A 57,671-nucleotide genomic window follows, 5' to 3' on the forward strand; every position below is an offset into this window, starting at 1 on the left:
CGGCCTTGCAGGGGCCGAGCGCAGCGCCCTCCAGCGCGCGCTTGTCAGCGCCGGCGGCAATGTTTCCGAGGCCGCGCGCCAGCTGGGCATTTCCCGTGCCACGATGCATCGCAAGATGGCCAGGCTCGGCATCGGCCGCACCCATTAGCGCTCTCCGGAACGTTTCGATGCGTCACCTGTCGCAGATCTGAGACAGGTGACGCACGCCCCCGCGCCTCCCCCTCTGACGCACCGGGAAACCCGGGCCTACCCTTCCCTTCATGCCGCATGACGCGGTTTGAATTCGGAGGATTTCATGAACAAGGTTGAATTCGCACGCAGCGCGAAAGCGCCCTTCGCCACGCGTTATGACAATTTCATCGGCGGCGCATGGGTCGCGCCGAAATCCGGGCGCTATTTCGAAAACAACTCGCCGGTCACCGGCCAGCCGCTGGGCGAAATCGCGCGCTCCGACGCAGCCGACGTGGAGCTGGCGCTCGACGCCGCCCACAAGGCCAAGGACGCATGGGGCCGCACCAGCCCGGCCGAACGCGCCCTGATGCTCCACCGCATCGCCGACCGGATGGAAGAAAACCTCGAACTTCTGGCGCGCGCGGAAACCTGGGACAACGGCAAGCCGATCCGCGAGACGACCGCCGCCGACCTGCCGCTGGCCATCGACCATTTCCGTTACTTTGCCGGCGTTCTTCGCGGGCAGGAAGGCTCCATCTCGCAGATCGACGACGACACCGTCGCCTATCATTTCCACGAGCCGCTCGGCGTGGTCGGCCAGATCATCCCGTGGAACTTCCCGCTGCTCATGGCCTGCTGGAAGCTCGCGCCAGCGCTGGCCGCCGGCAATTGCGTGGTGCTTAAACCCGCCGAACAAACCCCCGCCACCATCATGCTGTGGGCGGACCTGATCGGCGACATCCTGCCTGAAGGCGTTTTGAACATCGTCAACGGTTTCGGCCTTGAAGCCGGCAAGCCGCTCGCTTCCTCCAACCGGATCGCCAAGATCGCCTTCACCGGCGAGACCACCACCGGCCGGCTCATCATGCAGTATGCCAGCCAGAACCTGATCCCGGTCACGCTGGAGCTGGGCGGCAAGTCGCCCAACATCTTCTTCAAGGATGTCACCGCCGAGGACGACGATTTCTTCGACAAGGCCATCGAGGGCTTCGTCATGTTCGCGCTCAATCAGGGCGAGGTCTGCACCTGCCCGAGCCGCGCCCTCATTCACGAGGCGATCTATGACGAATTCATGGAGCGCGCGCTCAAGCGCGTGGAACAGATCGTGCAGGGAGACCCGCTCGACCCGGCCACCATGATCGGCGCGCAGGCCTCTTCCGAGCAGCTTGAGAAAATCCTGAGCTATATCGATATCGGCAGGCAGGAAGGCGCGGAAGTGCTGACCGGCGGCGCGCAGGCGCATCTGCCGGGCGATCTGGCCGGCGGCTATTACGTCAAGCCGACAGTCTTCAAGGGCCACAACAAGATGCGCGTTTTCCAGGAAGAAATTTTCGGCCCCGTCGTGTCGGTCACGACCTTCAAGGACGATGCCGAGGCCATGGAAATCGCCAATGACACGCTCTACGGCCTTGGCGCCGGCATCTGGAGCCGCGATGCCAACCGGCTCTACCGGTTCGGCCGGGGCATTCAGGCAGGCCGCGTGTGGACCAATTGCTACCACGCCTATCCGGCCCATGCGGCCTTCGGCGGCTACAAGCAGTCCGGCATCGGCCGCGAGACGCACAAGATGATGCTCGATCACTACCAGCAGACCAAGAACATGCTGGTGAGCTACAGCCCCAAAAAGCTGGGCTTCTTCTGAGTTCAGGCGATACGGCGATCTGACCGACCTTCTACCGGTCAGACGTTACGAGATGCTTCTTCCCGTTCCGGGAAGAAGCTGCCCCGGCAGGCGGGAGGCTTTAGCCGCCAGCTTTCGGCCCCCGCCTGCCATCCTCCGAAAGGGTTGCGCATGTCCATAAACGACAAGGTTTCAGCAACACCCGAAGCACGTGAGCTTCTTGCCGAGATCATCGCCGATCACGGCCCCGTCCTCTTTCATCAGTCGGGCGGCTGCTGCGACGGCTCTTCGCCCATGTGCTACCCGCGCGGTGATTTCATCGTCGGCGATCAGGATGTGCTTCTGGGCCACATCGGCGAGACGCCGGTTTTCATCAGCGCATCGCAGTTCGAGGCGTGGAAGCACACCGACCTGATCATCGACGTGGTGCCGGGGCGCGGCGGCATGTTCTCGCTCGACAACGGGCGGGAAAAGCGCTTCCTCACCCGCTCACGCGTCTGCGCCGCGCCCGTCCGCGAATAGGCGCTATTCGGCGGCCTGCGTGTAGGAGGCCGGCAGATAGTTGAGAACCGGCCCTAGCCAGCGCTCCACCTCCGCCACATCCATGCCCTTGCGCGCCGCGTAATCTTCCACCTGGTCGCGCTCGACCTTGGCAACACCGAAATAATAGCTTTCTGGATGCGAAAGGTAGAGACCCGACACCGAGGAGCCCGGCCACATGGCCATGCTTTCGGTCAGTTCAACGCCCGCATTCTTCTCCGCATCCAGAAGCCTGAACAGCGTCACCTTCTCGGTGTGGTCGGGCTGTGCCGGATAGCCAGGAGCCGGGCGGATGCCGAGATACGGTTCCGCAATCAGCTCTTCAGGGGTGAAGTTTTCGTCGCCGGCATAGCCCCACAACTCCTTGCGGACCTTCTCATGCATGCGCTCGGCAAAGGCTTCCGCAAACCGGTCGGCCAGCGCCTTCACGAGGATCGAATTGTAGTCGTCGTTTGCCCGCTCGAAACGCTCGGCAATTGCCACTTCCTCGATGCCTGCCGTCACGACGAACCCGCCGATCCAGTCCGGCTTGCCGCTGTCCGCCGGCGCAACGAAGTCCGAAAGCGCGACATTCGGCTTGTCGCCGCGCTTGGTGAGCTGCTGGCGCAGAGTGAAGAAGGATGCAAGTTCCTCCTTGCGCGTCTCATCGGTGAAAAGGCGCACATCGTCGCCCACCGCATTGGCCGGCCAGAACCCGACCACGGCGCGCGGCACAAACCATTTTTCGTCGATGATCTTTTTCAGCATCGACTGCGCGTCGGCAAAGAGTTGCCGCGCCGCCTCGCCCTGCTTCTCGTCTTCAAGAATTTTCGGGTAACGCCCCTTCAGTTCCCAGGTCTGGAAGAACGGCGTCCAGTCGATGTAGCGCGCCAGTTCCTCGAGATCCCAACTCTCGAACACTTTCGTGCCGGTGAAAGCGGGCTGCGGCGGCGTGTAGTCCGCCCAGTCGATCCTGTGGGGATTGGCGCGCGCCCTGACGATCGGCAGACGCTGCTTCTCACGCTCGGAGCGCTCATGCGCCTCCGTCACCTTGCGATATTCCTCGCGCACATTGGCGACGTAACCGTCACGCGCTTCCGGCGAAAGCAGGTTCGAGACCACGCCCACCGCACGGCTCGCATCGTTCACGTGAACCGCCTGCCCGCGATCGTAGCTCGGGTGGATCTTCACCGCCGTGTGCACACGGCTGGTCGTCGCGCCGCCAATCAGAAGCGGAATGTCGAACCCTTCGCGCTCCATCTCGGTCGCTACATGCACCATCTCGTCCAGCGAGGGGGTAATGAGACCGGAAAGCCCGATAATGTCGACCTTCTCTTCACGCGCGGTCTCGAGGATCTTCGCCGCCGGCACCATCACGCCGAGATCGACGATCTCGTAATTGTTGCAGGCGAGAACCACGCCGACAATGTTCTTGCCGATGTCGTGCACATCGCCCTTCACCGTGGCCATCAGGATCTTGCCGGCGCTCTGACGTTCGCCGCCGCCATTGGCCTTCTTCTCCTCCTCCATATAGGGGAGCAGAACGGCCACGGCCTGCTTCATCACGCGGGCGGATTTCACCACCTGCGGCAGGAACATCTTGCCCGCGCCGAACAGGTCGCCGACCACATTCATGCCGGCCATCAGCGGCCCTTCGATCACGTGCAGCGGGCGCTCGGCCTTCAGCCGTGCTTCCTCGGTGTCCGCGTCGATGTATTCCGTTATGCCGTTGACCAGCGCATGCTCCAGCCGCTTCTCGACCGGCAGCTCACGCCAGGAGAGATCTTTCTCCTTCGCCTCGCGCCCGCCGGTGCCGCGAAAACGCTCGGCAATCTCCAGCATGCGCTCCGTTGCCGTCCCGCCGGCCTTCGGCGTGCGGTTCAGCACCACGTCCTCGCAGGCCTCGCGCAGCTCGGCATCGATGGCGTCATAGACGGCCAACTGACCGGCATTGACGATGCCCATGTCCATGCCCGCCTGAATGGCGTGATAGAGGAACACCGCGTGCATTGCCTCGCGCACGGCTCATTGCCGCGGAACGAGAAGGAGAGGTTCGACACGCCGCCCGAGATATGGACATGCGGCAGGGTGCGAATGATCTCGCGCGTCGCCTCGATGAAGTCGACGCCGTAATTGTCGTGCTCCTCGATACCGGTCGCGATAGCGAACACATTCGGATCGAAGATGATGTCTTCGGGAGCGACACCGGCCTTCTCGGTCAGGAGCTTGTAGGCGCGGGTGCAGATTTCCACCTTGCGCGCCTCAGTGTCGGCCTGACCGGTTTCGTCAAAGGCCATCACGACCATTGCCGCGCCATACATGCGGCACAGATTGGCCTGATGCAGGAACGCTTCCTCGCCTTCCTTGAGCGAGATGGAGTTCACCACAGCCTTGCCCTGCACGCATTTCAGGCCGGCCTCGATCACCTCCCATTTGGAGGAGTCGATCATCACCGGCACCCGCGCGATGTCGGGTTCCGCCGCCACCAGGTTGAGGAACTCGATCATCGCCTTCTTTGAGTCGATCAGGCCCTCATCCATGTTGATGTCGATGATCTGCGCGCCGCCTTCCACCTGGTTGCGCGCGACATCCAGAGCGGTCGCGTAATCACCCGCGGTGATGAGCTTGCGGAACTTCGCCGAGCCCGTGACATTGGTGCGCTCGCCCACATTGACGAAGGGAATATCGTCGGTCAGCGTGAAGGGCTCCAGGCCCGAAAGACGCATCTGCGGCGCACGCTCGGGAATCTTGCGCGGCGGATGCTTCGCCACCGCGTCGCGGATCGCGGCAATGTGCTCCGGCGTCGAGCCGCAGCAGCCGCCGACCACGTTGATAAGCCCCTCGCGCGCGAATTCCTGGACCTGTGCGGCCATGGTCTCCGGGCTTTCGTCATACTGGCCGAAGGCGTTCGGAAGACCGGCATTCGGATAGGCGCAGATCAGCGTGTCGGCCACGCCCGAAAGCTCCGCCAGATGCGGGCGCATGGCCGCAGCACCCAGCGCGCAGTTCAGACCGATCGTGACCGGCTTGGCGTGCCGCACCGAATGCCAGAAGGCCGTCGGCGTCTGGCCGGAAAGCGTGCGTCCGGAAAGGTCGGTGATCGTGCCGGAGATCATTACCGGCAGGCGGATGCCCCGCTCTGCGAAGATTTCCTCGCATGCGAAGATCGCCGCCTTGGCGTTCAGCGTGTCGAAAATCGTCTCGATGAGAACCATATCCGCGCCGCCATCGAGCAGCCCGCGCAGCTGTTCGCCATAGGCAATGCGCAGATCGTCGAAGGTCACGGCACGGTAGCCGGGATTGTTCACGTCCGGCGAGATGGAAGCGGTGCGGTTGGTCGGCCCGAGTGCGCCTGCCACGAAGCGGCGCACGCCATCCTTTTCTTCGGCACGCTTGGCCGCACGGCGGGCAAGCCGCGCGCCATCGCGGTTAAGCTCATAGACCATCTTCTCCATGCCGTAATCGGCCTGCGCGATGGTCGTGGAAGAGAAGGTGTTCGTCTCGAGAATGTCCGCGCCCGCCATCGCATAGCGGAAATGCTCTTCCTCGATAGCCTTGGGCTGCGTCAGGTTGAGCAGGTCGTTGTTGCCCTGCTGATGGCAGGCGCAGCCGATGAACCGGTCACCGCGAAAATGGTCCTCGTCGAAGCCGAGCCCCTGGATCTGCGTGCCCATCGCGCCGTCGAGGATGAGAATACGCTCGCGCGCAGCCTTGTGCAGCGCGGCGAAGATTTCAGATCCATCCGGCTTTTCGCCGACGGGGCCAAACAGTTCATCGATAGACGACATACGCGACGCTTTTCATCCTTGAATTAAGTTGGGCCTGCATCACATAAAGATATCTTTATGTCAATATGCACGCCCCGACCATATCATGGATCAGCGTCGCGTTCACGCAGCGTTTCGTCCGGCCCCTGAAGGCCTCAGCCGGCCCGCGCCACTGCCTCGAAACTCTCTTCCAGAACGCCCAGCAGATGGTCCGCATTGGCTTTGGAGAAGATCATCGAAGGGCGCATCTTCAGCACATTGTCATAGGGGCCTTCGGTGCCCATCAGCACCCCGCGCGCCCGCGCCTCATTGCAGATCGCGCGCGCCGTCGCCGTGGCCGGAACCTTGGTCTCGCGGTCCTCCACCAGCTCGATGCCAAGGAACAGCCCCATGCCACGCACATCGCCGATCAGCGGATAGCGATGCTGAAGCTCAATGAAGCCTGCCTTGAGATAGGCGCCGATTTCCGCCGCATTCTCCCGCAGGCCGTCGCGCTCGATCGTGTCGATCACCGCAAGCCCCACCGCACAGGAGACGGGGTTGCCGCCGAACGTGTTGAAATACTCCATGCCGTTGTGAAAGCTTTCGGCGATCTCGCGCCGCACCACCAGCGCGCCCATGGGGTGACCATTGCCGATGGGCTTGCCCACCGTGGCGATGTCGGGCACCACGCCCTGCGTCTCGAATGCCCACCAATGGCTGCCGATGCGTCCGAAGCCCACCTGCACCTCATCTGCGATACAGAGGCCGCCTGCTGCCCGCACCATGCGGTAGACCTCGTCCAGATAGCCTTCCGGCATGAACACCTGCCCGGCAACGCTCGGGATGGACTCGGCGATGAAGAAGCCCGGGGCCTCGCCCTTCGCCGCCATCGTGTCGATCTGCTCGGCAACGCTTGCGGCAAACCGCTGCGCCATCTCTTCCTGCGGCCAGTCGGCCGGCGCACGATAGGCATCCGGCAGTTCGGCCACATGCACATGCGGCTTCGGCCCCTGCCCGCCCTTGCGGCGGAACTTGTAGGGGCTGAGATCCACCAGTTCCTGCGTCGTGCCGTGATAGGACCAGTCGAGAACGATGGCGTTCTCCCGGCCCGTATGCGCCCGCATCATGCGCAGTGCCAGGCTGTTTGCCTCCGAACCCGAGTTCACGAAGGCCGCGATGGAGAGTTCCTTCGGCATGGTCGCCGTCAACCGCTCCGCATAGGCGACGATGTTGTCGTGCAGGTAGCGCGTGTTGGTGTTGAGCGTCGCCGCCTGTGTGGCGAATGCCTCCACCACCGCCGGATGGCAGTGGCCCAGATGGCAGACATTGTTGAAGCAATCGAGATAGGCGCGGCCACGGTCGTCGATGAGCCACACGCCCTCGCCCTTCACAAACTTGATCGGTTCCTCGTAGGAAATCGACAGGTTCGGCAGCAGCAGCGACTGGCGCTTCTCCACGATCTCGGCCTTGGAAAGCCGGCCCGCATCCACCGCCACGAGCCCGGCAAAATCGCTCGCATCGGGGAAGAGCTCGCCCCACGTTTCCAGATAGCGCGTCTCGCCAACGCCCAGAATGTCGTCAGCGCTCATCGTCGTGTCGCAGGAAATCTGCAGGTGCAGATGCGGCATCCAGCCGCCATTTTCCTTCGACCCGCCCATATGGGCCAGAAACGCACCGGCCTCGATCCGGTCGCCCACCTTCAGCCGGTCCACCACCTCATGGGCAAGGTGTCCCCATAGCGACAGGAAGGCAGGGCCATCTTCCGGCGCATGCTCCAGCACCATCACCGCACCATAGCCAAGCCGCGCCGGCTCTATGCTCACCTCGCGCACGGTTGCCTCAAGCGGCACATAAAGGGCGGTGCCAGCCGGCAGGAAGAGGTCGAGCCCCAGATGCCGCGTGCGGCGGGTGCCGGCGATCAGACAGGATTCGAAAATCTCACTTGTGTATACACCGCGCTCCTCGCCCCACGGGCCGATACCCAGTATGCGTCTTGCGTCGCCCACCGCTTCTTCCCAGAGCCCCTGCGCCTCGTCAGGTCGCTCTTCGGCGGAGGCGATGGCGATCGCATCGCTCCGGTCGCCAAGCGGCACATGGGCTGTCGGATAGCTCGCAGCCGGTCGCGAAAGCACCGGCGCGAAACGGCGGCGGTTTTTCGCAAGCCAGCCTTTCACCGCGCGCGCTCCCGGCATGGCCTCAAAGCCGCAAGCGTTTCGCAGGATGGCCGTCGCAAAGCGCGGGTCCATGGCACCAAGCCGACGCAGAAGATCCCAGGCAGGCTTCTCGCTGACAGCAAGATAGGGATTGTCGGCCACCTCCGATTGACGACTGGCCGAGATCGTCACCGAGGTGACAAGTCGCATGGCGACGAGATCGAACAACAGGTCGATTTCTTCTTCCAGCAGCGGATATTGCGCATGGAACCCCGCCGCCAGCGCACCGATGGCCCCCAGCGGGTCGTCGCAGTCGAGCGCGCCGTAAGCGCCGGCAATAGCCACTTCGCAGATCAGCGCGCTGTAAAGCGCATCGCCGAAATCGATCAGGCCGCAGATCTTCGTGTGATCCGCCGGATCGACCAGCACGTTCCAGTCATTGGCGTCATTGTGGATCACCCCGCCGCGCAGGCGCGAAAGCCGTGGCAGCACATTCGTCTCGAAGCGCGTGATGAAACGCTCAGCAAGCGCGCGATCGTCCGCATCGCGGATATGGTCAAGCCGCGCGCGGCTGTTGCCGGCAAGGCGCAGATCCCAGTCGAGCGCCCGCACCGCACCGGGGTGCATGAAGCCGGAAAGCGCGTTGTTGAACCGGCCGAGCAGTTCGCCGAGGCTTTCCATGGCCGCCTCGCTGCGGGGCACTTCGGCAAGCGGTGTGCCCTCGATCCAGCTGACAAGCCGCAGCCGGTGCGCCGCACCGTTCGCCCCTTCAACAGAACCCAGCGCCTCGCCCTTGAGCGTTGGCAGAAGCTGCGGCACCGGCAGGTCAGGCGCAGCGGACTGGATATGCTGCAGGAGCGCCGTCTGGAAATCGCTCTCCTCGACCGGCTCCGCCGCATTGACGATCTTGAAAATGAACGCGCCTTCCGGCGTCTTGACCCGGAAATTCTGGTCCCGTTCGCTCGCCAGAGCCGAAAGCGTGCCCTCGATGCCATAGACATCTTTGAGAAGGCCTGCCGCCTCTTCCTCAGAAAAGTGCGGAACCGTGTCAAGAATTGCGGTCATGCTGAACCCTCCCGCGTGCCGTTTCCGGCCGTGTCATCCATGCAGCGATCTAGACCACTTTCAGGGTCGTTGGGAACTCCTGATCTAGGAGAGCTCCGCAATCAACTCTTCCGTCGTCACCTGTCGGCAATAGCCCTTGATGGTGCGCAGTGAGTTGTCGTGGCGTTCCTGGCTGTAGGTCAGGCAGGCATCGGTCACCTGTGTCACCAGATAGCCAGATCGCAGGCATCGCGAATAGCGCTCTCCACGCACTGATCGGTGATCAAACCGCAAATGATGAGCTGCTTCACACCCAGATTGCGCAGAATGTAGTCGATATGGGTCGACACAAAGACGGAGGAGGAAGACTTCGGCAGCACGATCTCGTCTTCGCCCGGCGCGATCTCGTCGATCACCTTTCCGTCCCAGGAGCCCTTGGGCACATTGAAGCCCGTGATCTTGTAGTCGAGGCTGCGGTCGCGCCCGTCGAGCGTCAGGCTTTCGATTGTGGTGTACATCACCTCCACGCCGGCCTTGCGGCAGGCCGCCTGCAGCTTCTGCATGCGCGGGATCACCTCACCTTCAAGCCGGTCGAAATACCAGCCATATTTCTCGTTCAGCGTCTTCTCGTCGAGATCGACAAACTCTGCGCCCTTCTTCTTGGCGCTGAAATTCTGCACATCCACATAGAGGATTGCCGCCTGTGCCGGCTCGATGGGAACGTTGCGCGTGAGTTCCATGTTTATAACTCCGTTGCGAAGCGATGCACGACGGCGGCCATGAGCTTTGCCCATTCTGCCTGTCCCCCGGCATCTGCAATGAGGTCGTTGCGAATTTCAATGAGGCTGTGCGGCAGGCCGCTTTCTTCGCCGTGGCGTGGCACGAACCAGTCCGACTCATCATCGATCTGGTAGGGCTCGTTCATGCCTATGGTCAGGTTCGGCGCATTCTCCAGCACGAGTTGCCTCAGCCGCTCGGAGGTCGCTGTGTCCTTGCGATAAAGGAAACTGATTTCCCATGGCCGCTTTACGCCATCGCGAAGCTGCGGGTTGAAACTGTGGATCGACAGGATCGCCCGGCACTGCGGCTGGCTGCGCAACTCTTTCACGGCAGCGTTGAAAGGGTCGAAAATCTCCCGCCTACGCATCGCGCGCCCTTCTTGCGTCACGCCCCGGTTTCCCGGCACCGGCACGCCATCGCTCACCTCCGGCATCGCATCGGGAGCTTCGGGCGGGCGGTTGCAGTCGATCACCAGTCGGCTGTAGCTCTGCATCACTGCGGTTGCGCCGATCCTGTCAGCGAGAAGCCGGGTAACTCCGGCAGCACCGATATCCCAGCCGATATGCGCATTGAGCGCATCCGCACTCAGCCCCAGGTCACCAAGCGCCTGCGGCACCGTCTTCCCTGCATGCTCGCAAACAAGCAGAACTGGGAAGGTGCTGTCCCCGTTGATGATCGTGACCGGATCCGGGTCGAGCGGCGACAGAAGCCGACCGCTTTCCCCGACAGATGTGTGAAGGCTCATACTTTCTCCGCCTTGAGGGCTGGCGACGGGATAAGGCCGTTCGGGCGGAAGATCAGCACAAGAACGACCAGGCAAAGGGCGATGGGATCGCGGAATTCCTGCATGCCGGACGGCAGGTAGGCGGCCAGATAGATTTCGATAAAACCCAGCAGGAAGCCGCCGGCCACGGCGCCACGCAGCGAGCCGAGCCCGCCAAGAATGGCCGCGATGAAGGCTTTCAGAACGGGCGTGAAGCCCATCAGCGGATCGACCGAGGCACGCTGGCTCACCCAGAGAACCGCGGCAACGCCGGCCAGAAAACCCGACAGCGCGAACGCACCGGCAATCACCGTGTTGGCGCGGATGCCCATAAGGCGCGCGACGGAGAAGTCTTCCGCCGCCGCCCGCATGGCAATGCCGATGCGGTGGTGCTTCATGAAGCGGTCGAGGAAGATCAGCATCACGATGGTGGTGACGATGGCGGCAATCTTGTTGACGCCGATCACAAGCCCGCCGAAACGCACGCTTTCAGACAGGATTTCCGGCACCAGAACAGCCTGCGAGCGGGCGGAAATGAAGTTCTGAAACAGAACCTGCAAGATCATCGAGACCGCGAAACTCGTCACCAGCATGGTCGCGCCGGACGCGTTTCTGACCGGCCGGAAGGCAATGCGTTCCATGACGATTGCGGCCAGCACCGCAGCCGCAATGGCCAGAAGAATGGAAAACGCGAAAGGTACACCCGCCAGCCCGCAGGCCATCAGGATATAGCCGGCGATGGTCATCAGTTCGCCATGCGCAAAATTGATTAGCCCCATGGTGGAGAAGACCATGGCAAGGCCCAGCGCCAGCAGCGCATAGGTGCCGCCCAGTGCAAACGCATTGACGGTTTGCTGTAGAAACAGATCCATTAATCGGCCCCCAGATAGGCAGCTTGCAGCGTGTCGGAATTGCGCAGTTCGGCGGCCGTGCCGGAGGCAGCGATGCGGCCGCTGGCCATCACGTATCCACGATCCGCGACCTCGAGCGCCATCGAGACGTTCTGCTCGACAACCACCATGGTCACCCCCTGCTTACGCAACACGGTGATCAGCTCGAAAACCTGCTCGACGATCTTCGGCGCGAGCCCCAGCGACGGTTCGTCAAGCAGTAAAAGACGCGGATTGCTCATCAACGCACGGCCAACGGCCAGCATCTGCTGCTGGCCGCCCGAAAGCGTTCCAGCAAACTGTTCACGACGCTCACGCAGGATCGGAAAAAGGTCGAAGACCCGTTCCCAGGCCGTCTTGATCTCGGCCTTGTCCCGCATGGAGTAAGCGCCCATGAGCAGGTTTTCCTGCACGCTGAGCGTGCCGAAGACGCGCCGCCCCTCGGGCGACAGCGTCATGCCAAGGGAGGCGAAACGCTCCGGCGCGCTGCCGGTCACGTCCTGCCCCTTGAAGGTAATCTTGCCTGCGCTGGCCGGTGCCAGACCGACCAGCGCATTGAGCGTCGAGGACTTGCCCGCGCCATTGGCGCCCAGAAGCGCGATGATTTCGCCTTCACGCACCTCCAGATCGATACCGCGCACCGCATTGACGGCACCGTATTGAACCTGAAGCGACTGGACTGTCAGTAGCGCAGACACGTATCCTACCTCACTGAACGCGGGGTTCGGGGATGAGCGAAGCGTCCGGTGTCGGTTGTCCGATCAATTCACGCCCGCCATCCTTCACGCGGATCAGGCTCACCTCGCGCAGCGGCATGCCGTCGGTGCCCTTGTAGGTGATGGTGCTCGTCGCACCCTGCACGTTCTCCAGATTGGCGATGGCATCGCGCAGCGTCTGCGCATCGGTGGAGCCGTCCGCCGCGATCACCGCCGCTTCGATGACCTTGATGAGGTCGTAGCCAACCGCATTGAACACGGTTTCCGGTGCCTTGCCGTTCACCTCTTCAAACTTCTTGTTGAAGGCTTCGAGCGGGCTGCCCTCGGTCGGGTGACCTGCCGTGGTGAAGACAAGTCCTTCGGCCACAGCACCCAGCGAGAAGGTGGTCGGGCTGTCGATGCCGTCGGAACCGATGATCTGGCTTTCCACACCGGCTGCGCGCAGCGCCTTCAACATGGAGGGGAAATCCGGCTCATAGGTCGACGTCATGATCACGTCAGGCTGGGGATCGAGCGCCGCGATGCGCGTGGCAATGGCGGAGAAATCCTGCTGACCGATCGTGTGCGTGTCCTCGCCAAGCATCTTGCCGCCAAGCTTCTCGAACACTTCGGCGAAGTAGAGCGGCATGGTCGTGTACTGCGTGTCGGGCGAATAGATGATGTAGGCGCTGCGGTGGCCCTCGTCATAGGCCCATTTGGCCGAAACAGTGGCCTGCACATTGTCGCCGGGGAAGTTGGCGAACATGTAGTCGCCGCCGATCTGCGGCAGGGTCGGTGAGGAGGCGCAGGTGGAAATGGCCGGGATCTGCGCCTCGGTGATGACGCCAATCGCCGCCAGTGACGGGTCCGCATCGCAGGGCAGCACGATCACGGAAACGCCTTCATCCACCAGTTCCTGGGTGGCGATGGAGGTCTGCGCCGCGTCGGAACGCACATCCTTTTCCAGAAGCTCGATCTTGATCTTGCCGTCGATGCCGCCGGCCTCGTTGATCTCGTCCACGGCGATGTGGATGCCGTCGATCACGGGCGTGTCGAAGGGCGCGAGCGCGCCGGTCTGCGCGGTTGCGACGCCAACGCGCAGCGTTTCGGCCGCAGCCGGAAACGCCATCGCACTGGCGAGAAGCGTGGATATGAGCAGCTTGTTCATGTCGGTTCCCTCTTTCTTGTTCATTCGTTTGTCAGGCGGCCTTGCCCGGCCCGAGATACGCCTCGATGACCGCCGGGTTCTCCCGGATGGCGGCCGGGGCGCCATCCGCAATGAGCTTTCCTTCGTTGAGCACGACGATGCGGTCGCACAGTTCGTTGATCAGTTTCAGATCGTGGTCGACGAGCACGACGCCCAGTCCCAGATCGGCAGAAAGCACCTTCAGCCGTTCGATCAGATCGTCGGTCTCCTCGCGGTTCATGCCGGCAGCCGGTTCATCGAGCAGAAGCAGCGTCGGTTCGCAGGCGAGTGCGCGCGCAATCTCCACCCGGCGCTGCTCACCATAGGACAGCGTGCCCGCATCCTCGCCGGCGCGTTCCTCGATGCCGAGGCGGGCGAGTGCTGCACCGGCCCGCTCCTCCGCATTCTTTCCGCCATGGGTGGAAAGGGCCGCCGCCAGAACGTTCTGATAGACGGTCAGCGTCGGGAAAAGACGGATGTTCTGGAAGGTGCGGGCAATGCCGGAATCGGCAATCTTCTCCGATGCCACGCCGGTGAGAGACTTCGAGCCCAGCACCACATCGCCTTCGGTCGGCTTCAGCACGCCGGAGATGATGTTCAAAAGCGTCGTCTTGCCAGAGCCGTTGGGGCCGATAAGGCCCAGGATCTCGCCCGGATTGACGGAGATGCTCACATCGTCCACCGCGCGCAGACCACCAAACTGCATCGACACATGCTCGACCTTCAGCCGGTCGTCGCTCGTGCGCTTGCCAAGCGCCTCGGCCTTGCCACGCTTCGGCCTGAACGGGAAGACGCGCTCTTCCCATTCCTTCAATCCCATCACACCTTCCGACATGCGGAACATGGCAAACAGGATGAGCAGGCCAATGCCGATCTGCGTCGTGCCAAACACCGCCGGCAATTCGAAACCGCCAATGGAAAGACCGCTTTCAAAGCGGCGCAGGATTTCGGTGATGACCGTGATCAGGATCGTGCCGGAGATGGCGCCCGTCACCGTCGTCATGCCGCCGACGATCAGCATTGCCAGCAGCAGGAACGTGTCGTGGAAATAGAATTTCTTGGGGCTGAACGCGCCCAGAAAATGCGCGATCAGCGCGCCTGAAAGCGCCATGATCGCAGCGCTCAGGACCCATGAGACGAGGCGTTCGCGCTGAACATTGATGCCCACGGCCTTTGCAGCGATGGCGTTCTCACGGCCCGCCCTCAAACGCAGGCCGGAAAGCGAATCGCGATACCAGCGCGCCGCGATCAGCGCGATCACGCAGGCCACCGCAGCGATGATCAGCGTCGTGTCGCGCGGAACGCCGAAAAAGGACTGCGCGCCGCGCGTCACATCGCGCCAGCCGATGATCACGCCATGCACGATCACCAGAAGCCCGAGCGTGGCAATCGACGCCGCCGACCCTTCCAGCCTGCCGATGGCAATGCCGATCAGAAGCGCAATCACCGCCGTCACCAGAACAGCAACGATGATGGCCGGGATGAGCGAGAGCTCGGTGGCCGCAAGCCAGTCAGGCAGCCCGCGCAGCGTCGCCATCTTCAGCCCCGCCGGCAGCGTCAGAAGGCCTGAAACATAAGCGCCAATGCCCATGAAGGCCACATGACCGAAGCTCAGGATACCGCTGTTGCCGCTATAGACACCAATGCCCGTCACCGCGATCAGCGAAATGAAGAAAACCGTCAGCACGCGCTCGGCGGCAGCGCCGAAGAGACCGGCAACGACAACCCCCGCCACCGCCAGAACGATAATGGCGAGAGCGGCGGCAATGAAATGCTGGCGCGATGACGTGAACATGAATTCCCCTTTTGCTCCCCTCTTCTAGCTTTGATATTATTTTTTCATAGTCAACCATAAATTTTCATATTGACTTATGATTTTCAAAATCGTCTGTTTCGTTGGGAGGGGAATTCGATGCAAGTCAGACAAAGGCTGGAGAACCTGTCGAGCGAGCTCACGGCGACCGAAAGGAAGCTGTGCACCGCGCTGCTGCTCGATTATCCCTATGCAGGCCTCGACACGATCCAGGACCTCGCGAAGAAGACCGGCACCTCATCGCCGTCCATCTCGCGTTTCGTCACCAAGCTCGGCTTTCAGGGTTATCAGGATTTCCAGCGTCATCTGATCGACGAAATCCGCCAGTCGAACCGCTCTCCGCTCGACCTGCATGTGGGCGATCGTCCCATTCAGGGCGACTATCTGGAGGATTTCGTCTCCCGCGCCCTCAATCTCATTTCGGCCTCCGCTTCCGCCATCACAAGTGCGCAGTTCGAGCGCGTCTGCGATCTTCTGGGCGATGAAAAGCGCAATGTCTATCTGATCGGCGGTCGCATCAGCGATGCCATCGCGCTCTATGTTTCGCGCCATTTGCGCCAGGTGCGCAGCGGCGTCTTCCACCTGCCGGCGGACCCGGAAATTTGGCCCGAATACATGCTGCGCATGCGCTCGAAAGACGTGCTGTTCATGGTGGATTACCGCCGCTATCAGCGCAATCTGGCCGAGCTTGCCCGGCGCGCCAGGGCGCAGAGCGGCGTCCAGATCGTTGTCCTGACCGACAAGTGGATGTCGCCCGCCGCCAACCACGCCAATGAGGTCTTCGCCACCCCCATCGAAAGCGGCACCGTCTGGGACAGCTATTCCGGCGCCATGGTGCTGATGGAGCGATGCTGACCCGCATTGCCGAAACCAACTGGGACAAAACCCGCAAACGCATCGAAGCCTGGGACTCGCTCCGCTTCGATCATGGAGCACGCGACGATGATCAGTAATCCCTTGATGTTTGCCGCCACTTCGGACTTTTCCGGCGTGACGCGCGGCAAGGCCTTTCCGTTGAAGGAAATGGAAAAGCGCTTCCGCCAGGGCGTCGGCTGGACACCCACCAATGTGCAGATCACCTGTTTCGACACGATTGCCGAGAGCCCGTTCGGCTCCTTTGGCGACCTGATCCTCGTGCCGGATGCCGACACGGCCGTCACGCTCGATCTCGAAGATGACGGCCCGGTCGAGCGCTTCGTGCTCGGCGATATCCTCCATCTCGATGGCGATCCGTGGAGCTGCTGCACACGCTCCATTTTGAAAACCGCGCTGAAGCGGCTCGAAGATATCTCGGGACTGCGCCTCGTTGCCGCCTTCGAGCACGAATTTCAGTCCCGCAATCCCTCGCAGGGGCCCGGTGAGGCCTTCGGCCTTGCGAGTTTTGGAAAACACCGGGCGTTCGGCGAAACGGTCATGGCCGCGCTTGAAGTGGCCGGTGTGAAGCCGGACACTTTCCTGAAGGAGTATGGCTCCGACCAGTTCGAGGTCACCAACGGGCCCGATCTCGGCGTCACCGCCGCGGACACCGCCGTCAAGGTGCGCGCGGTCACAAAGCTTGTCGGCGAGCGCATGGGCGAGCCCGTTACCTTCGTGCCCATCCGCGATCCCGCCGGCGTCGGCAATGGCGTCCATGTGCATATGAGCTTCGTGGATGAAAACGGCGCACCCGCCACCTACGACCCGGATGCGCCATGGGGCATGGCTGAAAAAACCGGCTCCTTCATCGCTGGCATTCTCAAATATATGGACAGCATCGTCGCGCTGACAGCACCGTCCGCCATCTCCTACACACGGCTCACGCCGCATCGCTGGAGTGCGGCCTTCAACAATCTGGGCTATCACGACCGCGAGGCCGCCGTGCGCATCTGTCCGGTGACGAGCGCCAGTGCTGAAAGTGCGGCAAAACAGTATAATTTCGAGTATCGGGCAGCCGATGCAACGGCCTCCCCCTATCTGGTTCTGGCAGCGCTTGCCCACGCCGGTGCACAGGGCATTGAAGAAGGCCTTGCCGCACCGCAGGTAACCGAGGAAGACCTCTCCGAACTGCCGGCAGCAACGCTTTCTGAGCGCGGCTTGGTACGTCTGCCCCAGTCGCTCGGTGAAGCGCTGGATCGCCTCGGACAGAACCCGCGCGTGGCCGAGTGGATCGGTGCGGAGGCGCTCGACGTCTACCTGAAACACAAGCGCGGCGAGCTCGCCCAGACCGCCGATCTCAGCGAGGCGGAACGCTGCGCCCGCTACGAAGCCGTCTACTGATCAACCGTCCAGGGGGGAGAACCAGCATGACCGGTCTCTACGAACGCGAAAGCCGCAGCGTTTCCACGCTCGCACATCTGCGCTTTTTCCCGCAGGCGGTGACGGGCGGCACGGGCTCGATGCTGCGCGGCGATGATGGACGCGACCTTCTCGATTTCGCCGCCTCCTGGGGGGCGGCCAGCCTCGGCCACGGGCACCCTGCCCTCGCCGAGGCCGTCAACCAGGCGCTGACCGATCAGGCAGGGGCCAGCTACCTCTCCACCGCCAACGAGCCCAGCGTCCTCCTTGCCGAAAAGCTGCTCTCGCTGGCGCCGGAGAGCGCCGCAGGCCGCGTCTGGTTCGGCCACTCGGGTTCGGACGCAAACGAAACCGTTGCCCGCGCCGTGGTTGCGGCAACCGGCCGCCCGCGCATCATCTCCTTCAAGGGGGGCTATCATGGCGGTACGGTCGGGTCGGTGGCGATTTCCGGCCACCCCGCACAGGGCGGCATCGACAAGGCCTCCGGCCTCAGCCTCGTCCCCTATCCGGATTCCTATGCTTCGGGCAGCCCGGAGGAAGCCTCCAACGCAGCGCTCGCCCATATCGAAGAGCTTTTCGCAAACACCGTACCGCCAGAAGAAGTGGCGGCCTTCTTCATCGAGCCGATCCAGTCGGATGGCGGAATGCTTGTGCCACCACCGGGCTATTTCAAGGAAGTCGAAGCGCTCTGCCGCAGGCATGGCATTCTGCTTGTCTGCGACGAGGTGAAGGTGGGGCTTGCGCGCACCGGACGCCTCCACGCGTTCGAGCACAGCGGCATCGAGCCAGACATCGTCGTGTTCGGCAAGGGGCTTGGCGGAGGCCTCCCCATATCGGCGGTCGTCGGCCCCGAGGCCATCATGAACCACGCCTCGACCTTTTCCTTCCAGACCCTGCATGGCAATCCGGTCTGCGCGTCGGCGGGCCTCGCCGTGCTGGAAACCATCGAGCGCGAAAATCTGGTCGCCAACGCCGCAAAGGTCGGCGACACGATGCTTTCCGCCCTGCGCGCTTTGCAGGAAAAACACCCCCTCATTGGCAATGTGCGCGGCCATGGGCTTGCCATCGGCGTCGAGCTTGTCAGCGACCGCGAAGCCCGCACGCCCGCCATCGAGCAGACGGCGCTCACCGTCTACCGCGCCTTCCAGCTCGGCCTCGTCATCTACTATGTGGGCCTCAATTCCAACGTTCTGGAATTCACCCCGCCCCTGACAATGAGCGAGGAGGAGGCCCTGCGCGGGATCGCCATTCTCGATCAAGCCCTGAGCGATGTGGAAGCCGGCAAGGTGGACCCCCAATTGCTGGAGCGCTTTGCCGGCTGGTAGGTTTTCTCAGGACGGCGCTATGGCGGAAATCTGCTCCAGTTCGGCATAGCTGCCGCCGGTGGCTGCAAGCACACGCGCCGGTGCGTGGAAGCCATCGCGCGGGAATGGCAGAACCGTGCCGCCGGCCTCGCTGACAAGGCAATAGCCGGCCATGCAGTCCCAGGCGTTCATGCTCGGCTCCGCATAGCCGACCAGCCGGCCCGCCGCCACATAGGCTAGCATCAGCGCGCCCGAACCGTTGCGTATGAACGTTCCGCCGATCCTGAAAAGGCTTTCGACGATGCGCGCGGCGGCGGCAGGTTCGACGCGATCATTGGAGCCAAGCCCCACCACGCCGTTGCGAAGATTGAGCTGGTCCGCAACACGGATCGGCTTTCCGTTCAGCGTTGCCCCACCGCCACGGCGGGCGCTGTAACACTCGTCGAAGCAGGGCGCGACAATGACACCGAGCACCGGCTCGCCATCAATCGCGGCACCCACGGAAACACACCAGTTCGGCATGCCGTTCAGAAAGGCACTGGTGCCGTCAATCGGATCGATCACCCAGGTCAGACCGCTCGTGCCTTCGGTCAGCCCGTATTCCTCGCCAAGTACGCCGTCCGAGCCAAAATGCTTTGCGATCTCGGCCCGGATCAGTTCTTCGACCTTCTTGTCGGCCTCGGAAACCAGATCCTGCGGATTGCGCTTGGTCTCGATGACCAGTTCATCGCGCCGTGTGAAATAGTCGAGGGCGGCTGCCCCCGCAGCCTTGGCCATGGTTTCGGCAAAACCCAGCCGTTCGGCAAGGTCGGGATCGGAAAGGGACACGCGGTTCTCCTGAATGGTCATTGTCATGCGGTTATCAAGGCTATGCCGCGATCGCGGAAGCCGATGGAAACATCGGTCGCCGGCGGCAGCGGGTCGGTCGTCGCATTGTCGACGACGAAGATCGTTCCGGTATCGAGTTCCACCTCATATTCGACATGGTCGCCGAGATAGGCCGAGCTCTGGATGCGGCCGGGAAGGCTTGCATTCCCGCCCGCTTCAAGGCGGATGGCGTTTGCCCGAACGGCCAGTTTTGCCGGCCCGGGGCGTGCCGCTTTGCGCGTCGGCAGCGTGTGCTGCAGGCCGCCCACCTGAACCGTCGCGCTGCCCTCCGCAATGTTCAGCACCTCGCAGGCAAGCACATTGGCCTCGCCCATGAAGTCGGCAATGAACTCGGAGGCAGGCTCCTCATAGAGTTCGCGCGGCGGACCTTCCTGTGCAACCAGCCCGCTCTCCATAACCACAATCCGGTCGGAAACGGCCAAAGCTTCTTCCTGATCATGCGTCACATAAACGGCAGTGAATCCGAGCCGCTGCTGCAGCTCGCGGATTTCGGTGCGCACACGGCGGCGCAGCCTCGCGTCGAGATTTGACAAGGGCTCATCGAGCAAAAGCACCTGCGGTTCCAGCACCAGCGCGCGGGCAACGGCGACGCGCTGCTGCTGCCCGCCGGAAAGCTCCGCCGGCAGGCGCGCGCCATATCCTTCGAGCCCCACCAGCGCCAGGCCCGCATGCGCGTTCTCCCGCGCCTCGGCCTTCGACTGGCCGCCCGCCTCCAGCCCGTAGGCCACATTGTCGAGCACGCTCATATGCGGGAACAGCGCATAGGACTGAAACACCATGGCGACATCGCGCTCATTGGCCGGCAGGCGCGTGACATCATGCCCACCGATTTCGATGGTGCCCGCACTTGGCGTCTCCAGCCCGGCCAGCATGCGCAATGTGGTGGTCTTGCCGCAGCCCGAGGGGCCCAGCAGCGTCACAAGCGTGCCCGGTTCGATCTCCAGATCGAGATCGTGGATCGCCGTGAACGAACCGAAATCCTTGCGCACATTGCGAAAACGGACGGAACCGCGTTGCGAATTGCTCATGCCTTTGCCTCCAGACTGGATTGGGCGCGTTTCTTCGCAGCCGGGCGACTGACTGCGTTTTCCCGCCTTAGCCGGCGTTCGCCAACCAGAAGCTGGAACCCGCCTATCACGGTGATCATGACAAGGATGAGAACCGAGGAATAAGCGATGGCGATGCCGTATTCGCCGTTCTCCACCAGCCCCACGATATAGGCCGTTGCCATGTTGTACTTCGCGCTAACCAGGAAGATGACGGCGCTGATCGAGGTGATGGCCCGCACGAAGGAATAGACCAGTGCCGCCATGATCGCAGGGCGTAGAAGCGGCAGGATCACCCGTCGAATTGTGCGCGGGCTCCCTGCGCCCAGTGTGATCGAAGCCTCGTCGAGGCTCTTGTCGAGCTGGCTCATCGCCGCCACGCCGCCGCGCACGCCCACCGGCATGTTGCGGAACACGAAGCAGGCAATCAGGATCAACGCCGTGCCTGTCATTTCGATGGGCGGCAGGTTGAAAGCCATGATGTAGCTGATGCCGATGACGGTGCCGGGGATGGCGAAGCTCATCATCAGCGCGAACTCGAAGGCGTTCCGGCCAAAGAAATTCTGCCGCACGATGAGATAGGCCGTCAAAAGCCCCACCGCCGCCGTCAGCGGCGCCGCGATGAGCGCGATTTCCATCGTGGTCCAGAAACTGTCCCAGGCAACGCCGGTCCATGCCAGCGCACCCTCGCGCCATTCGACCGAGAAGCCGCGCGCATAATGCTCCAGCGTCAGCGTGTGATCGAGGCCCCAGGTGGTGACGAAGCCGCCAAAGATGATCATGCCGTAGACCGCAAGCGTGAAGATGATCCACGGCACCACGATTGCATAAAGCAGGGCGACGAGTGGACCGGGCAACGCCGCGTGTTTTCCCGAATCCCCCTTGCCCGTCACTGTTGCGAAATTGCGCCCTGCGAGCCAGACCCGCTGCAACATGAAGGCGGAAAGCGTGAATGTCAGAAGGATGATCGCGAGCACTGCCGCGCGCGACGGATCGGTCTGCGCACCGACCACGGCAAAGAATATCTCGGTCGACAGAACCCCGTGGCTTCCGCCAAGCACCAGCGGATTGCCGAAATCCGCCATGCTTTCGATGAAGCCGATCAGGAAGGCATTGGCCAGCCCCGGTGCCATCAGCGGCAGAGAGACCTTGCGGAAGGTGCGCCAGCGCCCCGCCCGCAATGTCTGCGAGGCCTCCTCCATGGAGGGGCTCACGCCTTCCACCACACCGATGAGAACGAGGAAGGAGATGGGCGTGAAGGAAAGCACCTGAGCGATCCAGATGCCGGTCAGGCCATAAAGCCAGCGCCCGAGCTCGATCCCCGTCAGCGCCTCGATCCATCCGGTCACGAGCCCGGAGCGGCCAAGCATCATGGTCAGCGCAAGACCGATAACGAAAGGCGGCGTGATGATGGGCAGAACCGTGAGAAGCCTGAGACCCTTCTTTGCCGGAAAGCCCGTTCGCGTTGCCACCAGCGCGAAGGCGAGACCAAGCAGCGTCGAGGCGCTTGCCGTCATCACGGCCAGAAAGAGCGTCCGCCAGGCCACGCCGCACCGCGCCCCGCCGATCACGCAGTCGAGGCTCCAGATGGCCGGATCCTGAATGTTGCGAATGAAGCCGTCGGGATTGAAGGAGCCGTCGAAGTCCTGAAAGGAGCCGGCGAACATCGAAATGATGGGGTAGAAGACGAAGACGCCCACGAGCGCGATCAGAAGGATGATGGAGCCGACCGTGAAGGCGTCGCCCTTCATGCTCCGCGTTCGGCCAGCCCGTAGGCGATGAAGGCCAGAAAGCCCAGTGAGAGAATGACCGCGCCCGCGCCAAAGGCCGGCTGGCCGGGGTCCAGCGGGCCGAACAGTGCATCGCCGATGCCCCAGGCCCACCCCCAGAAAGTGATGGCAAGCCCCTGCAGGGCCATGAAGCCGACCCCGATTGCTCCGATGAGAGCGAGTCGCGCTCCGCGCGCAGTTCCGGCGGGCATTGTAAACCGTGTGGCTATCGCTGCCGCGAACAGGGCGAAGGCGATCAAGAGCCAGAAGCGGCCCAGAAAGAGCTGCAGAAGTCCGGGATAGAGATCCGGTTCGCCTGCCATCTCCGCCACCCATTCAAGGGCGAAGAACCCGCCTTCAACCCTGTACCAGGGCAGAAGGCAAATTGCGGCAAGGCCGAGCCCGAACGTTAGGTCGAGCCGACGGTTTTCGCGCGTCATCATGTGCAGTCCTGTGCGTGAGAAGCGCCTCGGGTTCCGCCCCAATGGAACCCGAGGCTCCGGAACGCGAGATCAGTTGGCGATGGCGCCAACCTCACGATCCCAGCGTTCAAGCAGCGCCTTCCGCTTTTCCGAGCTGCCATAGGTGGTGAAGTCGTAGTCGATCAGCTTCACCTCGTCGAGGCTCGGCGCCTCTTCGGGCACCTCAGCCGAAGCATTTGACGGAATCTGGAACGACTTCGCTTCCTTCAGGAGCGACTGCACATCCGGCTTCAGCACCCAGTCATACCAGGTCTTGGCTTCTTCGACGTTGCGGGCACGCTCGACAATCGACATGGAGCCGATCTCGTAGCCCGTGCCTTCACAGGGCGCGACAACGCCGACCGGGAAACCTTCGACCGCCTGCGAAACCGCATCATGCATGAAGACGATGCCGATCCCGGTCTCACCGCGGGCAGCAGCCTTCACCGGCGCGGAACCCGACTTGGTGTATTGCGAGACATTGTCGTTCATCTTCTTGAGGAACTCGAACGCCTCGTCTTCACCCATGAGCTGCACAAGCGTCGCCAGCGCCGTGTAAGCCGTTCCCGAAGAGTTCGGGTTCGCCACCTGAATTTCGCCCTTCAGCGCCGGGTTCAGCAGATCCGCCCAGCATTTCGGCGGCTCGATGCCCTTCCCGGCCAACACCTCCTTGTTGTAGCCCCAGCCAAGCGCGCCGGAGTAAACGCCAACGGTCTTGTAATCGGCACTTTCGGCCTGCTTGACCGCCCATGGCAGAAGCTCATCCAGCATCGGCGACTTATATGACATGGTCAGCCCGTCGGCCGCCGCCTGAAGATGTGGATCGCCGGTGCCTCCCCACCAGATATCCGTCTTCGGATTGCGCGCTTCCGCGCGAACCTTTGCATAGGCCTCGCCGGACGACAGCCGCACCATGGAAACGTCGATGTCGTGCTGGGCTTCGAACGTTTCGACGAGCAGTTCGCAGATCACCACATCTGCCGAGCAGATAAGGTTTAGTTCAGCCGCATTCGCCACGGCCTGCGACGCCAGAACCGAACCGGCAGCAAGCGCAGCCGTGGCCAGATAGTTTTTCCTCATTAAACCCTCCTTGGTGCCTATCGATCTTTTTTGCACACGTGTGCAATGTTCATCCGGCTTTCCCTCGCTGTCAATGTGTTCGTCATAAAAATTTCACTTGAAATTATATTTTGAAACGAATGTTCTATTTTCCTTCCATGGAGCCGGGTTATAATCCACTCTGTCAAAGCCCGCATTCGGGGCCCGCATTCAGGAGCGAAAGTGCCGGGACGCAAGATCTCTGTCAGCGCAAAGGACGTGGCCGCACGCGCCGGTGTTTCACGAGCAGCGGTCTCCCGCACGTTCACCCCCGGAGCGAGCGTTTCGCAAGAAACCCGCAGCAAGGTTCTCGAAGCTGCGGAGGCACTTGGGTATCAGGTCAACCACCTGGCCCGTGGCCTCACCAGCCAGAAGACGGGCATCGTCGCGCTGATCGGGGCTGACCTGGCCACTCCCTATCGTTCCGAGCTGATCCGCGTTCTGACCGAACGGCTACAGGCCTCCGGTCGCGTGGCAATCCTCATCAACACCGACCGTTCCGACTCGACAGTCGATGTGGCGCTGCAACAGGCGATCCGCTACCGGGCCGAGGCTGCCGTGGTGCTTTCGGGCATGCCGGAAAGGTCGATCAGCGAACTCTGCCATCGGAACGGGTTACGGCTCGTTCTCATCAACCGTGACGATGCACACACCGGCTCGGTGCAGATCCGGCTCAATGATGCGGAAGCGGCGCGGGTGGCGCTGGCTTCGTTTCTGCGTGCGGGATGTCGCCGCCTGGCGCTCGCCTCGTCACAGGCCGGCACGCCAAGTCTTCTCGATCGGGAGAACAGTTTTCTTGCCGAGGCCGAAAAGCGCGGTCTCCCCGTGCTGTGCGAGCGGCTTGGCCCGACCAGCTATGAAAGCGGCCTCGCTCTCGGGGAGCGGCTTCTGGTGCGGGCGGAGCGGCCCGACGCGGTGTTCTGCACCACCGACCTCCTCGCATGCGGGGTGATGGATGCTGCCCGACACCGTTTTGCTCTCTCAATCCCGGACGACCTCTCGGTCATCGGGTTCGACGACATCGAGCAGGCCAGCTGGAATGCTTACGAGCTAACGACCTTCCGGCAACCGGTTGAAGAGATTGGCGCCGCCGCAGTCGACTGGCTTTCCGATCGCGACGCGGCCGATGGCTCCCGCATCATCCACCTTACCGCGCCCATGTCCTGGCGCAAATCTGTGCGCGGCGGCAATGGAAAATAGCGGCTGTTCCTAGAGATAGTGCAGGCCCAGCCTGTGCCCTTCCACTTCCCGCACCTGCACCACCGTATCGTAGATGTCCTGCAACACTGCTTCCTGCATCAGGTCACCCGCCCCGCCCTGCAGCATCACGCGTCCGTCACGCATCGCCACCACATGATCGGCATAGATGGAGGCGAAGTTGATGTCGTGGATCACCACGGTAATGGATCGACCAAGGTCGTCGGCGGTGCGCCGCAGGAGCTTCATCATCGCCGCTGCATGTTTCATGTCGAGGCTGTTGAGCGGCTCGTCGAGCAGCACATATTTCGTGTCCTGCGCCAGAACCATGGCGACAAAGGCGCGCTGACGCTGTCCGCCCGAGAGCTCGTCCAGAAACCGGTTCCGCAGATCATCCAGCCCGAGATAGGAGATCGCCTCGTCGATGTGCCGCTCGTCCTCGACGGTCGGGCGGCCACCCGAGTGCGGAAACCGGCCGAAGGCGACCAGTTCACTCACCGTCAGCCGCATGCCGACCTGGTTGTTCTGCTTCAGGATCGCCAGCCGCTTTGCAAGCACCGCACCCGGCGTTTCCTGCACGTCGAGCCCGTCGACCAGCACCCGGCCTGATGTCGACGGGATCAGCCGCGCCACCATCGACAGAAGCGTCGACTTGCCCGCACCGTTCGGGCCCACGATCGCGGTTATGCCGCTCTCCGGCAGGGCGAGACTGACGTCGTCGACAACCGTTGCGTCATCATAGCGCTTGGTGAGATTCTGGATTTCGATCATCGTTTCAGATTCCGGTAAAGCAGCAGCATGAAGGCCAGGCCGCCGGTAAATTCAATGATGACACTGAGCGCGGTGTCGAAGCCGAACACGCGCTCTATCACGGTCTGCCCACCCACCAGCGCTATGACCGCGACCAGCGTCGCGGCCGGCAGCGTGTATTTATGCCGGTCCGTGCCCACCGCCTGATAGGCAAGACTGGCCACCAGCAGGCCGAAGAACGTGACGGGGCCGACGAGAGCGGTCGATACGGAGACAAGAACCGCGATCACGGCAAAGAGCATCATGACCACACGCCGATAGTCGATGCCGAGATTGATCGCCGCATCGCGTCCCAGCATCAGTACATCCAGCTTTGCCAGCAGACGACGGCTTACCCAGGCCGTAACCAGCACAATCACCGTTGAGACCGCCAGCAACTGCCGGTCGATCGCATTGAAGCTGGCAAACAGCATGTCCTGCAAAGCGATGAACTCATTGGGATCGAGAATGCGCTGCATCATGTGCGAGAGACTGCGGAAGAAGACACCGAACACCAGCCCCGCAAGCACCACAAGATGCAGGCTGCGCTGGCGACTGAGAAACAGCCAGTGAAAGAGCGCCATCGACATGGCCACCATGAGCACCGTCTCCAGGACGAAGCGCAGACGGATGTCGACATTCGCCAGGTCCCGCGTGCCGAGAAAGAAGACCAGCGCGGTCTGGAGCGCCACATAGAGGGAATCGAACCCCATCACCGCAGGGGTCAAAATCCGGTTCTGCGTAACGGTCTGGAACAGCACGGTCGCGGTCGCCACCGCATAAGCGACCAGAACGAGGCCAAGCAGTTTGCCCCCGCGAAAAGGCAGCACGAAATCCCAGTTGCCTCTCGCGCCCACGGTCATGAAGGCCGCCATCGCCGCGATTGCGCCAAGGGCGAGAACGGCCAGCGCCAGGCGCGGTCTTTGCCATGAAGCCTGCCTAGCCAAAGCGCGCCCGCCGCCGAAGGAGGAGATAGAGGAAGATGCCGGAACCGAAGACACCCGCCACCGTGCCAACCGGAATCTCATAGGGGAAACGCAACACCCGCCCGACAATATCGCAGGCGAGCAGAAAACCCGCACCCGAAAGCGCCACCCACGGGAGGGCGCGCCGCAGATTGTCGCCCACGGTCAGGCTGACGACATTGGCAACAATAAGCCCCAGAAAGGGCACCGTGCCAGCTGTCACCACCGCCGAAGCCGAGACCATGGACACGATAACCAGACCGAAGGCGAGAATGCGCCCGTAGTTCAGGCCAAGATTGCGGGTGAAACTCTGACCGAGCCCGGCCACCGTGAAGCGATCCGCCGCCAGATAGGACAGCACGGCCAGACCGCCTGCGACCCACAGCAACTCGTAGCGTCCCCGCAGAACACCGGAAAAGTCACCGTTGATCCATGTGGCGAGCGACTGAAGCAGATCATAGCGATAGGCGAAGAAGGTTGTTACCGCGTTGATCACGCCCCCGAACATCAGCCCGAGGAGCGGCACAATCAGGCTGGAGCCGGCTGGAATTTTCGAGACAAGACGGAGGAACATGAAGGTCGCTGCGAGGGCGAAACCCGAGGCGACGACCATCTTGTAGAAAATGGGCAGGCCCGGCGCGAGCAGTGCCACCACCAGCAGGCCAAGGCTTGCCGCTTCCACCATGCCGGTGGTCGTCGGCTCCACGAAGCGGTTGCGGAACAGCATCTGCATGATGAGCGCAGCAACCCCCATGGACATGCCCGAGAGCACCAGTGCGAGCGTGCGGGGTATGCGGCTGACAAGGAGAAGCTGAATGGCCTGCGCGCTGCCATCGCCGCTTAAGAGATCGCCCAGCGGCATGTCGGCCACGCCGATGAGAAGGCTGATGACAGCCAGAACAGCAACGCACCCGACCGCCAGCACCAGGCCGGCGACGGGGCGAAAACGGACGGACATGCTGGCGGCGGCTTGCATGGCCCTGTCAGTCGACCGCGTTCATTGCCTTGGTGATCGCGTCGACTTCCGCCTGGAGGGCAGTCATGCCGCCACCGACCAGATACCAGCGGACCGCATCGGCATAGTAGATATTGCCTTCCCTGGCGGCCGTGGTGGCGGCGACGAGTTCGTTGTCGAGAGTCTGTCTGGCCGACTGGCCGTCGCTGCCAACAGCCGAATCGCGGTCGACGACAAAGAGCCAGTCCGGGTTGGTCTTGAGGATGAACTCGAAGGAAACGGCCTCGCCGTGAGTGGCCGCCTCAACATCCTCGACGGCAGGCAGCACGCCAAGATCGTCATGCAGCCAGCCGAACCGCGAGCCGGGACCGTAGGCCGAAACCTTGCCGCCGTTTGTCAGAATGATGAGGCCCTTACCGGCATCCTTTGCGGTCTCGCGCAGCGCGGCAACGGATTTGTCGAGCTTTTCGATCAGTGCACCCGCAGCGTCTTCTTTGTCGAAGATCACACCCAGCTTGCGCGCATTCTCTTCAGCGCCCTGCAAAAAATTGTCGGGATCAATGGTCAGGTCGATGGTTGGCGCGATCTTTGAGAGCGCCTCATACTGCGCTGCGGATCGAGCCGCCACGATGATGAGGTCAGGCCCTGCCGCATTCACGGCCTCGAAATCGGGCTCGAAAAGCGAACCGATCTTCGCGTAGTCGCCCCCTTCGTATCTGGAGAGATAGGCCGGGATCAAAGCGCTGGGAACGCCCGCAACCTCGACACCCAGCGCATCAAGGGTGTCCAGCGTGGCGAGATCGAATGTCAGCACCTTCTTCGGCGTGTCCGGCAAAACGGTTTCGCCCTGTGCATGTTTGACAATGATCTCCCCGGCATTGGCATAACCCGGCAGGAACGCCGCAAGCGCGATGGCGGAAGCAGGAAACGCCCGGCGAGTAAGTTGAATTTCGAGATCATCGACATGCTCCAAATGTCTGGAAGGATGAAAAGGAGAAATCTGCTGACCCATGGTCCGGCCAGCCGACAACGCCCTTGTCAGCATGTCGGTTAGCAAATATGATTGTGTTGTTCAACTTATCTGTATGGACAATCTGCCACACAGTTTCAGCATTGTTTTTTCCCGGAGACATTTCTCATGCTGCAATCCAAAGCCGTCGTGACCACGGAGCACGCCTCGAAATATCTGCAGCAGCTTTGCAAGCATTTCGCCCACAAGGTCAGCGTCGATTACGACGCCGCGCGGGGCAAGGTGGATTTCCCGTTCGGTGACTGCATCATGCGTGCGGATGAGGCAGCGCTTACCATCGAGTGCAGCGCCAAAACGGATGAGGAGCTTGCCCGTGCTCAAAATGTGATCGACGATCACCTCACACGCTTCGCCTGGCGCGAAAAGCCGGAGATTGCCTGGCAGGCCTGAGCGACAATCCGAATTTGACAGAAAACAGAAAGGCGGCGGAACGCGAGCATTGAATTCCGCCGCCCTCTTTACTCGGCCGCCTGTGGCAGCGCGAGTTGTTCGTTGTCCTGGACTGCAATACCGGCATCGGCTCCCTGCTCAGCGCCCGGCCGCCGGACGCGGTAGAAGGCGGCATAAAGCGCCGGCACGAACAGGATCGTCAGCACCGTCGCGGCGGTCAGACCGCCCATGATGGCAAAGGCCATCGGTCCCCAGAACACATTGCCCGAGAGCGGCACCATGGCGAGGATGGCGGCCAGTGCCGTCAGAACCACAGGCCGTGTGCGGCGCACTGTCGCTCGATGATCGCGGTCCATTCAGGCATCCCGTCTTCCTGATCGGCCTTGATCTGATCGACCAGGATCACCGTGTTGCGCATGATCATGCCGGCAAGCGCGATCAGCCCGAGCAGAGCCACGAAGCCGAAGGGCTGGTTGAAGATCAACAGCCCGAACGCCGCGCCAATGAGACCGAGCGGGGCGGTGGCAAAAACCAGGGCGAGCCGCGAGAAGCTCTGGAGCTGGATCATCAGGATGGTAAGCATGGCCAGCACCATGATCGGGAACACATCGAACAGGGCAGCGTTCGCCTTGGCGCTTTCCTCGATGGCGCCCCCCATTTCGATGCGATAGCCCACAGGCAGGTTCTCCATCAGCGGCTGAAGGGTCGGCAGGATCTGCGAGGAAACATCCGGCGGCTGCACACCTGCAGGCACATCGGCGCGCACCGTGATCAGCATATCGCGGTTTTGCCGCCACAGGATCGGTTCTTCATGGCCATAGACCACCCTGGCCACCTGCGACAGCGGCACGGGCGCGCCGCCGCGCGTGGCAATCGTCAGGTCGCCCAGATGCTCGATGTCGAGCCTTTCGCTCTCCACCGCGCGCGCCACAACATCCACCTGCTCGATGCCGTCGCGGACAGAGGTCACCGTCAGGCCTGAAAGCAGGGTCTGCAGCGTGCGGCCGATATCCTGCGGCGTCAGGCCGAGCGCCCGTGCACGATCCTGATCGACTTCGAGCCGGATGGATTTCGCCTGTTCGTTCCAGTCCAGATTGGGATCAAGCGCATTGGGGTTCTGCGCCATAACATCACGCACCTCGTAGGCGATGCGGCGCACCTCCAGCGGGTCCGGGCCAATGACACGGAACTGAACGGGAAAGCCCACGGGCGGGCCGAACACCAGCTCCGTGACGCGCACCCGCGCTTCAGGCAGGCCGCCCTCGGCGATATAGGTCTGCAGCCGCTCCTTGACCCGGTCGCGCGCTGCCGCGTCCTCCGTGTACATCACGATGATCGCGTAATTCGGCTTCGGCAATTCGGGGTTGGAAGCGAGGAACCAGCGCGGTGCGCCGGCACCCGTGTAGGTGGAATAGGTCAGCACCTCTTCGTCAGCCGCAATCACCTCTTCCATCGCACGGGCAGTGGCTTCGGTGGCCTTGATCGGCGCGCCTTCCGGCAGACGGATTTCCACCATCAGTTCGGGGCGTGGCGAGGTCGGGAAGAACTGTTGCTGGACGAATCCGAAAGACCAGATGGAGACGGCAAAAAGCCCGACCACCGCTGCGATAACCACCCAGCGCCAGGAGACACACCACTCAACGATCCGGCGAAGCGCATTGTAGAGGCGCGTGTCGTAGATATCGTGATGATCGCCACCCTCTGCCACGGCAGCGCCGTGCTTGTGAAAATCGGGCAGGAGCTTGACGCCGATATAGGGCGTAAAGATCACCGCCACGAACCACGACGCCACCAGCGCAATGCCGACCACCCAGAAAATGCCGCCGGCATATTCGCCCGCCGTCGACTGCGCAAAGCCGACCGGCAGAAAGCCCGCTGCCGTTACCAGCGTCCCCGTCAGCATGGGAAAGGCCGTCGATGTCCAGGCAAAGGTCGCGGCCTTCAGCCGGTCATAGCCCTGCTCCATCTTCACCACCATCATCTCGACGGCGATGATCGCATCGTCCACCATAAGACCAAGCGCGATGATGAGCGCGCCGAGCGTGATGCGCTCCAGGCTCATGCCCAGAATGTCGAGCACGATCATCACGATGGCGAGCACCAGCGGCACCGCCAGCGCGACAACGATGCCGGTGCGCCAGCCGAGCGACAGAAAGCTCACCGCCAGAACGACAGCCAGCGCTTCCAGAAAAACCTTGATGAACTCGCCGACGGAGTCCTGCACGACTTCCGGCTGGTTGGCGATCATGTCGAGTTCCAGACCGACCGGAAGATCGGCCTTGATCCCGTCCATGGCCTGATCGAGATTTTCGCCCAGCGTGAGAATGTTAGCGCCTTCGGCCATGACCACGCCTATGGCGAGTGCCTGCTCTCCCTCATGACGCGCGGTGAAGCTTGGCGGGTCTTCATAGCCACGCCGCACATCCGCGATATCACCAAGGCGGAACACGGTGCCGTTTACAGCAACAGGCACCGAGGCCACGGCCTCCACGCCCTTCAGTGCCCCTTCCACGCGCAAAAACACCCGGTCGGATGCCGTCTCGATCTCGCCCGAGGGCGTCACCGCATTCTGTGCCGCGATGGAATTGAAGATCACCTGCGGGTCGATGCCCAGAGTGGCAAGCTTGGAATGGGAAAACTCGACAAAGATGCGCTCGTCCTGAGCGCCGTAAAAACGCACCTTCTCCACGTCCGGCACGCGCAGAAGCCGCTGGCGGATGTCTTCCGCCGCGTCCTTCAAATCGCGCATCGTCGCGCCGTCGCCGGTCAGCATGTAGAGCGCGCTGTCCACATCGCCGAATTCGTCGTTGAAGAAGGGGCCGATCACGCCCTGCGGCAGCGAGGCGCGGATGTCGCCGACGCGCTTGCGGATCTGATACCAGATGTCGGCCACCTCGCCCGGCGGCGTCGTGTCCTCCAGCTGCACCTGCATGAAGGTGGAGCCGGGTTTGGAATAGGTGCGCACCTTGTCGAAATAGGGCACTTCCTGCAGCGTCTTCTCGATCGGGTCGGCGACCTGTCGCTGAACCTCCTCGGCCGTGGCGCCCGGCCAGATGGCATTCACAACCATGACCTTGATCGTAAAGCTCGGATCCTCTGCACGGCCCAGCCGCGCATAGGAATAGGCGCCGCCCAGCGAAAGAACGATGATTAGAAACAGGACGAGTGTCTGGTGGGTGACGGCCCACTGCGAAAGGTTGAAACGCTGCATCATGGCCTCCGGTCAGTCAGCGCTGGCAGACTGGATTTCGGCGAGCCGGACGCGTTCGCCATCCTGCAGCTTCTGGACACCGAGCGTGACGATCCTGTCGCCATCCTCAAGGCCCTCCGCGATAATCGCATTGCGCGACTGATAGGCCTCGACGACGACCGGGCGGCGTTTGAGTTCGTGCGAGGGGGGATCGACTACGAACACGACCGGGCCCCGGCCATCGTCGAGAACCGCCGTCATCGGTATGCGCGCGACCGGTGACGGATCTCCTTTGGTGAGCGAAACGGTGGCGGTCATGCCGAGCCGGACATTTGCATCCGCCTCCGGCACGGAGAAGCGCACCGGATAGGTCCTGCTCGTGCCGTTGGCCTCCGGCGCGATCTCGCGCACCTTTGCGGCGTAAAGGCCGTCACCGGCCCACAGCGAAACCTCCGCGGTGGAGCCTTCGAGATCAGCGAGGCGGCTTTCGGGGATCGAGACCTCGACCTCCTTTTCATCCAGCCGCGCCACGCTCACCACCATCTGACCGGGCGAAACCACCTGGCCCGCCTCCACCCCCACGGCACTCACCACGCCGTCGGCGGATGCCGTGAGTTCGGCATAGCCCATCTGGTTTTCGGCAAGGGCGACCGCGCGCTCGGCCTGCTCGAAGCGCGACCGCGTTTCGTCGACGGCCAGCGCTTGTGCATCAAGCGCTGCCTGGGTCACGTGCCCGCGCTTGAACAGTGTGCGCGCCCGCTCGAGATCGGTCTTAGCCTTGGCGAGGCTTGCCCGCGCTGCCGTAAGTGCTGCCCGCTGCTGCTCAAGCTGCAAGTTGAGATCGATTGGGTCGAGCCGCGCCAGAACCTCTCCGGCCTTCACCGCGTCCCCCACATCGACACGCCGTTCAGCCACCTTGCCACCGACGCGAAACGCCTCAGCCACTTCGGTGCGCGGCACGATGGTGCCCGTATAAGTGCGTGTCTCCGCAAGCGGGGAAAGCCGCACCGTCGCCACCCGCACGACGGGATCGGGACGCTCGGCCACCTCCTCTTCCTGGCAGGCGGCCAGTGAAAGCGCCATCGCGCCCAGAAGAACAATCCGTTTCGGTGTCGTCAGCGGCATGAGCCCCTACCTTGTAAACGTTGTTAACTGATGATTCTCAATATTTATCACTATTCGAGCGCGCGCATACCAGCGCCGCCCTGCCTTTCGTGGCGTCAGCCTGTCTTGCCCAACCCTTTCAGAATGAAGCGAATCTGCTCTCGAAGACCCTCTTCCGTGTCCTCGCCATGCAGAATGCAGTGCTCGATCATCTGCGGATGCATAAAGGTCATGAAGGCCCGCTTCACACTGCGTGAAGCCTCCGCCGGGTCATCGACATCGAAATCGCCTGCCTCGACACCCTCGCGGATGATGCCTTCGAGGATCGTCGTCATGCGTTCGATATGCGCCTTGATGATCGACCAGTTTTCCTGCATCGCAGCCGCAACCATCTCGTGGGTGCGCTTTTCCTTGATCAGCGTCGCCTTGTTGTGCTCGTGTATCGACGTCAGAAGCCGCGAGAGCTTCTCCGGCGCCGGCGCATTGGTCCGCGCTATGGAAAAGGCGATCGCCGCCACTTCCTCGACGATCCGCCCGCAGATGCACTCGTTGATCGCGCCTTTTGAAGGGAAAAACCGGTAGACATTGGCCGGACTCATACCCACTTCCGCCGCAATATCGGCAACGGAGGTCTTCTGATAGCCAATGCTGCGGAAGAAATTCTCGGCCACTTCCAGAATGCGGCTGCGGGTTTCCTCCGGATCGGTGCGGGTGCGCGTAATCTGTTTCATCATCCTATTCCTGATGATTTTCAATAATCGTCAGAATTCAGGAAGTCAACAGCTATTCTCCCCGCAAGACCATGGCGGCCGACCTATCGCGCGTCCTCAAGGATCATCGCCGCTGCCTTTTCCGCAATCATCAGCGTCGGCGAGTTGGTGTTGCCGGAAACGATGGCGGGCATCACCGACGCATCGGCGATGCGCAGGCCATCCAGCCCACGCATTCTAAGCCGCGGGTCGACAACCGCTCCCTCATCCGCCCCCATCCGGCAGGTGCCAACGGGATGGAAGATCGTGGTGCCGATCTGGCCCGCCGCTTCAACGAGTTCTTCCTCGCTCTGGTAGCCCGGTCCCGGCTTGAACTCTTCAGGCCTGTAGCGCTGCAGGGCCGGCTGCGCAACAATACGGCGCGTCAATCGGATTGCATCGGCGGCCACCTGCCGGTCGCTCTCAGTCGACAGGTAATTGGGTCGGATGGCCGGCTGCTTCCGAAAATCCTTCGAGGTGAGATGCACGGAGCCCCGGCTGTCTGGCCGCAGATTGCACACGCTTGCCGTGAACGCCGGGAAGGGATGAACCGGATCGCCGAACTTGTCGAGCGAAAGCGGCTGCACGTGATATTGCAGATTGGCCGTTTCACGCGTTTCGTCCGAGCGCGTGAAAAGACCAAGCTGGCTTGGCGCCATGGACATGGGCCCCGACCGTTTCAGAAGATATTCCAGCGCAATCGCCGCCTTGCCGGTCAGCCGGCTTGCCTGTTCGTTGAGCGTGCGGATGCCCGAGACCCTGTAGGCGCAGCGCAGTTGGAGATGGTCCTGCAGGTTTTCGCCCACCGAATTCTGCTCGAAGACCACAGGAATGTCCGCCGCCTGCAACACCTCCCCGCGCCCAATGCCCGACAGTTCGAGAATGTGCGGCGAGCCAATGGCCCCGGCCGACAGAACGACCTCAGCCCGGCAATGCGCGTCACGCACCTCCCCGTTCTGCTCATAGGCGACCCCCGTGACGCGCCCCTCCTCCACGATGAGCCGGCGCACATGCGCGCCTGTCTCAACACGGAGATTTTGCCGGTGCCGCACGGGCTTCAGGAAGGCTTTGGAGGCGTTCCAGCGTATGCCGCTGCGCTGGTTCACCCGGAAATAGGACGAGCCTTCATTGTCGCCGCGATTGAAATCGTCGACCTTTGGAACACCAAGCGCTTCAGCCGCATCCTGAAAGGCATCGAGAATGTCCCAACGCACACGCGCCTCTTCCACGCGCCATTCGCCGCCGGCGCCATGCATGTCGTCCGCGCCCCGGTAGTAGTCTTCGGGTTTCTTGAAAAAGGGCAGCACATCGTCCCAGGCCCAGCCGGCGCAGCCCATCTGCCGCCAGCGGTCGTAATCGCGCGCCTGCCCGCGCATGTAGATCATGCCGTTGATGGAGGAGCAGCCACCCAGCACCTTGCCGCGCGGATAGGCCAGCGAACGCCCGCCCAGCCCGGCCTCGCTTTCGGTGGTAAAGCACCAGTCGATGCGCGGGTTGGAGATGCAGTAGAGATAACCAACCGGGATATGCACCCAGGCGTAGTTATCCTTACCGCCCGCCTCCAGAAGCAGCACCGAAACCTTCGGATCGGCAGACAGGCGGTTGGCCAGAAGGCATCCGGCCGTCCCCGCGCCGACGACGATATAGTCGAATGTCTCCGTCATCACCGTCAGCGCGCATCGCTCTCCCCGCGCGAAAACCGCGCGAGGATTTCGCCCACAATGCCGCGCCGGAACAGAAGCACGCAGATCATGAAGATCGCGCCGGTGATCACCGTTACCGGGAACTCCGACGTGGCAAGATAGTTCTGCAGCGTCACGACCAGCCCGGCGCCGACAATGGGGCCAAGCATCGTGCCGATGCCGCCGAGCAGTGTCATGAGGATCACCTCGCCCGACATCTGCCATGTCACGTCCGTCAGCGTTGCGAACTGGAAAACCAGCGCCTTCATCGCGCCCGCCAGCCCCGCCAGCGTCGCCGACATGACGAAGGCTGCAAGCTTGTAGCGCGCAACGCTGTAGCCGAGCGAGATTGCGCGATTCTCGTTCTCGCGGATCGATTTCAGGATCATGCCGAAAGGCGAATGCACGATGCGCCAGACGGCAAAGACGCCGATCAGGAAGCCGCCCAGCACGAAGAAATACATGTTGAGTGGCACGCTCAGATCGATGAAGCCGAAGAGGTGACCGCGCGGCACGCCCTGAATGCCGTCCTCCCCCTTGGTGAAGGGAGCCTGCACGCAGAAGAAGTAGAACATCTGCGCCAGCGCCAGCGTGATCATGGCGAAGTAGATGCCCTGCCGCCGGATGGCGAAAAAGCCGATGATCAGCCCCAGCACCGCCGCGCCGAACACGCCGAGAAGCACGCCGAATTCCGGCGTCCAGCCCCATTCCTTCACCGCATGGGCGGTGAAATAGGCCGCTCCGCCGAAGAAGGCCGCATGGCCAAAGGAAAGCAGGCCCGTATAACCAAGCAGCAGGTTGAACGCCGCCGCAAAGAGCGCAAAGCACAGCATCTTCATCAGGAAGACGGGGTAGAGGAAAAACGGTGCGGCGATCAGCGCCGCAATGCCCAGCCCCACGAGAAGCCATTCGGTGCGGGCACGGGTCTGCCGGTCGATGCCGGTACTTGTCAGTTCAGCCATGTCACGCATCCTTCCCGAACAGTCCGGCGGGCCGCACCAGGAGCACGATCGCCATGATCACGAAGATCACGATGTTGGACGCTTCCGGATAAAACACCTTGGTCAGCCCTTCGGCGAGACCGAGCATATAGCCGGTCACGATGGCGCCGAGGATGGACCCCATGCCGCCCACCACCACAACGGCAAACACCACGATGATGAGGTTCGACCCCATCAGCGGGCTCACCTGGTAGACGGGCGCGGCCATGATGCCGGCAAGGCCGGCAAGTGCCGAGCCGATGCCATAGGTCAACGTCAGAAGCAGCGGCACGTTCACGCCGAAGGCCTGCACCAGCGTCGGGTTTTCCGTCGCCGCGCGCAGATAGGCGCCAAGCTTGGTCTTTTCGATCAGAAGCCATGTGCCGATGCAGATGATGAGCGACGCCACCACCACCCAGCCGCGATAATTCGGCAGGAACATGAAGCCAAGATTGGTGCCGCCGGAAAGCTGTGATGGCGGCATATAGGATTGCCCCGATACACCATAGAAATAGCGGAACGCGCCTTCCAGCACGAGCGCCAGCCCGAAGGTGAAGAGCAGGCCATAGAGCGGGTCCACATTGTAAAGCCGGGACAGGGCAACCTTCTCGATCGCCATGCCGCTCAGCCCCACCAGCAGGGGCACGAGGATCAGCGCCGGCCAATAGCCGATGCCCAGATGCGCCAGAAGCAGGTAGCCGATGAATGCACCCAGCATGTACTGCGCGCCATGGGCGAAATTGATCACCCGCAACAGGCCGAAGATGATGGCGAGCCCAAGGCTCAGCATCGCATAGAACGAGCCGTTGATGAGGCCGACCAGCAATTGGCCGAGAAAGGCCTGGATCGGGATTCCGAAGATCATGGTCATGTCATCAAACTCCAATCACCTCGTGCAATTCCTCCATGCGCTGATCCAGCTCGGATGCCGGGAAGCTCGCGGTGATCTGGCCGTGTTCCATCAGGTAGAAGCGATCGGCAACGCGGCTTGCAAAACGGAAATTCTGCTCAACCAGCAGGATCGTCATGCCGCGCGCCTTGAGCGTTGCCAGCACCTCGCCGATGCGCTCCACGATCACGGGCGCAAGCCTTCAGTCGGTTCGTCAAGCAAGAGCAGCTTCACGCCAGTGCGCAGCATACGGGCAATGGCCAGCATCTGTTGTTCGCCGCCGGAAAGCTTCGTGCCCTGGCTGTTGCGCCGTTCCTTCAGATTGGGGAACAGCTCGAAGATTTCGTCAATGCTCATGCCCCCGTCAGAGACAACAGGCGGCAGAAGCAGGTTCTCGTCCACCGACAGCGTGGCGAAGATGCCGCGCTCTTCGGGCACGAAGCCAAGCCCGGCATGCGCCGTGCGATGCAGCGGCGTGCGGATCAGATCCTGCCCCGCAAAGTCGATCACGCCCTTGCACTTGCGGATAATGCCCATGATCGCGCGCAGCGTCGTCGTCTTGCCGACGCCATTGCGGCCAAGCAGCGTGACGGTTTCGCTCTCCGCCACGTCGAGGTTCACACCGTGCAGTGCGTGGCTCTCGCCATACCAGGCATGCAGATCGCGGACGGAAAGAAGCGGCTTTTTGCCGTGCTCACTCGTCATAGGCCGTCCCCATATAGGCCACCTTCACCTGTTCGTCCTGGCTCACGGTCGCGTAATCGCCGGCGGCGATGATTTCGCCACGCTGAAGCACCGTGATCCAGTCACAGAGATCGGCAACGACCTTGAGATTGTGCTCGACCATGAGGACTGCGCGATCCTTCGCCACATCGCGGATGATGTCGCGACCGTCTCAACGTCTTCATGGCCCATGCCGGCCATCGGTTCGTCGAGCAGCAGCACTTTCGGATCGAGCGCCAGCGTGGTGGCAATTTCCAGAACCCGCTTGCGGCCATAGGAGAGATCGCCGGCCATCCTGTTGCGTTCATTCTGAAGCCCGACCGTCTCCAGCAATTGTTCCGCGCGTGGGGTCAAGAGGTCGAGGCTGCCGCGCGAGCGCCAGAACTGATAGCCGAGCCCGCCCGGACGCTGCAGCGCGACACGCACATTGTCGAGCACGCTCAGATGCGGAAAGATAGCCGAGATCTGGAACGACCTCACCAGCCCCAGCCGCGCCACCCTGGCGGGCGGGGTGCTGGTGATGTCGCGCCCCATGAACTCAATGCGCCCGGCACTGGGCGCCAGAAACTTGGTCAGAAGATTAAAAACGGTTGTCTTGCCGGCCCCGTTCGGGCCGATCAGCGCGTGAATCTTCGCGTGCCGTACGTCGAGATCGACATCCTTGACGGCGACGAACCCGGCGAAGTCACGCCGCAGACCGCGGGCGGAAAGCACCACCCGCGGCTCTGCATCACTGGCGGCGCCGGAAACCGGCGCTTCGGTCATGGCAACCTCCGTCACTGGCTGACCAGGGAGCAGCCGCTTTCAGACGGTTTGATGTAGGCTTCCTCGCCCGGAATGGTGGCAAGGACGTTGTAGTAGTCCCACGGTTCCTTGCTGTCGGCGGGCTTCTTCACTTCCATCAGATACATGTCGTTCAAGAGACGCCCATTGGCACCCACCGCCGCATCACGGGCGAAGAGGTCGTCTACCTTCATCTCGTGCAGAAGCTTGGCAACGGCGTCCGTCTCATCAGTGCCGGCTTCCTTGATGGCCTTCAAATACTGGGTCACCGCCGAGTAGGTTCCCGCCTGGATCATGTTGGGCATGCGGTTCGTGCGCTCGTAATAGCGCCGGCTGAACTCACGCGATTCATCATCACGGTCCCAGTAAAAGCCTTCCGTCAGTGTCAGGCCCTGCGCGGCTTCAAGGCCAAGGCCATGAACCTCGGCCAGTGTGAACAGAAGGGCTGCAAGGCGCTGCCCGCCGGCAACGATGCCGAACTCCGCAGCCTGCTTGATGGCGTTCGCCGTATCGAGACCGGCGTTCGCCAGACCGATCACCTTGGCGCCCGAGGCCTGAGCCTGCAGGAGGAAGGACGAAAAGTCGGTGGTGGCGAGCGGATGGCGCACGGCACCCAAAATCTCACCGCCCTTGGACTTGGCGAAATTGCCGGTCTGCTCTTCCAGCGAATAGCCGAACGCATAGTCGGCAGTCAGGAAGAACCAGGTGTCGCCACCCTGTTCCACCAGTGCGCCGCCGGTGCCGACCGCGAGAGCATGCGTATCATAGGCCCAGTGGAAACCGTAGGGCGAGCACTGTGCGCCGGTCAGTTCCGTGGTCGCCGCGCCGGTGACCATGTTGATCTTCTTCTTCTCTTTCGAGATGCCCTGCACGGCCAGAGCCACCGACGAGGTGGTCAGTTCCATGATCGCATCCACCTGTTCGGTATCATACCACTGGCGGGCGATGTTGGCGGCAATATCGGGCTTGTTCTGGTGATCGGCGGTGATGACCTCAATGGGCTTGTCGAGAACCGTGCCGCCGAAATCCTCGACCGCCATCAGCGCGGCCTCATAAGACCACTTTCCACCAAAGTCGGCATAGACACCCGACTGGTCGTTCAGGATGCCGATCTTCACCTTTTCATCGGAAACCTGGGCCATAGCCGGAATGGCGGTGGCCGTCATCAGGGCCATGGATGCAAGCGCAAGTAACTTCATAATCGATTTCTCCTCCCAAAACGGTGATCCGCAAGCCAGCGCAGCGCGCCCGGAAGCGGTTATCCTGAACCGCAGGGCGTGCTCGTGCTCCTCCGCACATCTCCCTGCAGGAAATCGGCATGGCAATTCTGGGGGCTGGAGCCGGTGCGAACCGGGCCTCCCTTCCCTCATGCACGACCATGCCTATAGTCATAGCATTGACCTTTCCGTACACAACTCATTATTTTTGCACAAATACGGTGCAAAAACGTACAGAGCGATGCGACCATTTTCCTGGGACGACCTGCAGTATTTCCTTGCCGTCGCGCGAACGGGGCAGCTTTCGGCGGCGGCGCGCAAGCTGCGGACCAATCACGCCACGGTTTCGCGCCGCATCGACAGGCTTGAACAGGCGCTGGGAACACGGCTCTTCGAGCGCAACCCGCGCGGCTATCTTCTGACGGCGGCCGGCGAAAAGATGGTGGAGCGGGCCGAAGTGATCGAGCGCGAAGCCGCTCACGTGCAGAGCGAACTCGCAGGTGACGCCACCTCGGTCAGCGGCGTTGTGCGCATCAGCACGCTGGAAGGGTTCGGCAATTTCTTCCTGGCCGACCGCCTGCCCGATCTCGCCAGCTCCCTGCCCTCTCTGTCGATCGAGCTCCTCATTATCCAGCAGATCGTTTCACTGTCGCGGCGCGAGGCGGACATGTCGGTGACCCTGTCCACCAACCGGGCGGGCTCACATCACTATGAAAAAATCACCATGTACCGGCTGTTTCTTTATGGGACACGGGAATATCTTGAAAGCCACCCGCCGGTGCGCCGGAGGTCCGACCTGGCCTCCCACCGCATCATCGGTTACATCGAAGACATGATCTTCACGCCCGGCCTCGATTACCATCGGGAGATTCTGCCGGGCGCCCGTGCCTTCTATCAGAGCTCCAGCATTCATGCGCAGCTTGCCGCCACGCGAAAGGGGCTGGGGTTATGCGTGATGCCGAACTTCATGGCGCGGCATTATCCCGACCTTGTCCCAGTCATTCCGAAGGAGATTCATCTCGAACGCTATTACTGGTGCATCGCCCATCAGGACGTCGCTCACACACCGCGCATTCGGATGCTGACGGACTTCATCAAGACCGAAGCGGAAGCCGCGAAAGATGATTTTCACGGGCAGAATCTTTTGGCGTAAAATGACGTCGTTTTCGAGGAAACGACCGCGTTTCCCTTCGAATTCCGGAATTCCCGGGACTTTTCGGCAATTTTGTCGCAAGCTGAATTGTCACATGGCCACGCAGTCTTCTTTCGATGAAACTGCATCCTGAAATGGAGAGGCCGCGATGAAGAACGCCCAGTATACACCCACCGACAACCCGATGCTGACGGGGACCCTCGGCCGCTGCCCGCAATGCCAGCAGGGCCACATCTTCAAAGGCTATCTCCAGCTCGCGGAAAGCTGCGAAGTCTGCGGGCTCGACTACTCCTTCGCCGATCCGGCCGACGGTCCGGCCTTCTTCGCCATGACCATTGCCGCCGTTCCCGCGCTCGCCTTCGGCGTCTGGTTCCAGATGGCGTTTGAGTTGCCGCTATGGGTGCATGTGTTCACCACGGTGCCATTGACGATCCTGAGCTGCATGGCGCTTTTGCGCCCACTCAAGGGCTGGCTCGTCTGCTCGCAATATTTTCACAAGGCCGAAGAAGGCTCCATCGACCACGCCTGGCACAGCGAGGCGGCGGCCAAGAAGGCCGATCAGACCTAGATCGCCATGCGTCCATCCGGACGCACAAAGGACGATCTAGGTAGTCTATAGTTGGAGCATCGGAGTAATCCGAAAACCGGATTCCACTTTTCGGTCCGATGCTCTAAACCATCAGGCTCTCCGCCATCATTTCCTGAAGCGCGTCATAGGCGGCGAGCACCGTTTGGGTCTGCGCTTCATGGGCGAGCCGAAACGCATCACCATAGACCGTCTCGTCCGGATATTCGGTGATGAGCGTCATCGGTGCGTCGTGGCGGTCGACTTCCGTGATGGTGATCGGGAAGCCGTTCAAAACCTCGAACTGAAGCGCGCCGGCGTGGATTTCATAAAGCCGGATCTGCGCTTCATTAAAGGCGACGAGGCCCGGAACCTTTGCAAGTTCAGCCGTCACCTTTTCGATGAGGAGACGGGTGCGCTCGGCCCAACCGGGCTGGTGGCGGGCGACCAGGAAAAAGCCCTTTGGCACCGTCCACATCTCGAAACCACGCGGAATGTAACCCGTCAGCGGTCGCGTCCATTCATGCGCGGGATAGCCGTGCAGATTGACGTGGAGCGTGGCCTTCGTTCGTGAATAGGCTTCGCGGCGAATGGATTTTTCATAAAGCGGTTCGGTCTCGCGGTATTCGAGATCGTCGCCAAGAGCTGTGTAACGGGCGGCGTGGTGCATGTGGTGCGGCTGGCTCTGGCACAGCGCATAATGCAGCGCATAACCGTCCGGATTTTCGAGTGGCGAAACCGTGAAATGCGCGCCTTCACGCTCGGAAAGCAGCGAAGCACCGCGCAACGCGCCTGCGACACCGGAAATCTCGTTGGGATGCTGTCCGCCGCTCAGCATGATCGGATGATCGGTTCCGCGCACATGGCGCGCCGGGACAGCGCGGCCGGAACGCGATGAAACCTCGAACGCCTCGCCGCCGATCTTTTCAAGCGTCTCGGCAACCATCGAGACGGAGAATGGTCCCGTGGCCTCATGCAACGGCTGCGCCGGCCAGAGCGCGGGTTCGGTGGTCAGCGGTCGGGTTTCGACATTGACGGTGAGCGGTCCTTCGCCGGCCGAAATCGTGGGGATGATCTGACCGGGCTGGAGCCCACGCGACCCAAGCTTGCGGCCCGACTTCTTCTGGAAGAGTTCAAGCAGCGAGAAATAGAAGTCCTCGTGCAGCGCTTCGTGCACGCTGATCGCCTCTTCGCCGACCGGGAGCCGCCGGTCCGCACCCGGCATGGAAACACGGATGTGAAGCGCGTCGAAGAATGGCTCTTCCTCACCCCACGGGTGGGCATCGATGGCGGCCATCGTTTCGTGGAAGAGACGCTCGAAATCGGTTGCGAGCGCTTCATCAACAATGCGGCCATCCGGGTGACGCACGCGAAGCCAGCCACAGGGCGAGAGAAGCTTTTCGCCAATGTGATCTTCGGCAAGCCGGTTGGGCGCGAAGACCGCATGGCGCGAAACGGAGCCATCCGCCGCCGTTATCTCAACGCCATATTCGAGCGGGCCATCGACCGGAGCGGGGGTGAAGGCGATTTCCGCCTCACCCACCATACCGGCAAGCGGATAGGCCTCCAGCAGGAAGCGCTGTTCGGCAGCGGCAGGGCTTACCGGATAAGTGATGGCGATGCGCGGTGCGAGGGGCGCGTCTTCCAGAAAAAAATGAACGAGCGGCTTGTAGGCGCTGTGAAGCCGGGCGGTGACGCCCGCTGCCGCAAACCGCTTCTCGGCGGCACGGCGCGCGGCCTCATCCTCGAAAAGCCAGGCCTCCAGCTCCGCGCCGCGCCATGCCTCAATGGCGTATTCGGCGACCAGACGGTCGAGCGTGCGGTCGAAGGTCTTTTCGAAGATCGCGGTCATGTTTCTGTGCGTCCTGTTGGATCGAGAAGATCGCGCAGCCAGTCGCCAAGAAGGTTCAGGCCGAGCACGGTGAAGAGGATTGCAAGCCCCGGAAAGACGCTGACCCACCATGCGTTCTGTAGATAGGTGCGCCCGTCAGCCAGCATGCCGCCCCAGCTCGGAATGGTCGGATCGACGCCGAGGCCGAGGAAGGTGAGTGAGCTTTCCAGAAGGATGTTGGTGGCCACATTGAGCGTCATCAGAACGACAACCGGGCCGGCGAGGTTCGGCAGGAGGTGCTGGAACAGGATTTTGAAATCCGGCACGCCGATGGCCTTGGCCGCGTGGATGAACTCGCGGTCATTGAGCGACAGGACGGAGCCGCGCACAAGGCGGGCATACTGCACCCACTGCGACACGATGAGCAGGATGATCGTGTTGGTGATGCCGCCGCCCACAATGGCGATGAAGGTGATGGCAAGCAGGATGAAGGGAAGCGCGAGCTGCACATCGGCAAAGCGCATCACGAGCATGTCCCAGAAGCCGCGATAATAGCCCGAGACCAACCCCATGACGACACCGACCACCACGGCGCCGGCAACGGAGGTGAAGCCCACCAGAAGCGAGATCTTGCCGCCGGTTATCACACGCGCCAGCACATCTCGGCCCAGCGGATCGGTGCCCAGAATGTGCGCCCAGTCGGTGAACGGTTTTGTGAGACGTGCCGTCAGATTGATCTGCTCGCCGCCATCGGGAAAGAGCAGCGGTGAAAGCAGGACCAGAAGCGTCATCGTTCCGGCAAGAAGAATGCCGAGGATGAACTCGATGTTCTTGAAGTGACGCAAACGCGAAACAGCCTGTGCCATGATTGCGTCCTTTCCTATCGGTTGCGGATGCGCGGATCGACCAGCCCATAGGCGATGTCGACCAGAAGGTTGACGCCGATGATGAGCAGCGAAAGCACGGTGATCACCGCCTGCAGGACCGGATAGTCACGTCCGGCCACCGCATCGAAGGCAAGCGTGCCGAGGCCCGGCCAGTTGAACACGCGCTCGATGACGACAATGCCACCCAGAAGGCCGCCGAACTGGAGGCCGAAATAGGTGATCAGCGGAATGGCGCAGTTTCTGAGCGCATGTTTGTAGAGCACCTTGCCCTCGCTCAGGCCCTTGGCGCGGGCGACCTGAATGTATTGCGAGCGCAGCGTCTCGAGCATGGCCGTGCGCACCAGCCGCACATTGGTGGCGGTGAGGATGACGCCCATGGTGACCGCCGGCATGATGTAGCTTGCAAAGCCGCCCATGCCCGAAGGCGGCAGCCATTGCAGCATCACCGAGAACACCAAGACCAGCATGATGGCGAGCCAGAAATTCGGGAAGGAAAGCCCGACCAGAGACAGGATGCGGATCACCTGATCAGCGGTCTTGCCCTTGTTGACCGCCGCGTGGATGCCAAGCGGAATGGAAATCGCGATGGAGACCAGCATCGAGGAGAACGCCAGTGCCAGCGTGGCCGGCAAAGCCTTGGAAATGAGCAGGGAGACCGAGGTGCCTCCGAGGAAGCTGCGGCCGAAATCGCCGACGAACAGACCTTTGATGAAATCCCAGTACTGGGCGATGAATGGCTCGTTGAGGCCGAGCGCCTGACGGATGTTCGCCAGATCTTCTTCCGTGACGCTGCCTGCACCCTGGGAGAGCATGAGTGCGGGATCACCGGTCAGCCGGATGGCGAACGACACCGTGAGGGTGACGACGAAAACGACGAACACCGCCTGCAGGATGCGTTTGAGAAGAAAACTGGCCACCAGAGCCTCCGGGATAGATTTTGCGCGCTGCCGCAAAGTTGCTTGCGGATCGCGCCAAGTTCGCGGTTTCGGGGGCGGCACGAGCCGCCCCCGACATTCATGTCCTGGGAGGACTATTCGACTTCAACCTCGTTGAGGCGCATGCGGCTGTCCGGCGGCGCGATGAAGTTCTTCACTCGCTTGTTGACACCATAGAGCGCATTGAGGTTGTAGAGCGGCATTTCGAGAGCGCGGTCGGCCGCATAATGAGCGATCTCCTGCAGCACCTTCTCGCGCGCGTCGACGTCGATCATCGGGCGCTGCGATTCCAGAAGCGCATCGAGGTCCTTGTCGCTGTCATACGGGTTCCAGCGCTCGCCCGTGTGGTACATCAGGTAAGCGGTGTTGTCGTAGTCAAGCGTCCAGCCGCCCCAGCTCTGCTGGAACATCTCGCCGGTCTTGCCTGCGGGATGATGTCGTTGAGCAGAACATTGGTCTCATACGGCTTGATGGTGGCGTTGAGGCCGACCATCTGCAGGTAGCTGGCGACCGCTGGGTGACTTCACCGAAGGTGGCGTCATTACCGCGAATGTCGATCTGGACCGGTGCGCCGGCAGCAACGCCCGCTTCCTTCAAAAGCTCCTTGGCCTTTGCCTGATCGAAGGGCAGCGGCTCCATTTCCGGGTCGTAACCGAAGGACAGTTCCGACTGGAAGGATGCGATCTGCTTGGCCTGACCGCCGAGAACGGCGTCGATGATGGCCTTGCGATCCACGGCCATGATCATCGCCTTGCGCACGCGCTCATCGGCGGTGATGCCGTTGCCGGTGTTGAAGCGCAGGGCATAGACCGTCGGGCTGGTGACGGAAACGATTTCGAGCTTGTCGTCAGCCTCGATGGTGGGAACCATGGAGATCGGGATGGTCGGCGGAATGACGATGTCGACACGGCCGGCCTGCAGCTCGGCAACGGCGGTGGCCGGCTCCGAGATGAAGCGGTACTCGACGGCGTCGAGCTTCGGTGCGCCGCCCCAGTGATCAGCGAAGGCTTCAAGCTTCACGCCGACCTTCGGCTCGTAGGAGGTCATCTTGAACGGGCCGGTGCCAACGGGATTTGCGTTGACGAAGTCTTCCTCGTTCTCGGTGACGTATTTCGGCGGCACGATCATTGCGCCGTAGCCGGCGAGCTTAGTGATCAGCACCGGATCGGGCTGGGTGAGAACCAGATCGACCGTGAAATCGTCGACGATCTCGACCTTCTCGATCACGGCGTAGTTGGAGCGCTGCGGGCCCTTCTTGCCTTCTTCGCCAAGCAGGCGGTCGAAGGTGAATTTTACGGCCTCGGCGTTGAAATCCTCGCCATTGTGGAACTTGACGCCTTCACGCAGCTTGAAACGGATGCGCTTGCCCTCATCGAGCACTTCCCACTCGGTGGCGAGACCAGGGACGATCTTCGTATCGGGACCGCGGTAGACCAGGCCATCATAGATGTTGGTGGCGACGGACGACCAGTTCACCAGGAAGGTGTCGATCGGGTCCCAGCTGCCCGGATCCTGCGGGGAAGAGATGGTGAGCGTGCCTGCGGCCTGCGCCGGCATGACGCCGAACGGCAGCGCCGCCAGCACGGCGGCGAGCAATGCGCCGCGTGTTTTACCGAGTTTCATGAAAGTCCTCCGTTTCTTTTGCGTTTGTGTTCCAGTGATCAGCCCGTGGCGCTCTGCGCGACCAGATGGTCGGGCGCAATCTCCACCAGAGGCTGAATTTCGGGCTCCTCGCCGACCCTTCGCACAGGCTCGGGATTTCGCCTTCGAGCATGGGCCGGTCGGGCCGCTTTGTCGGGTCGGCGATGGGAACCGCCGAGAGCAGTTTCTTCGTGTAGGGATGCGTGGCGCGCTCGAACACAGCCTCGCGCGAACCCGCCTCGACGATCTGGCCGAGATAGAGCACGGCAACGCGGTGGCTGACCTTTTCCACCACGGCCATGTCGTGGCTGATGAAGAGATAGGACAGGCCTTCATCCGCCTGAAGCTCCATCATCAGGTTGATGATCTGCGCCTGAACCGAAACGTCGAGCGCGGAGAGCGCCTCGTCGGCGATGATGAGCTTCGGCCGTGAGGCGAGCGCGCGGGCGATGCAGATGCGCTGGCGCTGGCCGCCGGAAAACTCATGCGGGTAACGGCGCGCATGCTCGGCCTTGAGGCCGACGCGCTCAAGCAGTTCATCCACGCGCTTCTGCCGCGCGGCGGCACCTTCGATCAGGCCATGTGTGACGATGGGCTCGGCTATGGAGAAACCGACCGTGCGACGGGGATCGAGTGAGGCGAACGGGTCCTGAAAGACGTATTGCACCTTCTGGCGCAGGCTGTGCCGCTCGGCCGACGACATGGCGGAAATGGCCTTGCCCTCGAAGAGGATTTCACCGCCAGTCGCGGCCTGAAGCTGCTGGATGGTGCGTCCGATGGTGGATTTGCCGGAGCCGGATTCACCGACCAGCGAAAGGGTTTCGCCCGGCCAGATGTCGAGGCTGACCTTTTCCACCGCGTGAACGCGGTGGGTGACGCCGCCGAAGAAGCCCTTCTTGATGTCGAAACGGGTTTCCAGGTTTTTGAGGCTCAGGATCGGGGACCGGTCGTAGCGCGCGGTGTCCTGCAGATGTTCCTCGCCCACAAGGCGGGGCGTTTCGCCATCCATGACAGCAACCGGCAGGCGCTTGGGATATTTCTCGCCGGCCATGGAGCCGAGCGTGGGAACGGCGGACAGAAGGGTCTGCGTGTAGGCGTGCTTTGGGCTGGCGAAAACCTGCTCGACCGGACCTTCCTCGACCTTCTGGCCACGCCACATGACGACCACATCGTCGGCGACCTCGGCTACCACGCCCATGTCGTGCGTGATGAAGATGACGGCCATGCCGAGCTTTTCCTGAAGGTCGCGGATGATCGAAAGGATCTGCGCCTGAATGGTAACGTCGAGCGCGGTGGTGGGTTCGTCGGCGATGAGGAGTTTGGGCTTGCAGGCAAGCGCCATGGCGATCATGACGCGCTGGCGCATGCCGCCGGATAACTGGTGGGGATAGCGCGACAGGAGCGCGCGGGCATCGGGCAGGCGCACCATTTCGAGTAAATCACCGGCCTGACGCAGCGCCTCTTTCTTCGAGACGCCTTCGTGCAGCATCAGCACTTCGGCGATCTGGTCGCCGATGGTGAAGACCGGGTTGAGCGAGGTCATCGGCTCCTGAAAGATCATGGCGATGTCCTTGCCACGAACCTTGCGCATTGTCTCGACCGAGGCTTTCGCCAGATCGACTGGACCATTGCCGCCATCGAACAGGATTTCGCCACTGGCGATGGTTCCGTTCATGTGGTCGATCAGCCGCATGATGGAGAGCGAGGTGACCGATTTTCCGGAACCCGATTCACCCACGATGGCCAGCGTGCGGCCGGGCGCGACCCGGAAGCTCAGATCGTCCACGACCCGGTTCGAGCCGAAGGCGACGGCCAGCGAACGAATGTCCAGTAACGTGTCCTGACCGAGCTGCGGCATAGAAACTCCCATCTGAAGGACAGGCCGATTTGCCCCATTGAACCCGGTGGCGTCTGGCCCTAGTCTTTAGACCAAGAGCGAAGGTAGACGCTTGGTTTCCGCGCTTTCTTGAGCGGCCCTCCCGGCAAAAGAAAACATTTCCAGACATTTTGTCAATAAATTATCATTGAAGAGACGCGAAATCCGCACGGGGCATGCCTAACACGGCTTCCGCCAACTACGGGTTCGCCGGAAGCGATTGTCGCGCGGCGGCTTGACAGTTTCATTTCGCCAGCTAGGCTTGAGGCATAATAAGATTTTGGCATCTGGGCCTCGCCGGGAATATTGTTGTTCCCGTCGGGGCCCTTTGCGTTTTTGGGGAACGGGTGTGAACACTTATCCGATCGGCGTTCTGTTTTCGCGTAGCGGTGGCTATAGCCGGCCGGCCGAGCAGGGCTACTTTGGCGCATTGGCGGCAGTGGCCGACATCAATGCCGATGAGAGTTACCCCTTCCAGCTTGAAGCCCATCATGCGGACCCGAAAGGCAATGCCGACCGCTACGCGGAGCTTTGCCGCGACCTGATCCGCCAGACAGGCGCGCAGCATATTGTCGGCTGCACCACCTCATGGAGCCGCAAGGAGGTGATCCCGGTCGTCGAAAAACTCGATGCCCTCTTGTGGTATCCATGCGTTTATGAGGGTTTCGAGGTTTCGGAAAACCTCGTCTATATAGCCGCCTGCGCCAACCAGCAGCTCGTGCCGTTGCTCGACTATATCGTTCCGCGCTTTGGCGGACGCGGCTTTCTGACCGGTGCAAACTATATCTGGGGGTGGGAAACCAACCGCATTGCCCGTGACATTCTTACTCGCTCCGGCGGCAGCGTTCTGGGCGAACGCTACGTGCCCATCGGCGATGATGATATCGACCATCTCATCGACGAAATCCGGGAGAAGCGGCCTGACTTCATCCTCAACAATCTGATCGGCAATTCCTCCTATGCCTTTCTTGCCGCCTATCAGGCGCTCGGAAAGGAAGACCCGGCTTTCCTGCCGGAAAACTGCCCTGTCGTGAGCTGCAATCTCTGCGAGAACGAGACCACACGGCTCGGCACCATCGCAGAGGGACAATACACCGTTTCAAGCTATTTCCGGGCGCTGGCGAGCGAAGAGAACGACCGCTTCGCCGCCCGGATGAAGGCTGAAAATCCTGAACAGGTGGCGGACGCATTTTTCGTTCAGGCCTATGCCGCCGTGGTGATGATTGCCGATGCCATCCGCCGCACCGGAAGCGACGAGGCACAGCGGGTTCTGGAAGCGGTCCGTGAGCATGAGACGACAACGCCGCTTGGTTCGCTGCGCGTCGACCCTGCGACCAATCACGTCAGCCTCCACGCCCATATCGGCCGCACACGCACCGATGGCGATTTCGAGATCGTGCATCATTGCTCCGAAGCCATCGCGCCCGACCCGTTCCTAACGGCGACGCCGCTCGACCGGCTTTATGCGAACATGGCCGCCGATGCGCGGCAGCTCAGGGTGGTGCGATGAGCCCCACCCTCGCCCATACACCCAATTTCGTCGGCTGGCGGGCGCTCATCCTGCACCGGCCGCACCAGAATGTGGACGCGCTGATGGCGCAATGCGCGCGCATTGGCATTGCCGCCGAACAGGCCTGGCCGACGCTTGAAGATCAGGAGGCGATGCGGGATTTCAACGTGCTGCTGATCGATGCCGATATGGGCCATGACGAGCAGTTTCCCTGGGCGCCGGGGCTCGCTCCCATGCCCATGATCGCCCTGATCGGTTCGGAGGCACCCGGGCGCATCGCCTGGACCATCGGCCAGGGTGCGGATGCGCAGCTCCTGAAGCCCATCGGCAGCGCCGGGCTCTACAGTGCACTTGTCGTGGCGAGCCAGGGCTTTCGACGGCGCACGGCGCAGACGGAGGAAATTGCCCTCCTGAAGAACCAGCTCGCCAAGCGACAGGTCGTCGCCGAGGCGACCGCCATCCTCATGCTGAAGCACAATTGCGATGCCGAGGCCGCCTATAACCGTCTTCGCAAGACGGCCATGGCCGAGCGGCGCTCCATCGAGAAGGCGGCTGCCGGCATCGTAGCAAGTTTCGATACACACGGAAGAACGAATGTCACAAACGGTCGCTGAGACGGAGACGCAAGTGGCGACGCCGTCGGTTCTGGCGCGCCTTGTGCGCCGGCCGCTGGCGCTGACCGGGCTCATCATCATCGCGGTGGTGGTTCTGGCCGCAGTGTTTGCACCATGGCTTGCGCCTTACAATCCCTATGAGCAGTTCTTCGAGGGGCTAACCATCGAGGGCGCGCCGCTGCCGCCCAGCGCGCAGTTCTGGTTCGGCACCGATCTGGTGGGACGCGATCTCTTCAGCCGCCTGATCTATGGCGCGCAGACATCGCTGATCATCGGCGTGGTGGCCAATGGCATCGCCGTGGTGATCGGCTCGGCAGTCGGTATCTCCGCCGGGTATTTTCGCGGCTGGGTCGATACCGTTCTGATGCGCTTCACCGATCTGATGATGGCCTTTCCGGCCCTTCTTCTGGCCATCGTTCTGGCGGCGATCTTCAGCCCCAGCCTGTGGATCGTGGCCATGGTGATTGCCATGGTGAACTGGGTGCAGATCGCCCGCGTGACCTATACCGAGACGCGTTCCATCGCCGAACGCGACTTCGTGGTGGCCGAGCGCGCCATGGGCGCGGGCGCAGGGCGCATCCTGTTCCGCCATATCCTGCCGCATCTTTTGTCCACCATCATCGTGTGGGCGACGCTCGGCATCGCAACAACGGTTCTTCTTGAAGCAACGCTTTCCTTCCTCGGCATCGGCGTTCAGCCGCCCATTCCCTCATGGGGCAACATCATCTTCGAGAACCAGACCTATTTCACCTCCGCGCCCTGGCTCGTCTTCATTCCGGGCGCGGCCATTCTGGCGCTGGCGCTGGCCTTCAACCTTGTGGGCGACGCGCTGCGCGACATTCTCGACCCGACGCAGCAGGGACGCCACTGATGCTTGCCTATGTCGCCCGCCGCCTGATCCAGACGGCGCTGATCCTGCTCGGCATCAGCTTCGTGACCTTCGTGTTGCTCTATCTCGTACCGGCGGACCCCGCGCGCCAGATCGCCGGCCGCAGTGCCACTGCCGCGACGGTGGAGAACATCCGCGAACAGCTTGGGCTCAACCTGCCTTTCTATGAGCAATATCTGCGCTATCTCGGCGGGCTTTTGAACGGCGATCTCGGCCGCTCCTATCTGCAGAAAACGGAAGTTTCCGAACTCATCGCTTCCCGCCTTCCCGCGAGCCTTCTCCTGATGGTGGGCGCGATCTTCTGCGAACTCGTGCTGGGCCTCACCATGGGGGTCGTGGCAGCGCTGAAGCGCGGCTCGCGCACCGACGACACGCTGATGATCGCCTCATTTGTCGGCGTGTCAGCCCCGCAATTCGTGATCGGCATTCTGCTGCTCTACATCTTCGCAGTGAAACTCGGCTGGTTCCCCATCGGCGGCTACGGCACGTTTGCGCATCTCGTCCTGCCCTCCATCACGCTCGGCTTTCTGGGGGCCGGCTGGTATTCCCGCATGATGCGTTCGTCGCTGATCGACGTGCTCAGGCAGGATTATATCCGCACCGCCCGCGCCACCGGCATCACCCGCGCAAAGGTGCTTTTCGGCCATGCGCTTCCCAACGCCATCCTGCCCATTATCGCGATGATCGGCATCGATATCGGGCTCTTCATGTCGGGCATCGTGGTGGTGGAGAGCGTGTTCGGCTGGCCCGGCATCGGACAGCTCGCCTGGCAGGCGATCCAGCGCGTCGACATTCCCATCATCATGGGGGTCACGCTGGTTTCGGCCTGCGCCATCGTTCTCGGCAATCTGCTTGCCGATCTGATCACTCCGCTGATCGACCCGCGCATCAAGCTGCGCTGATGCAGAACCAACAAAATGTGCAGCACCAGAGAAAGGAACACTTGAGATGAGAAAACTGCTTCTGGCCGGCGTTGCCGCCGCTGCCCTTTCCACCTCCGCCGTGCTTGCCCCTGCGCTTGCAGAAGACATCAAGCAGGGCGGCTCCATGACCGTGACCTACAAGGACGACGTCTCCACGCTCGATCCAGCCATCGGCTATGACTGGCAGAACTGGTCGATGATCAAATCGCTGTTCGACGGTCTGATGGACTATGTGCCGGGCACGACGGAGCTACGCCCCGAGATCGCCGAATCCTACGAGATTTCCGAGGACGGAACGGTCTTCACCTTCAAGCTGCGCGACGGCGTGAAATTCCACAATGGCCGCGCCCTGACCGCCGAGGACGTGAAATACTCCATCGAGCGCACGGTGAACCCGAAGACCCAGAGCCCGGGTGCGGGTTTCTTCGGCTCCATCAAGGGTTTTGAGGAAGCCTCCAGCGGCGATGCGGACGGGCTTTCCGGCATCACCGTGGTGGACGATCACACCATCAAATTCGAGCTGTCGCGCCCCGACGCGACCTTCCTGCATGTGCTGGCGCTGAACTTTGCTCATGTGGTGCCGAAGGAAGAGGTAGAGAAACATGGTGCGGATTTCGGCAAGCATCCGGTCGGCTCCGGCGCGTTCAAGCTCTCCGAATGGACGCTCGGACAGCGCCTCGTCTTCGAGCGCTTCGAGGACTACTGGAACCCCGGCGTGCCGAAACTCGACCAGATCATCTTCGAGGTCGGACAGGAGCCGGTGGTGGCGCTTTTACGCCTGCAGAACGGCGAAGTGGACGTGCCGGGCGACGGCATTCCTCCGGCAAAATTCATCGAGGTGAAGAACGATCCCAAATTCAAGGATCTGATCATTCAGGGCGGCCAGCTCCACACCGGCTATGTGACCATGAATGTGAAGATGGAGCCTTTCGACAAGCCGGAAGTGCGCAAGGCCGTGAACATGGCCATCAACAAGGACCGCATCCTGCGCATCATCAATGGCCGCGCGGTTGCCGCCAACCAGCCGCTGCCGCCTTCCATGCCGGGCTACGCCAAGGACTACGAGGCTATGCCTATGATCCGGAAGCCGCCAAGGCGCTTCTGGCCGAGGCAGGGCTTGCCGACGGGTTCGAGACCGAACTCTACGTCATGAACACCGACCCGCAGCCGCGCATCGCGCAGGCGATCCAGCAGGACCTGAAGGCCATCGGCATCAACGCCTCGATCAAGTCGCTGGCGCAGGCCAATGTGATTGCGGCGGGCGGCGAGGAAGATCAGGCGCCGATGATCTGGTCGGGCGGCATGGCGTGGATTGCCGACTTCCCGGATCCTTCCAACTTCTACGGCCCGATCTTGGGCTGCGACGGCGCGGTCTCGGGCGGCTGGAACTGGGCCTGGTACTGCAATGAGGATCTCGACGCCATGGCGCAGGAAGCCGATTCCATGGTCGACCCGGCCAAGGCCGGCGAGCGCGAGGCCATGTGGCGCGACATCTATCTGAAGGTCATGGAAGACGCCCCCTGGGCGCCGATCTTCAACGAAGAGCGCTTCACCATTCGCTCCGAACGCATCGGTGGCGACGACAAGCTGTTCGTCGATCCGGTGCACATTCCCGTCCACTATGACGAGGTTTTTGCCAAAGATGTGCAGTAACTGCGACTACACCATTCACGGGCGCCATCACCATTTCGGGTGGGATCATTCGATCCCGCCCGCAGAACGGGTGACGCCGGGCTCGACGCTGGAATTCGAGTGTCTGGATTCCGGCTCCGGCCATTTTTCGCCCGACAGCACCGTGGACGACATCGCCACGCTGGATTTCTCCAAGGTCAATCCGGTCAACGGCCCCATCTATGTGGAAGGGGCCAAGCCGGGCGATGCGCTGAAAGTGGAAATCCTGTCGTTCAAACCGTCCGGCTTTGGCTGGACGGCGAACATTCCCGGCTTCGGGCTTCTGGCGGACCAGTTCAAGGACCCGGCGCTGACGCTGTGGAACTATGACGCGACCAGCCTTGCCCCGGCTGCCTTCGGCAAGCATGGCCGCGTGCCGCTGAAACCCTTTGCCGGAACCATCGGGCTGGCACCGGCGGAAGCAGGTCTCCACTCAGTGGTGCCGCCACGGCGCATGGGCGGCAATCTCGACATTCGCGATCTGGCGGCGGGCACCACGCTCTATCTGCCGGTCGAGGTGGAGGGCGCGCTGTTCTCCATCGGCGACACCCACGCTGCACAGGGCGATGGCGAAGTGTGCGGCACGGCCATCGAAAGCCAGATGAATGTGGCGGTGAAGCTGGACGTGGTGAAGGATGCCAACCTTGCCATGCCGCGCTTCACCACGCCGGGGCCGGTCACGCGGCATCTGGATGCGGAAGGCTATGAGGTGACGACCGGCATCGGCTCCGACCTCATGGAAGGTGCACGCGCTGCTCTCTCTGGCATGATCGACCTTCTGTGCGCCACACGCGGGCTTTCGGCCGAGGACGCCTACATGCTGTGTTCGGTGTGTGGCGACCTGCGCATCAGCGAGATCGTCGACCAGCCCAACTGGGTGGTCTCGTTCTACTTCCCGCGCATCGTTTTCTCGTGAGAAGCTCAATGACCATAGCGCGCGCCAAGGATATCATCTCAGCTACCGGCCTTTTGGAAGCAAGCGGGCTCACCGTGCAGGTGGCCACGCCAACAGGCGCGCGCACGGTCGTGGACGATCTGTCCTTCACGCTGGAAAGCGGAAAGACGCTCTGCATTGCAGGCGAAAGTGGTTCGGGCAAATCCATGACCGCGCTTTCGCTGATGCAGCTTCTGCCGAAGCCCATGGCTCGGGTTTCAGGCGGAACCGCCATGCTGGCGGGGCGCGACATTCTTGCCCTTCCGGAAGCCGAAATGCGGCAGGTGCGTGGGCGGCATATCGGCATGATCTTTCAGGAGCCGATGACCTCGCTCAACCCGGTGCTTTCCATCGGCAAGCAACTGGCTGGCGCGATTTCCGCTCATGGCGGGCTGTCTGAAAAAGCGATCCGCGCCCGAGCGCTTGAACTGCTCGATCAGGTGCAGATTCCCGAGCCGGCGCGGCGCTTGAAGCAATATCCGCATGAGCTCTCCGGCGGCATGCGCCAGCGCGTGGTGATCGCCATGGCGCTTGCCCAAAGCCCGCAGATCCTGATTGCCGATGAGCCCACCACCGCGCTGGACGTGACAGTGCAGGCTCAGATACTGGCGCTGATCCGCAAGCTACAGGCCGATCTCGGCATCTCCGTGATCATGATCACGCATGATATGGGCGTGGTGGCCGAGATGGCAGACGACGTGCTGGTGATGCAGCATGGACGCATGGTGGAACACAGCCCTGCCAGCGTGATTTTCTCAGAACCACGCCACCCTTATACGCGCGAACTGCTCGCTGCCGTGCCACGGCTGGGCGAGATGACCGGCACCACAGAACCGAAGCGCGTGGCAGCGCGCCCCGGAACGGGGCCGGAGAAGCCGTCTGTCGCCGAACCGCTGGTGTCCGTGAAAGACCTGACCGTGCGCTTCGACATCAAGGGCGGCATCCTTCAACGCCCGGTGCAGCGTGTGCATGCGGTGGAGGGTGTCTCCTTCGACATCATGCCCGGCGAGACGCTTTCGCTGGTAGGGGAATCGGGCTGTGGGAAGTCCACCACGGGCAAGGCGCTTTTGAACCTGATCCCCTGGCAGGGCGACATTCGCGTTGGCGGGCGCTCCACGCGTGGGCTTGCACCACGCGCCATGCGGCCCGTGCTGCGCGATGTGCAGATGATCTTTCAGGACCCCTATGCCTCGCTCGATCCGCGCATGCGGGTGGGCGATCTGGTGGCCGAGCCGCTGCAGATCCACGGGCTGGCAAGTGGCAGTGAACTCGATGATCGGGTCGCCTATCTCTTCAAACGCGTGGGGCTTTCGTCCGATCAGATGCGGCGCTATCCGCATGAATTCTCCGGCGGACAACGCCAGCGCATCTGCAT

General features: G+C 62.1%; 38 protein-coding genes and 9 pseudogenes (1 of these 47 running past the window's edge). 17 read left to right on the top strand and 30 right to left on the bottom strand.

What is annotated here, in order from left to right; all coding sequences use genetic code 11:
- The 3 genes from JCM21793_RS24060 to JCM21793_RS04195 form a co-directional block, all read left to right on the top strand.
- On the top strand, window positions 1–148 hold a 148-nt coding region (locus JCM21793_RS24060), incomplete at its 5' end, for a helix-turn-helix domain-containing protein (RefSeq protein WP_036539588.1).
- Between the two features lie 147 nt (window positions 149–295).
- On the top strand, window positions 296–1,813 hold the full coding sequence (gene adh, locus JCM21793_RS04190) for an aldehyde dehydrogenase (protein ID WP_025029554.1): 1,518 nt from the start codon (window positions 296–298) through the stop codon (window positions 1,811–1,813).
- Window positions 1,814–1,969: 156 nt separating this feature from the next.
- A complete protein-coding gene (locus JCM21793_RS04195) occupies window positions 1,970–2,314 on the top strand; it encodes a DUF779 domain-containing protein (RefSeq protein ID WP_025029555.1) in 345 nt (114 codons plus the stop codon).
- Window positions 2,315–2,317: 3 nt separating this feature from the next.
- Here the strand turns inward: JCM21793_RS04195 and metH are convergent.
- The 8 genes and pseudogenes from metH to JCM21793_RS04235 form a co-directional block, all read right to left on the bottom strand.
- Window positions 2,318–6,099 (bottom strand): annotated as a pseudogene (gene metH / locus JCM21793_RS24065) (methionine synthase).
- A 134-nt stretch (window positions 6,100–6,233) separates the two neighbouring features.
- Window positions 6,234–9,278: an aminotransferase class III-fold pyridoxal phosphate-dependent enzyme gene (locus JCM21793_RS04205; RefSeq protein WP_025029556.1), complete on the bottom strand. Its 3,045-nt coding sequence runs from the start codon at window positions 9,276–9,278 to the stop codon at window positions 6,234–6,236.
- 84 nt (window positions 9,279–9,362) lie between these two features.
- Window positions 9,363–9,997: pseudogene (locus tag JCM21793_RS24070) on the bottom strand (cysteine hydrolase family protein).
- A 2-nt stretch (window positions 9,998–9,999) separates the two neighbouring features.
- Complete coding sequence (locus JCM21793_RS04215) at window positions 10,000–10,782, bottom strand: N-formylglutamate amidohydrolase (protein ID WP_025029557.1); 783 nt, start codon at window positions 10,780–10,782, stop codon at window positions 10,000–10,002.
- On the bottom strand, window positions 10,779–11,672 hold the full coding sequence (locus tag JCM21793_RS04220) for a branched-chain amino acid ABC transporter permease (RefSeq protein WP_007006903.1): 894 nt from the start codon (window positions 11,670–11,672) through the stop codon (window positions 10,779–10,781). The genes JCM21793_RS04215 and JCM21793_RS04220 overlap by 4 nt, the downstream gene beginning before the upstream one ends.
- Entirely contained in the window at window positions 11,672–12,388 is a 717-nt protein-coding gene (locus JCM21793_RS04225) for an ABC transporter ATP-binding protein (protein WP_025029558.1), read from the bottom strand. Before JCM21793_RS04225 ends, JCM21793_RS04220 begins: the two co-directional genes overlap by 1 nt.
- Window positions 12,389–12,398: 10 nt before the next feature.
- Window positions 12,399–13,577 (bottom strand): ABC transporter substrate-binding protein, encoded by a 1,179-nt coding sequence (locus JCM21793_RS04230; RefSeq protein WP_244439656.1) that lies wholly within the window; start codon window positions 13,575–13,577, stop codon window positions 12,399–12,401.
- 7 nt (window positions 13,578–13,584) lie between these two features.
- The gene (locus JCM21793_RS04235) at window positions 13,585–15,366 is read right to left on the bottom strand and encodes a branched-chain amino acid ABC transporter ATP-binding protein/permease (RefSeq protein ID WP_025029560.1); all 1,782 of its coding nucleotides are present in this window, start codon (window positions 15,364–15,366) and stop codon (window positions 13,585–13,587) included.
- A 117-nt stretch (window positions 15,367–15,483) separates the two neighbouring features.
- On the opposite strand from JCM21793_RS04235, the gene JCM21793_RS24075 reads away from it, so the two are divergent.
- From JCM21793_RS24075 to JCM21793_RS04250, 3 genes are all read left to right on the top strand, one after another.
- On the top strand, window positions 15,484–16,239 hold the full coding sequence (locus JCM21793_RS24075; RefSeq protein WP_202901397.1) for a MurR/RpiR family transcriptional regulator: 756 nt from the start codon (window positions 15,484–15,486) through the stop codon (window positions 16,237–16,239).
- 87 nt (window positions 16,240–16,326) lie between these two features.
- Window positions 16,327–17,640, top strand: coding sequence for a glutamine synthetase family protein (locus JCM21793_RS04245; protein ID WP_244439657.1), 1,314 nt, complete (start codon window positions 16,327–16,329; stop codon window positions 17,638–17,640).
- 26 nt (window positions 17,641–17,666) lie between these two features.
- Entirely contained in the window at window positions 17,667–18,983 is a 1,317-nt protein-coding gene (locus tag JCM21793_RS04250; RefSeq protein WP_025029562.1) for an aspartate aminotransferase family protein, read from the top strand.
- A 6-nt stretch (window positions 18,984–18,989) separates the two neighbouring features.
- On the opposite strand, the gene JCM21793_RS04255 is transcribed toward JCM21793_RS04250, so the two are convergent.
- The 4 genes and pseudogenes from JCM21793_RS04255 to JCM21793_RS04270 form a co-directional block, all read right to left on the bottom strand.
- Window positions 18,990–19,817, bottom strand: coding sequence for an inositol monophosphatase family protein (locus JCM21793_RS04255; protein WP_036539590.1), 828 nt, complete (start codon window positions 19,815–19,817; stop codon window positions 18,990–18,992).
- Entirely contained in the window at window positions 19,814–20,878 is a 1,065-nt protein-coding gene (locus tag JCM21793_RS04260) for an ABC transporter ATP-binding protein (protein WP_025029564.1), read from the bottom strand. The genes JCM21793_RS04255 and JCM21793_RS04260 overlap by 4 nt, the downstream gene beginning before the upstream one ends.
- A pseudogene (locus tag JCM21793_RS24080) lies at window positions 20,875–23,105 on the bottom strand (ABC transporter permease). The gene JCM21793_RS04260 and the pseudogene JCM21793_RS24080 overlap by 4 nt, the downstream one beginning before the upstream one ends.
- 72 nt (window positions 23,106–23,177) lie before the next feature.
- Window positions 23,178–24,206: an ABC transporter substrate-binding protein gene (locus JCM21793_RS04270; RefSeq protein ID WP_007006894.1), complete on the bottom strand. Its 1,029-nt coding sequence runs from the start codon at window positions 24,204–24,206 to the stop codon at window positions 23,178–23,180.
- Between the two features lie 201 nt (window positions 24,207–24,407).
- On the opposite strand from JCM21793_RS04270, the gene JCM21793_RS04275 reads away from it, so the two are divergent.
- Window positions 24,408–25,424, top strand: a complete 1,017-nt coding sequence (locus JCM21793_RS04275; RefSeq protein WP_025029565.1) for a LacI family DNA-binding transcriptional regulator — start codon at window positions 24,408–24,410, stop codon at window positions 25,422–25,424.
- Window positions 25,425–25,433: 9 nt separating this feature from the next.
- Here the strand turns inward: JCM21793_RS04275 and JCM21793_RS04280 are convergent, their stop codons facing one another.
- The 4 genes from JCM21793_RS04280 to JCM21793_RS04295 form a co-directional block, all read right to left on the bottom strand.
- Window positions 25,434–26,192: an iron ABC transporter ATP-binding protein gene (locus tag JCM21793_RS04280; protein WP_007006892.1), complete on the bottom strand. Its 759-nt coding sequence runs from the start codon at window positions 26,190–26,192 to the stop codon at window positions 25,434–25,436.
- Window positions 26,189–27,085, bottom strand: a complete 897-nt coding sequence (locus JCM21793_RS04285; protein ID WP_244439658.1) for an iron chelate uptake ABC transporter family permease subunit — start codon at window positions 27,083–27,085, stop codon at window positions 26,189–26,191. Before JCM21793_RS04285 ends, JCM21793_RS04280 begins: the two co-directional genes overlap by 4 nt.
- 64 nt (window positions 27,086–27,149) lie before the next feature.
- A complete protein-coding gene (locus tag JCM21793_RS04290) occupies window positions 27,150–28,133 on the bottom strand; it encodes an ABC transporter permease (protein WP_036539597.1) in 984 nt (327 codons plus the stop codon).
- A gap of 25 nt (window positions 28,134–28,158) precedes the next feature.
- The gene (locus tag JCM21793_RS04295) at window positions 28,159–29,142 is read right to left on the bottom strand and encodes a siderophore ABC transporter substrate-binding protein (RefSeq protein ID WP_081784628.1); all 984 of its coding nucleotides are present in this window, start codon (window positions 29,140–29,142) and stop codon (window positions 28,159–28,161) included.
- Between the two features lie 126 nt (window positions 29,143–29,268).
- Here JCM21793_RS04295 and JCM21793_RS04300 point away from each other — a divergent pair, with 126 nt between their 5' ends.
- The gene (locus JCM21793_RS04300; protein ID WP_007006888.1) at window positions 29,269–29,550 is read left to right on the top strand and encodes a DUF2218 domain-containing protein; all 282 of its coding nucleotides are present in this window, start codon (window positions 29,269–29,271) and stop codon (window positions 29,548–29,550) included.
- Window positions 29,551–29,618: 68 nt separating this feature from the next.
- Here the strand turns inward: JCM21793_RS04300 and JCM21793_RS24085 are convergent.
- The 9 genes and pseudogenes from JCM21793_RS24085 to JCM21793_RS04345 form a co-directional block, all read right to left on the bottom strand.
- Window positions 29,619–32,761: pseudogene (locus JCM21793_RS24085) on the bottom strand (efflux RND transporter permease subunit).
- 12 nt (window positions 32,762–32,773) lie between these two features.
- The gene (locus JCM21793_RS04310; protein ID WP_025029569.1) at window positions 32,774–33,865 is read right to left on the bottom strand and encodes an efflux RND transporter periplasmic adaptor subunit; all 1,092 of its coding nucleotides are present in this window, start codon (window positions 33,863–33,865) and stop codon (window positions 32,774–32,776) included.
- Between the two features lie 95 nt (window positions 33,866–33,960).
- Complete coding sequence (locus JCM21793_RS04315) at window positions 33,961–34,575, bottom strand: TetR/AcrR family transcriptional regulator (RefSeq protein ID WP_025029570.1); 615 nt, start codon at window positions 34,573–34,575, stop codon at window positions 33,961–33,963.
- Window positions 34,576–34,658: 83 nt separating this feature from the next.
- Window positions 34,659–36,257 carry a GMC family oxidoreductase gene (locus JCM21793_RS04320; protein ID WP_025029571.1) on the bottom strand — a complete coding sequence of 533 codons (1,599 nt, stop codon included), beginning with the start codon at window positions 36,255–36,257 and terminating at the stop codon, window positions 34,659–34,661.
- 5 nt (window positions 36,258–36,262) lie between these two features.
- On the bottom strand, window positions 36,263–37,246 hold the full coding sequence (locus JCM21793_RS04325; protein WP_370671622.1) for a branched-chain amino acid ABC transporter permease: 984 nt from the start codon (window positions 37,244–37,246) through the stop codon (window positions 36,263–36,265).
- A complete protein-coding gene (locus JCM21793_RS04330; RefSeq protein WP_007006880.1) occupies window positions 37,239–38,126 on the bottom strand; it encodes a branched-chain amino acid ABC transporter permease in 888 nt (295 codons plus the stop codon). The genes JCM21793_RS04325 and JCM21793_RS04330 overlap by 8 nt, the downstream gene beginning before the upstream one ends.
- Before the next feature lie 4 nt (window positions 38,127–38,130).
- Window positions 38,131–38,849: pseudogene (locus JCM21793_RS24090) on the bottom strand (ABC transporter ATP-binding protein).
- Window positions 38,839–39,632: pseudogene (locus tag JCM21793_RS24095) on the bottom strand (ABC transporter ATP-binding protein). The pseudogenes JCM21793_RS24090 and JCM21793_RS24095 overlap by 11 nt, the downstream one beginning before the upstream one ends.
- A gap of 11 nt (window positions 39,633–39,643) precedes the next feature.
- Window positions 39,644–40,849, bottom strand: coding sequence for an ABC transporter substrate-binding protein (locus tag JCM21793_RS04345; RefSeq protein ID WP_025029572.1), 1,206 nt, complete (start codon window positions 40,847–40,849; stop codon window positions 39,644–39,646).
- Between the two features lie 259 nt (window positions 40,850–41,108).
- Between JCM21793_RS04345 and JCM21793_RS04350 the strand changes: the two genes are divergently transcribed.
- Both JCM21793_RS04350 and JCM21793_RS04355 read left to right on the top strand, forming a co-directional pair.
- Window positions 41,109–42,020, top strand: a complete 912-nt coding sequence (locus tag JCM21793_RS04350) for a LysR family transcriptional regulator (protein WP_007006875.1) — start codon at window positions 41,109–41,111, stop codon at window positions 42,018–42,020.
- 148 nt (window positions 42,021–42,168) lie between these two features.
- On the top strand, window positions 42,169–42,588 hold the full coding sequence (locus tag JCM21793_RS04355) for a DUF983 domain-containing protein (RefSeq protein ID WP_007006874.1): 420 nt from the start codon (window positions 42,169–42,171) through the stop codon (window positions 42,586–42,588).
- A 103-nt stretch (window positions 42,589–42,691) separates the two neighbouring features.
- Here JCM21793_RS04355 and JCM21793_RS04360 read toward each other — a convergent pair whose 3' ends face one another.
- The 5 genes and pseudogenes from JCM21793_RS04360 to JCM21793_RS24105 form a co-directional block, all read right to left on the bottom strand.
- Window positions 42,692–44,437, bottom strand: coding sequence for a M14 family metallopeptidase (locus tag JCM21793_RS04360; RefSeq protein ID WP_025029573.1), 1,746 nt, complete (start codon window positions 44,435–44,437; stop codon window positions 42,692–42,694).
- On the bottom strand, window positions 44,434–45,282 hold the full coding sequence (locus JCM21793_RS04365) for an ABC transporter permease (protein WP_007006872.1): 849 nt from the start codon (window positions 45,280–45,282) through the stop codon (window positions 44,434–44,436). The genes JCM21793_RS04360 and JCM21793_RS04365 overlap by 4 nt, the downstream gene beginning before the upstream one ends.
- Before the next feature lie 14 nt (window positions 45,283–45,296).
- The gene (locus JCM21793_RS04370; RefSeq protein ID WP_025029574.1) at window positions 45,297–46,220 is read right to left on the bottom strand and encodes an ABC transporter permease; all 924 of its coding nucleotides are present in this window, start codon (window positions 46,218–46,220) and stop codon (window positions 45,297–45,299) included.
- Between the two features lie 113 nt (window positions 46,221–46,333).
- Window positions 46,334–47,861: pseudogene (locus tag JCM21793_RS24100) on the bottom strand (ABC transporter substrate-binding protein).
- A 38-nt stretch (window positions 47,862–47,899) separates the two neighbouring features.
- Window positions 47,900–49,737, bottom strand: a pseudogene (locus tag JCM21793_RS24105) (ABC transporter ATP-binding protein).
- 367 nt (window positions 49,738–50,104) lie between these two features.
- On the opposite strand from JCM21793_RS24105, the gene JCM21793_RS04385 reads away from it, so the two are divergent.
- The 7 genes and pseudogenes from JCM21793_RS04385 to JCM21793_RS04415 form a co-directional block, all read left to right on the top strand.
- Window positions 50,105–51,265, top strand: a complete 1,161-nt coding sequence (locus JCM21793_RS04385) for a transporter substrate-binding domain-containing protein (protein ID WP_025029575.1) — start codon at window positions 50,105–50,107, stop codon at window positions 51,263–51,265.
- Window positions 51,262–51,879, top strand: a complete 618-nt coding sequence (locus JCM21793_RS04390; protein WP_025029576.1) for an ANTAR domain-containing response regulator — start codon at window positions 51,262–51,264, stop codon at window positions 51,877–51,879. The genes JCM21793_RS04385 and JCM21793_RS04390 overlap by 4 nt, the downstream gene beginning before the upstream one ends.
- A complete protein-coding gene (locus tag JCM21793_RS04395) occupies window positions 51,860–52,750 on the top strand; it encodes an ABC transporter permease (protein ID WP_025029577.1) in 891 nt (296 codons plus the stop codon). Before JCM21793_RS04390 ends, JCM21793_RS04395 begins: the two co-directional genes overlap by 20 nt.
- A complete protein-coding gene (locus JCM21793_RS04400; RefSeq protein WP_025029578.1) occupies window positions 52,750–53,670 on the top strand; it encodes an ABC transporter permease in 921 nt (306 codons plus the stop codon). The genes JCM21793_RS04395 and JCM21793_RS04400 overlap by 1 nt, the downstream gene beginning before the upstream one ends.
- A 46-nt stretch (window positions 53,671–53,716) precedes the next feature.
- A pseudogene (locus JCM21793_RS24110) lies at window positions 53,717–55,344 on the top strand (ABC transporter substrate-binding protein).
- Window positions 55,334–56,278: an acetamidase/formamidase family protein gene (locus JCM21793_RS04410; protein ID WP_025029579.1), complete on the top strand. Its 945-nt coding sequence runs from the start codon at window positions 55,334–55,336 to the stop codon at window positions 56,276–56,278. Before JCM21793_RS24110 ends, JCM21793_RS04410 begins: the two are co-directional and overlap by 11 nt.
- A gap of 8 nt (window positions 56,279–56,286) precedes the next feature.
- A protein-coding gene (locus JCM21793_RS04415; RefSeq protein WP_025029580.1) for an ABC transporter ATP-binding protein crosses the window boundary here: on the top strand, window positions 56,287–57,671 show its 5' portion. 427 nt of this gene lie beyond the right edge of the window; 1,385 of the gene's 1,812 nt are visible here — the first part of the coding sequence; its start codon is at window positions 56,287–56,289; its stop codon lies beyond the right edge, outside the window.

Origin of the sequence: Nitratireductor aquibiodomus NL21 = JCM 21793, assembly GCF_000615975.1 — a bacterium.
Lineage (GTDB): Bacteria > Pseudomonadota > Alphaproteobacteria > Rhizobiales > Rhizobiaceae > Nitratireductor > Nitratireductor aquibiodomus.

Coding starts and splice junctions, on each gene's coding strand:
- adh (WP_025029554.1), top strand. CDS start 296: ATGAACAAGGTTGAATTCGCACGCAGCGCGAAAGCGCCCTTCGCCACG.
- JCM21793_RS04205 (WP_025029556.1), bottom strand. CDS start 9,278: ATGACCGCAATTCTTGACACGGTTCCGCACTTTTCTGAGGAAGAGGCG.
- JCM21793_RS04215 (WP_025029557.1), bottom strand. CDS start 10,782: ATGAGCCTTCACACATCTGTCGGGGAAAGCGGTCGGCTTCTGTCGCCG.
- JCM21793_RS04220 (WP_007006903.1), bottom strand. CDS start 11,672: ATGGATCTGTTTCTACAGCAAACCGTCAATGCGTTTGCACTGGGCGGC.
- JCM21793_RS04230 (WP_244439656.1), bottom strand. CDS start 13,577: ATGAACAAGAAAGAGGGAACCGACATGAACAAGCTGCTCATATCCACG.
- JCM21793_RS04235 (WP_025029560.1), bottom strand. CDS start 15,366: ATGTTCACGTCATCGCGCCAGCATTTCATTGCCGCCGCTCTCGCCATT.
- JCM21793_RS24075 (WP_202901397.1), top strand. CDS start 15,484: ATGCAAGTCAGACAAAGGCTGGAGAACCTGTCGAGCGAGCTCACGGCG.
- JCM21793_RS04245 (WP_244439657.1), top strand. CDS start 16,327: ATGATCAGTAATCCCTTGATGTTTGCCGCCACTTCGGACTTTTCCGGC.
- JCM21793_RS04250 (WP_025029562.1), top strand. CDS start 17,667: ATGACCGGTCTCTACGAACGCGAAAGCCGCAGCGTTTCCACGCTCGCA.
- JCM21793_RS04255 (WP_036539590.1), bottom strand. CDS start 19,817: ATGACAATGACCATTCAGGAGAACCGCGTGTCCCTTTCCGATCCCGAC.
- JCM21793_RS04260 (WP_025029564.1), bottom strand. CDS start 20,878: ATGAGCAATTCGCAACGCGGTTCCGTCCGTTTTCGCAATGTGCGCAAG.
- JCM21793_RS04270 (WP_007006894.1), bottom strand. CDS start 24,206: ATGAGGAAAAACTATCTGGCCACGGCTGCGCTTGCTGCCGGTTCGGTT.
- JCM21793_RS04280 (WP_007006892.1), bottom strand. CDS start 26,192: ATGATCGAAATCCAGAATCTCACCAAGCGCTATGATGACGCAACGGTT.
- JCM21793_RS04285 (WP_244439658.1), bottom strand. CDS start 27,085: ATGGCGGCCTTCATGACCGTGGGCGCGAGAGGCAACTGGGATTTCGTG.
- JCM21793_RS04290 (WP_036539597.1), bottom strand. CDS start 28,133: ATGTCCGTCCGTTTTCGCCCCGTCGCCGGCCTGGTGCTGGCGGTCGGG.
- JCM21793_RS04295 (WP_081784628.1), bottom strand. CDS start 29,142: ATGGGTCAGCAGATTTCTCCTTTTCATCCTTCCAGACATTTGGAGCAT.
- JCM21793_RS04300 (WP_007006888.1), top strand. CDS start 29,269: ATGCTGCAATCCAAAGCCGTCGTGACCACGGAGCACGCCTCGAAATAT.
- JCM21793_RS04310 (WP_025029569.1), bottom strand. CDS start 33,865: ATGCCGCTGACGACACCGAAACGGATTGTTCTTCTGGGCGCGATGGCG.
- JCM21793_RS04315 (WP_025029570.1), bottom strand. CDS start 34,575: ATGAAACAGATTACGCGCACCCGCACCGATCCGGAGGAAACCCGCAGC.
- JCM21793_RS04320 (WP_025029571.1), bottom strand. CDS start 36,257: ATGACGGAGACATTCGACTATATCGTCGTCGGCGCGGGGACGGCCGGA.
- JCM21793_RS04325 (WP_370671622.1), bottom strand. CDS start 37,246: ATGCGTGACATGGCTGAACTGACAAGTACCGGCATCGACCGGCAGACC.
- JCM21793_RS04330 (WP_007006880.1), bottom strand. CDS start 38,126: ATGACCATGATCTTCGGAATCCCGATCCAGGCCTTTCTCGGCCAATTG.
- JCM21793_RS04345 (WP_025029572.1), bottom strand. CDS start 40,849: ATGAAGTTACTTGCGCTTGCATCCATGGCCCTGATGACGGCCACCGCC.
- JCM21793_RS04350 (WP_007006875.1), top strand. CDS start 41,109: ATGCGACCATTTTCCTGGGACGACCTGCAGTATTTCCTTGCCGTCGCG.
- JCM21793_RS04355 (WP_007006874.1), top strand. CDS start 42,169: ATGAAGAACGCCCAGTATACACCCACCGACAACCCGATGCTGACGGGG.
- JCM21793_RS04360 (WP_025029573.1), bottom strand. CDS start 44,437: ATGACCGCGATCTTCGAAAAGACCTTCGACCGCACGCTCGACCGTCTG.
- JCM21793_RS04365 (WP_007006872.1), bottom strand. CDS start 45,282: ATGGCACAGGCTGTTTCGCGTTTGCGTCACTTCAAGAACATCGAGTTC.
- JCM21793_RS04390 (WP_025029576.1), top strand. CDS start 51,262: ATGAGCCCCACCCTCGCCCATACACCCAATTTCGTCGGCTGGCGGGCG.
- JCM21793_RS04395 (WP_025029577.1), top strand. CDS start 51,860: ATGTCACAAACGGTCGCTGAGACGGAGACGCAAGTGGCGACGCCGTCG.
- JCM21793_RS04400 (WP_025029578.1), top strand. CDS start 52,750: ATGCTTGCCTATGTCGCCCGCCGCCTGATCCAGACGGCGCTGATCCTG.
- JCM21793_RS04410 (WP_025029579.1), top strand. CDS start 55,334: ATGTGCAGTAACTGCGACTACACCATTCACGGGCGCCATCACCATTTC.